This is a genomic window from Mesorhizobium sp. M0227 (assembly GCF_040321855.1).
Taxonomy (GTDB): domain Bacteria; phylum Pseudomonadota; class Alphaproteobacteria; order Rhizobiales; family Rhizobiaceae; genus Mesorhizobium.
Map to the genome: position 1 here is coordinate 1 of NZ_JAMYSJ010000021.1, position 52874 is coordinate 52874.

Consider the following 52874-nt stretch of genomic DNA (forward strand, 5'->3'; position numbering starts at 1 on the left):
TCGACCTCAACCTCTGCAGACGATAAGTGACAAAACTGTTCGCGATGTCCTCGCACACCTGTTCGCGATGTCTCCGGTCCAAACAGGGGGGAGATCGGCAGCTTTGCTGGTAGCGCTTTTCCTGCGGTGTGGAGATTGGCGAAAGCAGGACGGACAGCCAATCTCCCCGCTTGCGGGGGAGATGTCCGGCAGGACAGAGGGGGGTGCTGTCCCACCGGCTTTGCCAATCGGCCGATCCCCGCCAAATCGCCCTACTTCGTCTCGCCAATCCTCTCCGCCTTGTCGAGATTGTCCTTGCCGATGACGATCGGCGTCAAAAGCACCAGCTTCTCCTGCGGCTCGGTCTTGTCCTTGGCAAAGGCCACCGCGATGCGCACCGCGGTGCGCGACTGCTCGCCGGGAAACTGCTCGACGGTGCCCGCAAGCTTGCCGTCGCGCACCGCGACCAGCGCTTCCGGCAGTGCATCGAAGCCGTAGATCTTGACGTCGGTGAAGTTGCGAGCGGCGCAGGCCTCCATGGCGCCGAGCGCCATGTCGTCATTGGCGCAGACGATGGCGTCGGGCTTGCCGTTGGCGGCAAGGCCGGCCTCAGTCACCGACAGCGCCTCGGCGCGGGCGAAGTTGGCGGTCTGCTCGAAGACGATCTGATACTTGTCCTTCAAGGGATCGAGCACATTGTGCACGCCCTTGTTGCGGTCGATCGCCGGGCCGGCACCGGGTTGGCCCTGCAGATGGAACAGCTTGGCGCCGTTCGGGAACGCCGCCACCACGGCGTTGGCTTCCGCCTCGCCGCCCTTCACATTGTCGGCGCCGACATGCGCGAGGATGCCCTCGACGCCGTCGACGCGGCGGTCGATCGTCACTACGGGAACACCGGCCTTGACCGCTTCCTCGATGGCCGGCGCCAGTGCGTTGACGTCGAGCGGCGAGATGACGATGGCGTTGACCTTCTGCACCAGGGCGGCCTCGATGTCGGCGGTCTGCTTGGTGGCCGAGTTCTGGCCGTCGCTTTCGGTCAGATTGACGCCTTGCGTGGCGGCTTCCGCCTTGATCTCGTTCAGCATGTGCACGAAGAACGGAAAGCCGAGACTGGGCACCGAGCCAAGGATGGTGAGCTTGTCCTGCGCAAACACCGAGGGCGCGGCAACCATCATGGCGCCGAAAGCCGCGGACGACAGCAGGAATTCACGTCTGTTCATGGGATCCTCCTCCACAAGGACGCACGCCCGAAAACCGGATCGGTTTCAGGAAGGATCATGCGTCGGTTCAAAGTGTGGAGCATCCTCCCTGCGCCCGAAAACGCATGCCGCTCCAGCTGGCCGCCGCTGTAAAAAGAGCCTCCCACCGACGCCTGCACAGGGATGCTAACCCAGCGCCAACCATTTGTGCAACCTCGATATAACAGCGCCGTCCGGCAAATTATCGGAATTGTCGGATTTTTGGATCGTGCGGCATGCTTCCCAGCACAGTAGACACGGCGCTTCGCCTCCTGCGGCCTATTTGGCGTTGACTGACTTCATATTCCTTGTTGAAAGGCCATCATTAAATGTGTATAAATACACATGAAAAGCGCCGACATTATCCGCCTGTTGGAAGCTGATGGGTGGGTTGAAGTTGCCCGAAGGGGCAGTCATGCGCAATTCAAACACCGCGACAGGCTAGGGCGGGTCACCGTCCCTCATCCCAAGCGCGATATTCCAATAGGCACCCTGCGCAGCATCGAAAAACAATCTGGACTGAAACTGAGGTGACGGCCATGAAGCAGTATATCGGACTTATCCATAAGGATGCCGACAGCGACTTCGGTGTGTCTTTCCCTGATTTCCCAGGCGTGATTACCGCCGGCAAGGATCTGGATGACGCCCGGTCCATGGCTGAAGAGGCCCTCGCCCTCCACATCGAAGGGTTGGTCGAGGATGGCGGGGCTGTTCCTGAACCCTCCAGTTTGGAGGCTGTGATGGCGGACGCCGATAATCGCGACGGTGTTGCAATCCTGGTCTCGGCCCAGACCCAGACCAGGAAAACAGTGCGTATCAACGTGACGCTTCCGGACGACATTCTCCAAAGGATCGATGCCTTTGCCGAAGCTCATGGCTATACCCGATCCGGGTTTCTCGCAAAGGCCGCTGAAAAAGTGATGGCGCTTGAAGCGGCGTGACCCGATGAAGCCGCAAATCATCTGCCATATGCTCGCATCACTCGACGGCAGCCTTCATCCAAGCCGCTACACGACAAGTCCGGACGGGACCCGGGCGGAGTGGTCGAGCCTCTACGAGCATATCCACAATGATCTCGCGGCTGACGCCTGGATCGTCGGCCGCGTCACCATGGCCGAGATGAGCAAGGCCGGCGCGCATCCGCCGGCCAATACCGGCAAGGTCGACCGGCCCTATCATTTCGCGCAAAGGGATGCGGGCAGTTATGCCGTGGCGCTCGATGCCTCGGGCAAGCTTCATTTTTCCAAACCCGACATCGGCGGCGACCATGTCGTGGTGCTGCTTGGGCGTGACGTTGCCGACAGCCATCTGGCCGAGCTCGCATCCGACGGCGTGTCCTATATCGTCGCGGAAACGGCGGATATGGATCTCGCCGCGATGGTCGAGGTGCTCGGACGCGAACTCGGCATCCGCCGGCTGCTGCTCGAGGGCGGTGCCGGCATCAACGGCTCGTTCCTTGCGGCCGGGCTCGTCGATGAACTGAGCCTTCTCGTCGCACCCGCGATCGATGGACGGGCCGCGAACCAGGCGTTCGTCGAGTTCGGCGAGAGTGGCCTGCCGGGCAAGATGCAGTTGTCCCTGAAGAGCTGCGAAGCGCTGGCGCATGGACTTGTCCATCTGCGTTACGCAGTTACTCCTGGATGAGGGCTGACCGCCTCGTACAGAAGGGCCGGCAATCTGACTGAAGATTACCGGCCCCTGTATCGTCAGCTTCAGCGCCGATGCTTCAGTCGATCAAGCAGCGTATCGCATGGCGTCGAGATCGGCGATCAGCGTCGGGCCGGTCGGATGCCAGCCAAGCCGTAGCTGGGTCAGCGCGCTGGAGGCCGGCAGATCCATCGGCGCGAACATCGCCATCCAGCCGAAATGCTCCGCCGCTCTTTCCGGCGCGATGGAAACGACCGGCAATTTCAGGCCCCGGCCAAGCGCCTCGGCGATGGCCCGCACCTCGACGCCTTCCTCGCCGACCGCGTGATAGCGCGCGCCCGGTTGCCGCTTTTCCACGGCCAGCCGGTAAAGCCGCGCGACGTCGAGGAGATGGCCCGCGGAGAAGCGGTTGCGGCCTTCGCCGACATAGGCCGAGACGCCTTTTTCACGCGCGATTTCGATGAGCGGCGAGATAAGCCCTTGCTTGACCGGATTGTGGACCTGCGGCAGCCGCACCACCGACACATTGATGCCGGCGTCCAGCAAGGCATTGCCGGCCAGCTCCGAGGCGATGCGCGGATTGGGATGGCCGGGATTGAAGACGTCCTCGATCGCCAGTTCGCCATGCCCGGGGCTGCCCATGCCGACGCCGGAGGTGATCACCAGCGGCCGGTCGGAGCCGGCCAGGGCGGCGCCGAGTGCGGCGATGACGCGCTTGTCCTTTTCGCAATTTTCGGCAAACCGCGAAAAATCGTGGTCGAACGCTGTGTGGATCACAGCCTCCGCCTTGGCCGCGCCGTCGCGCAGCCCCTCGGGATCCTCGAGCGTCCCCCGGAGCACTTCGGCGCCCGCGGCGGCCAGCGCCTCGGCGCCGGCGTCGGAGCGGGTCACGCCGACCACCTGGTGGCCCGCCTGGATGAGTTCGGGAACCAGCGCCGAACCGATGAAACCGGTCGCGCCGGTGAGAAAGATACGCATGCAAAATCTCCTGCACTAGTTGCCTGCGTAATATTGCTGGTCTATTATTCTATTAAAGTAGTGATCTTATCATGGTATAATGACTAACAGGATGCCCTCCAATTCCGCCGGCTCGCTGGCAGCGTTCCTCAAAGACCGGCGCACGCGGCTCGATCCGGCTTCCTTCGGCTTTTCGGGCCGCCGACGCACGCCGGGACTGCGCCGGGAAGAGGTCGCCCAGCGCGCCAACATAAGCCCGACCTGGTACACATGGCTGGAGCAGGGCCGCGGCGGCGCACCCTCGGCCGATGTCCTCAATCGCATCGCCAAGGGGCTGCTGCTGACCGAGGCGGAACGCGAACATCTTTTCATGCTCGGGCTGGGGCGCCCGCCCGTGGTCCGCTACAGAGGCGACGAGGGCGTCAGCCCCCGGCTGCAGCGCCTCATCGACACACTCGATGCCAGCCCCGCCATAGTCAGGACCGCCACCTGGGACGTCGTTGCCTGGAACCGCGCCGCGCGGGTCGTGCTGACCGACTACAGCGCCCTGCCCGAAGGCGAGCGCAACATCCTGCGTTTCATGTTCCTGCGCCCCGTCATCCGCGCCAAGCAGCACGATTGGAAAAACCTCGCCCGTTTCGTGGTCGCTTCGTTCCGTGCCGATGCGGCACGCGCCGGCGCTGTCTCCGAGGTGCGCGAACTCGTCGACGAGCTCTGCAGCGCCAGCCCGGAATTCGACGCGCTGTGGCGGGAAAACGACGTGCTCAGCCACGGCGACGGGACAAAGCGCCTGAAACACCCGGAACTCGGCGATATCGAGCTGGAATATTCGGGCTTCGCGGTCGACGGCCGGCCGGATTTGAGCCTGACCGTCTACAACCCGGTCGACAGCGCCGTCGCCGACCGCATCCGCGCGCTGGCTCTCGCCCGACACCCCAAAGAGTAAGGGCCGGACGACCCGTCCGCGGGGATGACGCCCGCCCTCCTTCAAGCGCGCTCGCAGACCGCCTTCAGGATTTGCAAGGTCGGACCCCAGTAGAGATTGGCGTGCGGACGGATCGCCGGTTCGGCGAAGTCGCTGAGCGTCAGCGTCAGCTTCGTCCCCCCATCCATCGGCGCCAGATCGAAGCTGACCACGGTGTGGTTTTCGGGCACGTCCGCCAGCCGCGAGGCCGACAGCGTGCTCCAGTAGCCGTACGCGAAGCTCTTTTCCGGCTCAAAAGCGCGGATGGTGCCATGGTTCTCGAACGGCATTCCGTGCAGCAGTCCGCGCATCACGATCGCGCCGCCGGCATGCCCTTGCAGGCTGACGGTCAACTCCTCGTCGGACATCCATTGCGGGATCATTTCTGGCGTCGTCAGTATCCGCCCAACCTTGGCCGGCTCGGCACCGATGACGACTGTCTTGGTGATCGGCGAGATGTCGGGAGACTCACTCATGCGAAGCAAGTTTATCGCGGATGCGGCGGCGACAATATCGCCGGTCCAAGAACCGCGGATGCCGCCACTGCCCCCTTGCTTTGCGCACGATTGCAGCAGCGCGTCTTGCGAAGCCATTGCAGCCCGTGGCATTTGTCGGCTCCACCAGCACAGACGGCAGCATGACACCACGGCAGACACGACAAAGCGGCAGGCAGGCGGCGCCCGGCGTCAGCCTGAACCGGGCGCTGTCGAAGCTCGGCCTGTGCTCTCGCACGCAGGCCGAGGTGCTGATCGCCGAAGGCCGCGTGCGTGTCGGCGGCAAGGTCGTGCGCGATGCAGCCCTGCGCGTCGACCTCGACCGCGACCGCATCGTTGTCGACGACAGGCCGGTGGTTGCCGAGCGCAAGGTCTATCTCGTCCTCAACAAGCCGCGCGGGCTGGTCACCACCCGCGACGACCCGCAACAACGCGACACCGTCTATGCCTGCCTGGAAGGGCTCGACCTGCCCTTCGTCTCCCCGGTCGGTCGCCTCGACAAGGCGAGCGAAGGCCTGCTGTTGATGACCAACGACACCCGGTTTGCCAACCGGCTGATGGATCCGGCCTCGCATTTGCCCAAGACCTATCACGTGCAGATCGGCATGGTGCCGGACGCAGCGATGCTGGACAAATTCCGCGCCGGCGTGACCGTTGATGGCGAGACCCTGAGCGCCAGTTCGATCGAATTTTTGCGCAGCGGCGGCCGCACCGCCTGGCTGGAGATCGTACTCGACGAAGGCCGTAACCGCCACATCCGTCGCCTGCTCGCCGCGCACGGCGTCGAGGTTCTGCGCCTCATCCGCATCGCTATCGGCCGCCTGCCGCTCGGCGACCTCGCCAAGGGTACGGCACGGCATTTGACGCCGGAGGAACTGGAGCTGCTGGCGGGGTGAGCCCCGCCTGCGCTGGTGCAGGCGCACAGCAATCCTTCCTGACGGAAAGCTGTCAGGAGGCCTGCCCTATAGGTCGGATGGGAGCCCGCCACGGCTTCAACGATCAGGAGCCAAAGCAATGAATTTCGTCTCTATCCGCATCATCACTTCGGACGTTCAGCGCCTCGTGCGCTTCTACGGCGAGATCACGGGCATGCCCGTGACGGTCTACACGGAAGACTTCGCGGAACTGGCGACACCGGCCTGCACGCTGGCGATTGGCAGCACGCGCACCTTGAAGCTGTTCGGCGGCGACATCGCCCGCCCCGCCGACAACCGCACCGTCATCCTTGAGTTCCGCGTCGGCGACGTCGATGCTGAATTCGCCAGGCTCTCGGACCTCGTCAGGAATGTTACTGTGCAGAAGCCAACCACAATGCCCTGGGGCAATCGCTCGCTGCTGTTTCGCGACCCCGATGGCAATCTGTTGAATTTCTTTACGCCGGTGACCGCCGAAGCGATCAAGAAATTCGACAGATAGGGCGGAAGCGGCGCCGCTGGCCAAAGCCGCCCTATTTCTGGTTCCATTTCCGGATGACCGGCTCGCTCAAATCATGCTCGTAGCCGAGCACGCTGATGCTGGCTGTTTCGAGCACGAGCAGCGCGCCGCCTTCGGGCGGCAGCCCGATCCAGCGCGCCGCCAGCACGCGCAAAAAATGCGCGCTGGAAAACACCAACATGTCGGCATTGGCCTTGCGTAACCCGTCAATGATCCTGTCGGCCCGCGCGCCCACATCGGCCGCCATCTCGCCCTTTGGACAACCATCGCGAAACACATTCCAGCCGGGGCGCTCGGCCAGGATCTGTTTTGTCGTCAGCCCCTCATAGGCGCCATAGTCCCACTCCTGCAGATCGTCTTTCTTGACGCTCTGCGCGCCGAAGCCGGCCAATACGCTGGTGTTGTAGGCGCGCTGCGACGGGCTCGACCATACGGCCGAAAAGGACAGGCCCTTGAGCCTATCCGCGACGCCCCGCGCGGCGGCCTCGCCAACCGGGGTCAACGGCATGTCGGTGCGGCCGGTATGCTGCCCCGAAAGGCTCCATGCCGTCTCGCCATGCCGGACCAGATGGATTTGGGGATACACGCTGCTCATGAGATGCCTTTCGATGTGGTCCGGCACCTTAAGCGACGATGCGGCAAAGGGGAATCCGCTTGGTACAAAACTGCGTGGTCGCCTGGCCTTGATCCGCGGCGGGCCGGCCCTGTGATCATCCTGGTGCCGCAACTATATCAAGGCCAGCCTCTACAAGGCTCCCGCCACCACAAGGGCACGGGCCCTTGCACAACAAGTCGAGATCATCATGTACAAACATCTGCTCATCGCCACGGACGGATCGGAACTGGCCGACAAGGGCGTTGCCCACGGCCTGACATTGGCCAAGGACCTCGGCGCCTCCGTCACCTTCGTTACCGTCTCGGAACCATTCCCGATCTTCGCCTGGGGCGGCGCCATGGCCGGCTATGCCGCCGGCGATGAGCTCGTCGCCTACAAGGAAGAGGCAGGCCGCTATGCCAAGGAAGTGCTCGCCAAATGCAAGGCGTCGGCGGACGCCGTTGGCGTGGCCGCGGAGGTGGTCCATGTCGAGGACAAGCGGCCCGCCGAAGCCATCCTGGAACTTTCGCAGGCCCTGCGCTGCGACCTGATCGTCATGGCCTCGCACGGCCGTCGCGGACTGGGCAAGCTGCTTCTCGGCAGCCAGACGGCGGAAGTGCTGTCCTACACGGAGATTGCGGTGCTGGTGGTGCGGTAACAGATTTGGCCCAGCGCGCTCCTCACATGCCCGTGAGGCTAAAGCGACAGGATTTATATTGTACGGATTCAATCCGTACCATATAATAGCAGACAAAGGAGATAGCCATGCCTCGCAACGTCGGTGATAACGGTCGAATCGATTTCCGGATTCCGCCCGAAGCGAAAGCCGTGATCGCACGTGCGGCCGCCTTGTCGAATGTCGGCCTGACCGAGTTCGTTACGCGCTCCGCACTGCGTGACGCCCAGGCTGCGATCGAACGCGCCGAACATCTTGCGCTGTCAGAACGGGACAGTCTGCGCGTCCTCGACCTGCTTGAAAACCCGCCCTCCCCGACCAACCGCCTTATCCGCGCCGCCAAAGCCGGCCAGACTCTCGCGTGAACTCCGTCACATGGCAAGAAGTGCCGATCGGGAGACAACATAACCGTGCCGCCTTCGACTGTGGCGACGCGGACCTCAACATCTATTTGCAGCGCTTTGCGCGTCAAAGTCATCAAAGCGGTGGCGCAAAAACTTTCGTCGCCGTGACGGCGCAAGATCCTTTGCGCATCCTCGGCTTCTACTCTCTCAGCCCGGCTTCGATCGACTTTGCCAGGACCCCGGCAGTCGCCAAACGCGGCCTTGGCCGCTATGACGTGCCGGTCTACCGTCTGGGTCGGCTCGCCGTAGACCGTACGATACAAGGCCGCGGCCTTGGCGGCGGTTTGCTGCTCGCCGCCGGGAAGCGCTGTATGGCAGTCGCGGAGGAGCTCGGCGGCGTTGCCTTGCTAATCGATGCCAAAGGTGACCAGGCTGCCCACTGGTATGAAGGTTACGGTGCGATCCGTCTGGATGACGCGCCGCTGTCCCTGGTCCTGCCTTTCGCCGCGATCGCCAAGGCGATAGCTGCATTCTGAACGCCTGCCGCAAGCTACAGAATACCGTCCTCCACAAGATAGACACCCAGCGCCAGCAATCCGACGAAGAACACTTTCCGGAAGGTCTCGATGCTCATCCTCCGGCGCAATGCCTGGCCGGCGAACATGCCGGCCAGCGCCGGCGCAAGGGCTGCGACCGATCCCGCCAGTTGCGCGCTCGGCGACGCCAGGGCACCGGTCCTGAACAGCCCGATGGCGAGCGCCGCCGTCGACACGGTGAAGGATAGGCCGAGCGCCTGGATCAGGTCTTCTTTCTCCAGCCGCAGCGATTGCAGATAGGGCACTGCCGGGATGACGAAGACGCCGGTGGCGCCGGTGACCAGTCCGGTCGCCACCCCGACCAGCGGTGACATCAAGGCCTCATGGCGCCGTCGTGGTGAAGCCGGCCTTGGCGAGGCCGAGGATCGCATAAAGCACCAGTGCCGCGCCCAGCCCGGCAGAAGCCGCGCCCGTATGCGTGCCGGTCAGCAGACCGGCGCCGGCAACCGTGCCGAGCATCACGCCGGCCATCATCGTCCACAGCCGCTTGCACAGGCCGCCGAAGGACGGGCCGGTCAGCAATTGCCAGAGATTGGTGACCAGCGACGGGATCAGCAGCAGCGCCGCGGCCTGCGCTGGCGGCATCGTCACCGCCAGCAGGCCCATCGCAACGGTAGGCAGCCCCATGCCGACGACGCCCTTGACGAAGCCGGCGGCGAGGAAGACGGCGCCGATCCAGGCGAGGACGCCGGCGCTCAGCATGATCGTATCTTCAGGGCCGGATCAGTCATGCAGCAGCATATCGGTTGCGTCGGCATCCGGGCTGGCGGCCTTTGCCGGCGCCGCCTCGCGGCTGGTGGATACGACGGTCGCCGCGCATCCCCGCGGGCCTGATCCCGCTGGCGCCATGGCAAGGCCAGCCACGGCAATGGCCAACACGATCGCCGTGCTTTCAAGAATGCCGAGCCGGCCTGATGTTCGTTCGTTCATCACAATTCTCCTTCGAAACTGTTTGACGAAGATCCCGGCTGATCACAATGTGGAAGTTGCGCTTCCAGCCTTCGGCCAAGACGAAGGCTGGCAGGGCCGACCGCCTTCCCGGGCGCTGAGTATTCGCAGGAGCAAAAGAATGCGCTTCGATCTGGTCGATCTCCGCCTGTTCCTGCTGGTGGCCGAACGCGGCAGCATCACCCATGGCGCCGAGCTTGCCGGACTGGCGCTGGCCTCGGCCAGCGCCCGCATCAAGGGCATGGAGGAGCGGCTCGGCGCGCCGCTGCTGGAGCGCCGCCGCCGTGGTGTGGTGCCAACGCCGGCGGGACAGGCGCTGCTGCATCATGCGCGCGCCGTGCAGAACCAGATCGAGGCCATGACCGGCGATCTGGCCGCCTATGCCACGGGCTTGCGCGCCCGCGTCCGGCTGCTGGCCAACACCGCCGCTACAGCCGAGTTGCTGCGCGACATCCTGCCGGCTTTCCTTGTCGCACATCCCCAGATCGACATCGATCTCGACGAGCGCCCCAGCCATGAGATCGCGCAAGCCGTGGCCAATGGTGCGGCCGATCTCGGCATCGCCGCAACCTGGGCCGGCCTGTCGCATCTCGAACAGAAACCGTTCTTCACCGACCGGCTGGTGGTGATCGCCGCGCGGAACCGGCCCGGCCTTGAAGGCCGCACCGTCAACCTCACTGAGGTTCTCGGCGAATCTTTCGTCGGCCTCAGCACCGGCCATGCGCTGCAGGAGCACATCACGCGCCAGGCGGCCCGCCTTGGCGGCCATCTGCATGTCCGCATCCGCGTGCCCGGCCTCGACAATGTCTGCCGGCTGGTCGCGCAAGGCGCCGGCATCGCCATCGTGCCGGAAAGTGCGGCGGGTCGTTCCGTGCGCACACTGCGGCTGACCGACGACTGGGCGACGCGCCAGCTCAACCTCTGCGCCCGCCGCTTCGAAGAGCTGACGCCACAGGCAAAACTGTTGGCGGCAGCGCTGGTCTGAGCCCTGACAGCGACCACCTATCCCCAGTAGCGCTGAATCATTGCCTTGCTTTTCCAATATCCGTGACGTAGCTTGTTTGCACATTGGCAAAAAAATCGCCAAAGTTTTTTCCTTTTGTGAAAGACGGGGACTTTGCGAGAACATCTCGATCTGACCGATCGGCGGCTGGTCAAACAGCTGTCGCAGGATGCACAGCCGGGCATCAACCGCATCGCGGAGATATTGGCGATTTCGGTGCCGACGGTGCGCACGCGGTTGCGCAACCTGCTCGACCGCAACCTGCTCAAGATCGTCGGCCTGCTGAATCTGACCGAGCGCCCCGAGCTGATCTCGGCCATTGTCGGCATCAATGCCCAAGGGCGCGGCCGGGCTCGCGAACTGGCGCAGCGCATTGCCGAACTGCCCTTCGTCAACTCGGCCTCGGTGGTCACCGGGCGCTTCGACATCATCGTCGACGTGACGGTGGCCGGCGACGTCGCCGACCTCTACCGCGTCACCAGCGAGTTGATCCCCGGCGCCGGCGAGCCCGGCGAAGTCGTGCGCAGCGAGACCTTCGTGGTCATGGCGTCCTGCAACAAATGGGTCAGCCTGCCGGAAGGCTGCTGGTCGGACGACCGCAAGGAGCCGGCATGAAGATCGCGGTACTCGGCGGCCTCGGCCTGCAAGGCCGGGCGGCAATCGCCGACCTTGTTGCCAGCGACGGCGTCGAGGAAATCGTCTGCGTCGACACGGCAGCGGATGGCCCGGCCCGGCTTGCCGACCTGACCGATCTTGCCCGTGTGCGCTTCGTCGTGCCTGAAGGCGCGATCGGCCCGGCGCTGGCCAATGTGCTTGATGATGTCGACGCCGTCATCGACCTGTTGCCGCAGCCATTGATGCGCGAGGCGGTGCAGGCCGCGATCGCCACGCGCACGCCGCTGGTCACCACCAACTACGCCAAGTCGATCGCCGATCTGGCGCCGGCCGCCGAACAAGCCGGCGTCTCGATCATGACCGAATGCGGGCTCGACCCCGGCATCGACCTCGTACTCTACGCTCGCGCCGCCAGGCAGTTCTCTTCGATCACCGCGATCGATTCCTATTGCGGCGGCATCCCCGAGCCGAAGGCGATGGCCAAGCCGCTGTGCTACAAGGTGAGCTGGAATTTCGACATGGTCCTGGTCAGCCAGAACCGCGACAGCGTCATGATCGAGGGCGGAAAGCGCGTCGCGGTGCCGGCCGGCCAGCAGCACGAAAACCCTTTCATCCATGAGATCGAGGTCGCGGGCCTGGGCAGGCTGGAAGCGTTCCCAAATGGCGATGCGCTGCATTATGTCGAGATGCTGGAGGCAGCCAAGGGTCTGCGCCGTTCCGGCCGCTACACGCTGCGCTGGCCGGGATGGTCGGCCTTCTGGACGCCGCTAAAGGAGCTCGGTTTCCTCTCTGAGGACAAGGTGCCCGGCACCTCCAACAGCCCGCGCGAATTCCTCGGCCGGCTGCTCGGCCCGCAACTGCAATATGGTCCCGGCGAGAAGGACCTGTGCGTGATGCGCAATGTCTTTTCCGGCCTCGAAGGCGGCCGCGCCAAGACGGTGACGTCGGACCTGATCATCGAGCGGGACCTGGCTTCGGGCCTGTTCGGCATGAGCCTCGGCGTCGGCTATCCCGCCAGCATCGTGGCGCAGATGCTGGCGCGTGGCGAGATCACCAAACCCGGCCTGCTCAACCCGCTGCTGGACGTGCCCGACGAACCCTTCTTCGACGAGCTTGCCAGACGCGGCATCAAGGTCACCGAGACGGTGGCCTGGGACTGAGGATTTTCGAACGGTGGCTGCCGCCGGCAACGGCGCTGCCGCTCAAAAAGCACCCCAAAGGGTGAAAAACAACGAAGACATGGAACAATAAAACAAGGAGGACTACCAAATGAAGATTGCCAAGCTTTTCATCGCCGGACTTGCGCTCGCCGGCCTTACCACTGCTGCCTCAGCCGGAACACTGGACGACATCACCAAGCGCGGCGAACTGCGTGTCGCCGTGCAGACCCAGGGACCCCCTTTCTCGCTGGTTGGCGCCAATGGCGAACGCACCGGCAGTTCGGTTGAACTGGCCGAACTGATGGCCAAGGAAATGGGTGTGAAAATCACCTTCCTCGATTTCGACTGGGATGGTCTGATCCCGGCGCTGCTGTCAGGCAAGGCCGACCTTCTGGTCGCTGACATGACACCGACGCTGGCGCGCGGCATGAAGGTCGCCTTCACCACGCCTTACATGTACACCGGCAGCACCGTCTTCACCAAGGCCGACAGCAAGTTCAAGACCACCGAAGACTGCAAGGCCAAGGGCACCAAGATCGCCGTGCTGCTCGGCGCCACCGGCGAGAAGGAAGCCAAGAAAGCCTTCCCCGACGCCGACATCAAGAGCTACAAGGGCGGCGGTCCGCTGCTGCTCGACGCCGTCAACAACGGCCAGGCCGATTGCGGCGTCAACGACGTCTCGGCGGTCAAGGGCCAGTCGACCGCCTATCCGGCCGGCAGCTTCACCATCATGCCGGACCTTCTGTCGAAGGAGCCGCTTGCCTTCGCCACCCGCTATGACGAGCCGGACCTGCTGGTCTGGATGAACCTGTTCCTCAACCAGGTCACCATCGACGGTCGCCTGCAGAAGAACCTCGACTACTGGGTCAATTCCGACGCCTGGAAGAAAGACCACTAAGCAGCGATAAAACCCAGGCGGTTTCGCGCGCGTCTCAAGCGCCGCGAACCGCCTGGAATTTCGCTTCATCCGTCGTTTCCTGCACTCTGGGGATTGCACCCAACGATGCTCGAAAATTTCAGTTTCCGCACCATCGTCGAATACCTGCCGCTGTTCGGACAGGGCCTGATCACGACCGTCTGGCTGTCGGCGCTGTCCTTTGTAGGGGCGCTCATCGTCGGCATCGTGCTGTGCGCCATGAATCTGCAGCGCGGCTGGCTGTTTCGTGTGCCGGCCAAGGCCTATATCGATGCGGTGCGCGCCACGCCCTTGCTGGCGCAGCTCTATTTTCTCTATTTCGGCCTGCCCCGGCTCGGCTTCGTCCTGCCGGAACTCGTCGTCGGCATCCTCGCGCTGTCGTTGAACAGCGGTGCCTATATCGCTGAAATCATTCGCGCCGGTATCTTGTCGATCCCGCGCGGCCAGGTCGAGGCCAGCGTCGCCTCGGGCATGACCTATGTCCAGCGCATGCGCCTTGTCGTCCTGCCGCAAGCCTTCAAGGTGACGATCCCGCCTCTGCTTGGCCAAGCCATCGTGCTGGTCAAGGATTCCGCCCTTCTGTCGCTGATCTCGGTTGCCGAACTGACGCGCGCCGGCCAGTTGCTCGCCTCCGACCGCTTCATGCCGGCCGAAGGTTTCCTCACCATCGCCGCCTTCTATCTGCTGCTCTATTACGGACTGAAGGGACTGGCTGGCGTCTCCAGCCGCTGGCTCGGCACGGCGGGGGCGCGGACATGATCTGGCAACAACTGCAAAGCCTCGCCGGCTCCTATCCGCTGGCCCTGCGCGGCCTCGGCATGACCGTGATGCTGTCGCTGATCAGCCTTGTGCTCGGCACCTTGCTCGGCTTCGGCCTCGGCATCCTGCGCACCGGCGGCAACCAGCTGATCTCGGGCTTGATCGGGGCCTGGGTCGACCTGATCCGCGGCACGCCGTTCCTCGTGCAGATCTTCCTGATCTTCTTCATCCTGCCGGAGTTCGGCATCGAGCTTGACGCCTTCACCGCCGGCATCATCGCGCTGACCAATCTGGCCGCCTGCTTCATCTGCGAGATCGTCGTCGCCGGCATCCGCTCGGTGCCGACCGGCCAGGTCGAGGCGGCGCTGGCGTCCGGCCTGTCGCGCTGGCAGCGCATGCGCCAGGTGGTGCTGCCGCAGGCGATGCGCATCGTGCTGCCGCCGCTGGTCGGGCAATATGTGCTGCTGATCAAGGATTCTTCGGTCGTCTCCGCCATCGGTCTCACCGACCTCACCCGCGTCGGCTGGCTGGTGGTGCAGCGTGTGCCCAACGGCCTCTTGGTCTTCTTCCTCGTCGGCGTCGGCTATTTCATCGTATGCTATCCGCTGATCATGCTGGCCCGTCGGCTGGAGCAGCGCATGGGCGCGGCACATGGCGAGGTGCAGTTGTGACTTCCAACCCCAAAGGTCCAGAAAACATGACCACAACGGGCCTTGCCAAGACCGGTATGATCGACTTTCGCGGCGTCAACAAATGGTTCGGCTCGCTCAACGTGCTCAAGGACATCACGCTCAGCGTCGAGCCGCGCGAAGTGGTCGTCGTCTGCGGCCCGAGCGGCTCGGGCAAAAGCACTCTGATCCGCTGCGTCAACGGCCTGGAGGCGATCAAGAACGGCGACCTCGTCGTCGACGGCCAACGCCTGGGCGACCCCGCCACCAACATGACGCAGCTGCGCACCGAGATCGGCTTCGTCTTCCAGTCGTTCAACCTCTACCCGCATAAGACGGCACTCGAGAACGTCACGCTAGCCCCCATCCATGTCCGCAAGATCCCGCGTGCCGAGGCTGAAAAAGCAGGCCGTGAATTGTTGGCCAAGGTTGGCCTCGCCGACAAGGTCAATGCCTATCCCGCACAGCTCTCCGGCGGCCAGCAGCAGCGCGTGGCGATCGCGCGTTGCCTCGGCATGCGGCCCAAGATCATGCTGTTCGACGAGCCGACCTCGGCGCTCGATCCCGAGATGATTTCCGAAGTGCTCGACGTCATGGTGGCGGTCGCCGAGGAAGGCATGACCATGATGGTGGTGACGCACGAGATGGGCTTTGCCCGCAAGGTCGCCCAGCGCGTGGTGTTCATGGACGCCGGCGCCATCGTCGAAAGCGGCACGCCGGACGAGTTCTTTTCACACCCCAAGACCGACCGCAGCCGCGCTTTCCTGAGCAAGATTCTCAGGCATTGATGTCACGCCTTATAAGACATGCTTCTTTTTCGGTGTATCGACGAACCTCCGTTTGGGCAATGCGGGGCTTCCGTCATTGACGACATAGCGCAAACGCGCTGCAAGCCGTGCTTCCGCTTCAGGCCAATCCTTGAGACTTACCGGAAGCCGCGCGATGAGCTTCAGTTCGCGATCGTAAAGATCCACATGGACGAAAGGAATGACGACGACAACGACAATGACTTGTCCAAAGCCTGCCAACTCGGAGAGTGGGATCGTTTTGTTTCTGAAGAGACGACGGTAGATGATGTTTTCGCCTTCGATGCTCCAACGTGCGTATTGGACAGCAATCCCGGCCACCATGAGACCGACAAGGAAAACACCGATGACCACTCCGGACCAAAGCTCGGCCGGGGTCTGCGCTTCGGGATGCGTGAAAATACCATAGATCATGGCTGCCAATGCGCCCGCGGCACCCAGACAGACCAACCATCCCAACGTTCGTTTTGCTGACCCGGTCTTGAATACAAAATCATTCTGCATAAGATTCCACCTGGTTCACTGTGACCGCGGGTAGCGGGAACCCCGCGACGCATTGGATGTTGAGCCGGTCTTCCCGGCGCTCCTTAAGAGCCAGGTTTCCGTCGGCAGTACACTGCGGTAGATGCAAAAGGGATTGCGGTCGATCCCCACTCTCAGCGTTCCGGACCCTTTTGCAGACCATCATGATCGGCGCCAGGTGCCAAGTCACGCGAGATGGGTCACGAACGCTGGCAGGCCGCCCCGCCGTCTGAGCAGCACGATGGCGAGGAAGGCGATCACGCCGCTCGCGGCGACGACCACCAGCACCCACAGCGAATTGGCGACGGATGTCCGCGCCATCATGAAGGCGAGCGCGAACGGCGCGAAGGCCGAGGTGAACTGACGGGCAGCGCTCGCCCATCCGAGCCGCGCACCATAGCCCTCGCGGCCGAAGAGTTCGAGCGGCAAGGTGCCGCCGACGATGCTGGTGAGGCCGGAACCAAGGCCGAACAGCAACACGAACAGGAAAGCGCCTGGCAGCCATGGCGTCGTCAGGAGCAGTGCGCACAGCCCTGCTGTGATCAGCGATGCGGCGATGACGGCGAGGTGCGTCTGCTGCAGCCGCCCGCCAAACAGCATGTTGATCAACCGGCTGGCGACCTGCGCCGGCCCGAACAGGGTCGAGACGAAGAGGCCTGCGGTTCCGAGCCCCAGCGCCGCCGTCAGCGGCACCATGTGGATGAGGATCGCCGACAGCACGAAGCCCTCGGTGGCGAACCCCGCCAGCATGAGCAGGAAGGCGGTCCGGCCGCGCCGCGCATCGAGCCGCGTGCCCGCTTCATCGGGGGCGGACCCGCGCTCTTGCGGCATGACTGCTGCATGGCGGCGCGACAGGCGCATCAGCCACGCGTGGATCGGCAGGCATAGGCCGAGATTGAGAGCGGCGAACAAAAGATAGACCTCGCGCCATGTCAGATGCGCATGCAGCGCCGAAGTCAGCGGCCAGAACAGGGTCGAGGCGAACCCGGCGATAAGCGTCAGATGGGTGATGCTGCGCTGCGGTCGGGGAACCCCGATCTGCACGATCGCAACGAAGGCGGCGCTGTAGAGAACGAAGCTGGAGGCCAGTTCCATCGCCAGCAAGGCCACAACGAAGCTCACGCGGTCGGGCGCGACGGCGCACAGCGCCAGCGCCACGGCTGCCGCCACCGAGCCGACGGTCATGATGCGGCCGGCGCCGAAGCGGTCGGCCCACCGCCCGGCAGTCGGCGCGAACAGGCTGCCGGCAAACAGCGAGGCCGACAGCGCGCCGAACACCCAGCCTTCCGTGAGCCCGAACTCCCCAGCCATTGCCGGCGCCAGGATCGAGAAGCTGTAGTAGAGCGTGCCGTAGCCAATGATCTGGGTCAGCCCAAGCGCCCAGATCGCCTTGCGCAGGACGGATCGTTCAGGCATCGGCGCCGACCGCCATATCCTCTCGCGTCTCGGTGGCCGGCGCGGTTGCGCAGCCGCAACCCGATGCGCCGGTTGCCTTGGCGTCCGCATCCCTGACGCAGCAGGCATCGACAGCGGCCGGCGCGGGCCCGCCACAGCAGCCGGCGCTTGCCGCTACCGTCGCGACACCGACGGCGCTGCACACGCCGGTCTCCGGCAGCACCAGCCGGACCTCGCGGGCCGCGGCATGGTCTCCGGCAATGTCGGCGACCACCGAGCGGACTTGCTCGTAGCCGGTCGCCATCAGGAAGGTCGGGGCACGGCCGTAGGATTTCGAGCCGACGATGGTGAAGCCCGGTTCGGGATGGGCGAGCTCTGCAATGCCATGCGCGGGAACCGTGCCGCATGAGTGGAAGTTTGGATCGATCAGCGGCGCCAGTGCCGGCGGCGCCTCGACGGCGGGATCAAGCGCGATGCGGATTTCGCTCAGGAACGACAGGTCTGGCCTGAAGCCGGTGGTGACGACGATGCGGTCGATGGCCAGGTTGAACGGCTTGCCACCCAGGCTGGCATCGACACCAAGCCCCTTGCCCTGCGTCTTGATGCCGTTGACGGCGAAGGGCGCCAGCATGTTCAGCCTGCCATCCGCCATCGCCTGCCTGGCCGCCAGCCCAAGCGCGCCGCGTTCCGGCAACTGGTCGTTCAGCCCGCCGCCGAGCAATCTCTCGATGCTGGCGTGGCGCAGCGCCCAGAAGATTTCGGTGCCAGGCGCCGCATCCTGCAGCTCCATCAGCGCCAGCGCGACGTTGATGGCCGAGTGCCCGCCGCCGATGACCAGGATGCGCTTGCCCGCATAGTCTTCTCTCGCCTTGCCGAGCACGTCGGGAATGCCATAGGCGATGCGTGCCGACGCCTCGCCTTCGCCGGAAACCGGCAGCCCGTCGACGCCGATCGGATTTGGCCGCCACCATGTTCCGGACGCGTCGATGACGGCGCGCGCGAGAACGCGGTGTTCGCCGCCGGCATCGCGATAGCGGATGACGAAGGGCGCGTCCTTGCGGCCATCATTGGCGACCTTGTCGTGTCCCTGACGGGTGATCGCTGTGACCTCGGCGCCGAGCTTCAAATTGGCGGCGATCGCGGGAAGCCGGCCAAGCGGCGCCAGATAATCGCGCACGATCTCGCCGCCGGTCGGCAGGCCCTGGCTGTCCGGCGCCGTCCAGCCGGAGCGGTCGAGCAGCGCCCGCGCCGCCGTATCGATGTTGTATTTCCATGGCGAAAACACCCGCACATGGCCCCAATCGAGCAGCGCCGCACCCACGCTTTCGCCGCGCTCCAGGACGAGCGGAGTGATGCCGCGCTCGACCAGATGCGCCGCGGCTGCCAGCCCGACCGGGCCGGCGCCGATCATCGCGACGGGAAGGTTTGCCATCATGTCCATAGGTTCGATCCTTCCGGTATGTTCGAATTATAAGTGCAAAAAAATCAAGCCAGCGCTTTGCCGACGGCGGGCGCGCAGACGGCGTCAGCGCAGCACTCGTCGGCGAGATAGCCGATCAGCGCATTCATGCCGGGATAGTTGGCGCGGCAGATCAGCGTCGTCGCTTGCCGCTCCTGCGTGACAAGCCCGGTGTCGACCAGGCGTTTGAGGTGATGCGACAGCGTCGATGACGGAATGTCGAGCTTGCCCTGGACGCTGCCGACGGCAAGCCCGTCGTCACCGGCGCGCACCAGGATGCGATAGAGCTGAAGTCGCGTCGGATTGCCGAGTGCTTCAAGCTGGGCAGCTGCTTTTTCGAGTTTCATGGAAATAAACTACGCGGCACTTTTCGCGCCGTCAACTTAATTTCGAAAAATATGGAAATAACATCAGCCGGCGCGTTTGCCCGAGGCGCCTGTGATCACCTCGCCATCCTCCTTGGTGAACGCACCGATCTCCGGGTTGGGCAGGATGTCCAGCACCTTTTCCGACGGCCGTGCAAGGACGACGCCGAGCGGGCTGTCCACGATCGGCCGGTTGATAAGGATCGGATGTGCCAGCATGAAATCGACGATCTGCTCGTCGGACCATTTCGGGTCGGCAAGGCTGAGTTCGGCATAGGGGGTGCCCTTCTCGCGCAGCAGGTCTCGCGGTGTGATGCCCATCGCGGCGATCAGTTCGACTAGCCTTTGTCGCGACGGCGGCGTCTTCAGATATTCGATCACCTCCGGCTCCTCGCCCGACTGCCGGATGATGGCCAGCGTGTTGCGCGACGTGCCGCAATCGGGGTTGTGGTAGATGGTGATGGTCATTTCGAGGCCTTCCCAGTCGACATGGTATTCCGGACGGCGCCACCCTTCTCGTACCAGCCCTTGCTGCGGTTCACGATCCACACCACCGACAGCATGACCGGAACCTCGATGAGCACCCCGACCACGGTGGCAAGGGCCGCGCCCGAATTCAGCCCGAACAGCGCGATCGCGGCGGCCACCGCCAGCTCGAAGAAGTTCGACGCGCCGATCAGCGCCGATGGTCCAGCCACGCAGTGCCGCTCGCCGCTGAGGCGGTTGAGCAGATAGGCAAGACCGGAGTTGAAATAGACCTGGATCAGGATCGGCACTGCCAGCAGCACGATCACCAGCGGCTGCGCAATGATCTGCTCGCCCTGGAAGCCGAACAGCAGTATCAGCGTCGCCAGCAAGGCAGTCAGCGACAAGGGCTGCAGCGTGGCAAGCAGGGCATCGAGCCCGACCTGTCCCCTCGCTGCCAGCAGCCGGCCCCGAACCAGCTGCGCGACGATCACCGGCGCGACGATGTAGAGTGCGACCGACAGCATCAGCGTGCCCCATGGCACGGTGATCGTCGACAGGCCGAGCAGCAGGCCGACGATGGGCGCGAAAGCGACGATCATGATCGAGTCGTTGAGCGCCACTTGCGAAAGTGTGAAATTCGGCTCGCCGCGCGTCAGGTTCGACCAGACGAAAACCATCGCCGTGCAGGGCGCCGCAGCAAGGATGATCAGCCCGGCAATGTAGGAATCGATCTGCACGGCGGGCAGCCACGGCCGGAACAGCCAGCCGATAAAGAGCCAGCCCAGCAGCGCCATCGAAAACGGCTTCACCGCCCAGTTGATGAACAGCGTCACGCCGATGCCGCGCCAATAGGTGCTGACCCTGGCCAGCGAGGCGAAATCGACGCGCAAGAGCATCGGCACGATCATCAGCCAGATCAGCACGGCGACAGGAATGTTGACCCTGGCGATCTCGGCCGACGCGATGGCGCCGAACACGCTTGGCAGCAGATGGCCAAGTGCGATGCCCGCGACGATGCACAATGCCACCCACACCGTCAGATACTTCTCTACGAAGCCGATGCCGGGCCGCGTCGCCTCGCCCGCGTTCAGAGCGTGATCGGTCATGATGGCTTTCCTTGTTCGAACGGCGCGCGGCGGACAGTCACAAGCCCCTCAGCAGTCACAGGTCACGGCATTGATGACGGGACGGCAGAGCTCCGGCGCGCCATTGCAGCAATCTTCCATCAGATAGGCCAGCAGGTCGCGCAAGCCGGTCATGTCGGCGACATAGCGCACGGTCCTTCCGTCGCGTTCGGGACGGATCAGCCCGGCATGGGCGAGCACCTTCAGATGCGCCGACATGGTGTTCTGGACCGTGTCCAGCCTCGTTGCGATCTCGCCCGCCGGAATGCCTTCCGGACCGGCACGCACGAGCAGCCGGAAGACATCCAGCCGCGTCTCCTGGCCAAGTGCGGCCAGCGCGTTCAAAGTACCCTTCTTATCCATATATCCGAATCCTTGGATTTATGGATTCGTGATACCGACTCCCCCACGATCTGTAAAGGGTCCGCCCACCATCAGGTGACGGCCAGCACCTTTCCCGTATCGTGCTGGCGCACGAAGTCCACGCGGGCGCCGTCCCAGTGGTAGCTGTAGTGGCGGCCCTGGACTGGAATGGTAATGACATCGGGCCAGAAGATGCCGATGCAGCCGCCGCCCGGCATGCGCACGCTGTTCCACACCAGCCCGTCGCTGCCTGCTGCCCGCAGCGCCCGCCCTTCCGCCTGCGAGGCGGAATAGTCGTCCGGGTCGAGCACGCCGGGCACGGCGTTGACGTCATCTAGGTCGCGGTCGACGCTGCCGATCAGCACGCGGAAGTCAGCCGTCCAGCCCGGTCCCTCGTTGGTGGCACGCATGAATTTCTGGTGGTGGTGGATGGTCTCGGCCAGCGCGACGTCCTCGCTGTCGCCCGCATAGTAGATGCCGTAGCTGCCATCCGAGAAGCGGCCTGGCCTCAGCGTCGAGCAGTGCACGAAGGGCGCCATCACGAAGCTGGCGCCGGGGCCGGAAACCCGCCTTGCGGCCGACACCTTGCCGAGATCGCCGATCTCGAACCTTATGCGCGGGTTTGTCTTCGCCTCGACGGCGGCAAGCGCCTCCCAGTCGCGCGGGTCGGCAATGTCCTCGAAGAGGTCGATGGGCGGATGGATGGAGCGGATGATGCGGAAGGTCTGGTGCCAATGGACGCCGCGCCGGACCGCAAGCCCACTCACCATGCACCACGCTCCGCATCGAGCCATTCGCGCATCGCCGATAGATCGGAAATTTCGCCGCGCAGCATCAGGTCGAGGGCCGACTGGCCGCCGAAGGTGGCATTGGGCTTGCGTATCCAGGCATAGCCGCGCGCCGGCTCCGTGAACAGATAGCGCAGGCCCTTGTGGATGCCCATCAGGTGCGCCATGCGTGTGCGAAGATCGCGGTCGATCCTGCCGACGCCGCCTTCCTTCGCCCCAGTCTTCCAACGCGCCCAGGTCCGCGCCGACATGCCGCCGAGCAGGATGCAGGCCTCCAGGTCGGTGAGATTCCAGGCCTTGAACAGGTTGACCGTGGTGCGCGCCAGCGCGCCAGCTTCTTCATCCGAGATAGCGGCTCCGACCGTGGCCGGCGTGGTGACGATGGACTGAAGCTGCATTTTGTGCCTCGCTATTGGCAGACATATAGCATGTATTTGCCAATTGGCAAGATAAGTCCAACCGCATCTTGATGGGAAGAGGATGGCGGGACGAGGCAGGGCTTGGGTTCCTCGCCCCCACGGAAGTGGGGGAGAGGTGGCTCGGCGAAGCCGAGACGGAGCGGGGGCGGCGCGGCCTTAGGTGATTTAGAGGGAACTTGCCAGCGTCGCAGCCCCCTCTCCGACCGCTTCGCGGCCACCTCTCCCCCGCTTTGCGAGGGCGAGGAACCCAAGTCCTGAAAGTCGCCGCCAGTACCCCGCCTACTCTGCCGCCTCATACCCTGCGATGCCCTTGACCTCGAGGAAATCCTCGAGCCCGTATTCGGCATACTCGCGGCCATTGCCCGACTGCTTGTAGCCGCCGAACGGCAGGCCGGCGTCCCATTGGGGATAGTTGATGTAGACATTGCCGGTGCGCATGCGCGCCGCGACTTCGCGCGCCTTCTTCATGTCCTTGGCCTGGATGTAGGAGGCAAGGCCATAGACGGTGTCGTTGGCGGTCTCGACCACCTCGTCGACGCTGTCGTAGGGCATGATCGCCAGCACCGGCCCAAAGATCTCCTCGCGCGCGATGCGCATGTCGTGGGTGACGTCGGCGAACACCGTCGGCCTGACATAGTAGCCGCGGTTAAGCTCGGCCGGCCGGCCTGGGCCGCCCGCCACCAGCGTCGCACCTTCATCGATGCCGGCCTGGATCAGGTCCTGGATCTTGTCGAACTGAACCTGGCTGACGACCGGGCCAAGCTTGGTGCCGGCGGCGTCAGCGGGGCCGACGGTGAACTTTTCCGCCGCGGCCTTGGCATAGCCGGCCGCCTCTTCATGGCGGTCGCGCGGCACGAACATGCGCGTCGGCGCATTGCAGGACTGGCCGCTGTTGCTGAAGCAGCCGGCGACGCCCTTGCTGACGGCGCTTGCGAGGTCGACATCCCCGAACAGGATGTTGGCCGACTTGCCGCCAAGCTCCTGGTGCACGCGCTTGACCGTATCGGCGGCGGCCTTGGCCACCAGGATGCCGGCGCGGGTCGAGCCGGTGAATGACATCATGTCGATGTCGGGATGGCTGGACAGCGCCTGGCCGACGCCGGGACCGTCGCCATTGACGAGGTTGAAGACGCCCTTCGGCACGCCGGCCTCGTCCAGGATTTCGGCGAAGATGATGGCGTCGAGCGGCGCGATCTCGGAGGGCTTCAGCACCATGGTGCAGCCAGCAGCAAGCGCCGGACCGACCTTGCAGGTGATCTGGTTGAGCGGCCAGTTCCACGGCGTGATCAGCCCGACGACGCCGATCGGCTCCTTGACCACCAGATGGTTGCCCTTGACGTTGCGGAATTCGAAACTCTTCAGCACGTCGGCCATCTTCTGCAGATGCGCAAGACCGATGCCGACCTGGCTGTCCAACGCCATCTGGCGCGGCGCACCCATCTCGCGGGACACAGCGACGGCAAGATCGCCACTGCGCTTCTTGTAGACCGCGATGATGCGGTTCAGCAGGTCGAGCCGCTCACCAACCTCTGTAAAACCAAAGCTGTTGAAGGCGCGCTTGGCGGCAGCCACCGCCTTGTCGACATCGGCCTTGGAGCCTAGCGAAATCTGCGCAAAGGCGTCCTCATTCGAGGGATCTATGACGTCCAATGTGTTGGGCACAACAGGATCGACCCACGCGCCATCGATATAGAATTGCAGATTGTGTGACATGGTTTTCTCCTTGGCCGCATGGCCGCGCCGGGCCGTCATATCTGGCTGGAGATAACGATGCACAAACGCCGCTGTCAAACGCAACCCCCGAAGTCGTTGAGCCAGTGCGGCAGTGATTGAGCCAGAGCGGTTGGGCCAGCGAGTAGTGGTGAGGATGGACTACAGCAAGATATGCCCGGCCTCGACCAGAAACCGCCTCGCGGCGGCCTGATCCGTCGCTTTCACCAACAGATGGTCACCATCGAAAGTGGACACCAGGAAGATGCCCAACCCGTTTTCCGACAACGGCCTGATAACCGACAGCACGATACCGGTTTCATCGAAGGCAAACGGGCCCGCGAGTTTGAAGGCCACCCAGTCGATATCCTGCTTGACGGCATGCGGCACGCGGTCCTGCAAGCAAACGATCGAAAGCTCGTCGTCAGTCCTTGTGATGCTGACGAAGCCTGGCCCGTCCGCCCAACCGGGAATGATCTCGCCCGCCTCCAGCCGGGAAACCGCGTAAAGCCCTAGGAGTTGCTTAAGCCTGACCCTGGCAGCCATTATCGAACTCCTTCGTCAGATTGCCGGTAATCCCGCGAGCCTCTTGCTCATATAGACCGTCATGCCGCCCATGAACGGCTCTTCCCGATCGATGACATAGCCCTGCCTCTTGTAGAGCGACACATTCGCCTCGAAGGCGCCATTGGTCAGCAGGCGAAGCTCGGCACGTCCTGCTTCGATTGCCTTGCGCTCGGCCAGCTCCAGCAACAGCCGGCCAATCCCTCTCCCCTGCGCATCCGGTGCCACGCAGACATTCTCGATCCAGAGGTGATCTGCGGCCAGGATGGTTTCGATCATCCCGACAATGCCGCCATCCTCGACGGCGAGATCGAACGGATGCTCGGCAACAGCCTTGTCGTAGTCGGCGCGCATAGGCAGCGGCTCGCGGCCGATCACCGGCACCCATTTGACATAGGCGGCACGAACGATATCCCGGATCGCGGTGGCGTCAGCGGGCTCGGCGGGCCGAAGCCGGATAGAAGAATTGTTGGTCATCAAAGTGCTCCAGATATGAAAACCCCCGCCGGCGGTGTCGCGGGCGGGGCTGGAAACGAACGAACCGGATCTATCCTGCCGGTCTTTGTCGTCGCGCAATCAGTCTGCCGCTCCGCACTGTGCAGGTGCGGCGTCGCTTGGTGTTGGTGGGCGCGAGGACGAACATGGCGCCAAGCTGGAACATGATGCGTGGCGCTGTCAAGGCGGCTGCTCGATCGGTAATGTCTCATGTCATGGAATCGCTGCGGGCCTTGCGATAAACGGCAATTGATCGATGGACAAAATATGACCGGAACGCTGAACAAGGGTGCGGATGGTTGCCATCCTGAACCTGGCCTATTTCGGGATCGAGTTTGCCGTAGCCGTCTGGATCGGATCGGCATCGCTGTTCGCGGACAGCATCGATTTTCTGGAGGACGCATCCGACAATCACCGCCGCCGCCGTCGAGATGCAGGGACGCGCGGCAAGCAACAATTACTGGGCCAGTTTCTCCCTCCCCGCGCAACACAGCCTGACCGCGCCTTCGGGAATCGTTGCCCCCGGCGGCCGGTGGCGGCGCAATGCCCGGCCAATGGAACACCCTCCATCGCCGTCGCCGATATCCACACAAATCCGGCGGACCCGGCCCGGCCTTGGCGGCGGACGGGAATCTATCAGCCGCATCTGGTGGACGACGACCAGCGGAGCAACGACCGCGGCATGTTCTAGGCGGCGCGCCGGCAGGCGATGTCGCATCTGGACTGCACCCGCAGTCGTTCTATCTTTTTGCTCGACCCAGACCAAGCACCGGAGCCATCGCCGTGACCGTTACCGACCTCTATCGAGGCTACATCGCCTGCCTCAACAATCAGGATTGGCAAAATCTGCATCGCTTCGTCCATGACGAGGTCCACTACAATGGCGACCGCGTCAGGCTGGCGGGGTACCGCGAAATGCTGGAGCGCGATTTTCGGGAGATCCCAGACCTCTATTTCGACATCCAACTGCAAATCGCCGAACCGCCGTTCATAGCCAGCCGGCTCCAGTTCAACTGCACGCCGAAGGGAACCTTCTTCGGCCTGCCCATCAACGGCCGGAAGATCTCCTTCAGTGAGAACGTCTTCTATGAATTCCTCGACGACAGAATCAGGAACGTCTGGTCGGTGATCGACAAGGCGGCGATCGAAGCGCAGGTTTAATCCAGGTCGGCCAGAAGATGACGCGCAGCCAATGCCCGACCGATCGTTCGTGAAAATCGATCATTATGACGAAAATAATTCGTTGGAAAGATTATTTGAGGAATGGCATTCCTCCGGCACACCCATCCGGAGCATTGCATTGTCTTCCGTTTCCCACTTCGCGAACGAAATTCCGAAAAGCGCTTTTCCTGCCGATCTGACACCAGGGCGGAAATCCCTCAACTGGAATGGCATCGTCCCCGGCGTCGTCCTTGTCACGATGATTACGGCTGTCGCCTTCTCGGCCCGTAATGTCTCCGGCTTCGCCTTGTTCAGCCCGATGATCCTGGCCGTCGTTGCCGGCATGATCTACTCCAACGTGCTGGGCACACCGGTGCACGCCAAAGCCGGTATCGCATTCTCGCAAAAGCGCCTGTTGCGCTTCGCCATCGTGCTGCTCGGCTTCCAGCTGACGCTCGGCCAAGTCGTCTCGATCGGCGCCGGCGGCGTCGGCATTGTCGCGGCCACGCTTGGTGCCACCTTCGTTTTCACCATCACGCTCGGTCGGCTGATCGGCGTCGACGCCAAGCTGGCGCAGCTGATCGCCGCCGGCACCTCGATCTGCGGCGCCTCGGCTATCGTCGCCACCAACATCGTCACCGATGCGCGCGACGAGGACGTCACCTACGCCGTCGCCTCGATCACCTTGTTCGGCACCGTCGCCATGCTCGGCTTCCCGCTCATGGCGCCCATGCTCGGCCTCGACCAGCACGCTTTCGGCCTGTGGGCCGGCGCCTCGATCCATGAAGTGGCGCAAGTCATCGGCGCCGGCTTCCAGAACGGCACCCAGTCCGGCGAGATCGCCACCGTCGCCAAGCTGACCCGCGTCGCCATGCTGGCGCCGATGGTCGTCGCGCTCGGCCTGATGGCGCGCCGCAGGAGCAGCAGTGAGGTGGCGGCGCGGCCGCCCATGCCGTGGTTCGTCGCCGCCTTCGTCGCCATCGTGGCGCTGAACAGCCTCGTCACCGTGCCGGCCGAGGTGAAATCGGCAATGGCGCTCGCCACCACCATCATGCTGACCATGGGGCTGGCCGCCATGGGCCTGCAGGCCGACATCTCGCAGTTGCGCTCACGCGGCCTGCGCCCCCTGGCGCTCGCCTTCTCGGCCTTCCTGTTCATCGGCTGCTTCAGCCTGCTGCTGGTGAAATTCGCCTAGTCTAAACCGGGCCTAGTCCTCGAACGAACTCGACGCGGCATAGATCGCCGCCAGCGTCTCGATGCCGGCCTGGTCGGCCTTGTCGAAGCGGCCGGGCAGCGGACTGTCGAGATCGAGCACGCCGAAGACGCCTTCATCGTCCTCGAGCAGCACCACCAGTTCCGAGCGCGAGTCGGCATCGCAGGCGATGTGGCCGGGAAAATCATGCACGTCCTTGATCAGCATCGAGGTGCCGAGTTCGACCGCCGTTCCGCACACGCCCTTGCCGACGGCGATGCGCACACAGGCCGGCTTGCCCTGGAACGGCCCGAGCACCATTTCCTCGTCCGACTGCAGGAAATAGAACCCGGCCCAGTTGAGGTCCGGCACCATCTGGAAGATGAGTGCTGCGGTGTTGGCGGCGTTGGCGATCGAATCGCGCTCGCCGTCGAGCAGCGCCTTAAGCTGAGTGGCGAGGTCGCGGTAGAACGCGGCCTTGTCTGAGGTGTCGATGGCCTTGGCCGCAAACATGAACGTGTCTCCGTATCGAGGATAGCTGTTCGTCCGATCGCTTGCCAAAGTCGGCGAGCTCCGCGACCAGACGGCCGCCCGCACAGTCTAGCGTGGATTGCGTCCCCTCCGAAAGCGGCAAGATCAGGGGTGCCTCCCGGCGCTGAGCCGGACGGCAAGGCAGCTATGCGTAAACTTTGCGATCATCTTGAGAATCATGACGGCCCCGATCGGGGCCGTCATTCACCTCTCAAACAGATCGGACAAGTCCCGGGTTTTAGTAGCCGCCCATACCGCCGCCGCCCGCCGGGGCAGCGTCTTTCGGCGGGATGTCGGTGATCATCGCTTCGGCGGTGATCAGAAGGGCTGCGATCGAACCGGCATCCTGCAGTGCGGTGCGCACCACTTTCGCCGGATCGACGATGCCTGCCTTGATCATGTCGACATAGACCTCGTTCTGGGCGTCAAAACCCTGATTGTGGTCCTTGCTGTCGGTGAGCTTGCCGACGACGATCGAGCCTTCAACGCCGGAATTCTCGGCGATCTGGCGGATCGGCGCTTCGAGCGCCCGCAGCACGATCGTGATGCCGGCCGTGACATCGGCATTCGCGCCGGTCAGGCCGCCAAGCACCGAGCGGGCACGCAGCAGAGCCACGCCGCCGCCGGGCACGATGCCTTCTTCAACCGCCGCGCGGGTGGCGTTCAGCGCATCGTCGATGCGGTCCTTCTTTTCCTTGACTTCCGACTCGGTGACGCCGCCGACGCGGATGACGGCAACGCCGCCGGCGAGCTTGGCCAGTCGCTCCTGCAGCTTCTCCTTGTCGTAGTCGGAGGTCGTCTCTTCGATCTGGCCCTTGATCTGGGCGACACGCGCCTGGATCGTCGCCTTGGTGCCGGCACCGTCGATGATCGTGGTGGTGTCTTTCTCGATCAGCACACGCTTGGCGCGGCCGAGCATCTCGATGGTGACGTTTTCAAGCTTGATGCCGAGGTCCTCGGAGATCATCTGGCCTGATGTCAGCACGGCGATGTCTTCCAGCATCGCCTTGCGGCGATCGCCGAAGCCCGGCGCCTTGACGGCCGCGACCTTGAGGCCGCCGCGCAGCTTGTTGACGACCAGCGTCGCCAGAGCCTCGCCCTCGACGTCCTCGGAGATGATCAGCAGCGGCCTGCCGCTCTGCACCACCGCTTCGAGGATCGGCAGCATCGCCTGCAGATTGCCGAGCTTCTTCTCGTGGATGAGGATGTAGGGCTCTTCCAGCTCGACGCGCATCTTGTCGGCATTGGTGACGAAATAGGGCGAGAGATAGCCGCGGTCGAACTGCATGCCTTCGACGACGTCGAGTTCGGTCTCTGCGGTCTTGGCTTCCTCGACTGTGATGACGCCGTCATTGCCGACCTTGTCCATCGCCTTGGCGATCATCTCGCCGACGCTGGCATCGCCATTGGCGGCGATGGTGCCGACCTGTGCGATCTCGGCCGACGACTTGACCTTCTTGGCGCGCGCCTGGATTTCCTTGACCACGGCGGAAACCGCCTGGTCGATGCCGCGCTTCAAATCCATGGGGTTCATGCCGGCGGCGACCAGCTTGGCGCCTTCGCGCAGGATCGAGGCGGCCAGCACCGTGGCGGTGGTGGTGCCGTCACCGGCGAGGTCGTTGGTCTTCGAGGCCACTTCGCGCACCATCTGGGCGCCCATGTTCTCGAACTTGTCGGCAAGCTCGATTTCCTTGGCGACGGTGACGCCGTCCTTGGTGATGCGCGGCGCGCCATAGGCCTTGTCGATGATGACGTTGCGGCCCTTGGGGCCGAGCGTGACCTTCACCGCATTGGTGAGGATCTCGACGCCGCGTAGCATGCGGTCGCGCGCATCGGTGGAGAATTTGATTTCCTTGGCAGACATGATTTTTATCCAGTTCGTTCGGAGAAAATGAGGTCAGGCAGCTTTCTTGGCGGCCACGGTCTTGTCGGTTGCAGCCGTCTCGCCCTTGTCGATGATCCCGGTCTCGCTCTTGTCGATGACGCCCATGATGTCGGCTTCCTTCATGATCAGAAGGTCCTCGCCGTCGATCTTGACCTCGGTGCCCGACCATTTGCCGAACAGGATGAAGTCGCCGGCTTTGACGTCGAGCGGAACAAGCGCGCCGTTTTCGTCGCGTGCGCCAGGCCCGACGGCGATGACTTCGCCCTCCTGCGGCTTTTCCTTGGCAGTGTCGGGGATGATGATCCCGCCCTTGGATTTGATATCGCCTTCGGCGCGACGAATGACGACGCGGTCGTGGAGTGGCCGAAATTTCATGGGAACTTTCTTTCTGGGGCCGGCACAGGCGGCCACGCCCCTCCTCTATAGACGCGTTGGCACTCGATAGATAGGAGTGCCAAAAATTATTCGCGGACCACATTAAATATTCAAAAGTATTATTTCGGCTGGCCGTTTCGTGATATCCGCAGAATGTCAAATAATTCAAAAGATTGAATTTTGCCGATCGAGTGCCTATTTATCGGACAAGTTCACTTTCACGATTTCAGGCACAAGGGAGATTTCTTCGATGGCCGAAGGCAATCAGACGATCATGGAAAAAGCTGAAGCCCGCTTTGTCGACAAGCAGAAGAAGACAGCGGAGAAAAACAAGGCGACCGCCGAATATATGTCCGAGGCAAGAGCCAGGGAAATCAAGACGGCAAGGCTGAGGGAGCTTCGGCTGGCCAAGGAAGAGGCCGATCGTGTCGCCGAGGCCCTCAATCCGACGCCGAAGAAGAAGCGGGTGACCAAGAAAGCCACGGAGGCCAAGACATGAGCCTCACCTTTCCCAACCGCAGCCGCAGCTATGACGAAGCGGGCCAGCGCATTCGTTTCGTTGGCCATGACGGCATGTTCCAGATCTCGTTTTCCGTCGCTGCCGACGCCATGGCCAAGATGCGGCCGGGCACAGCTGCCGACGAAGCCGGTTATCTCCAGACATTCGACACCGAGAGCAGCGCCATCCGCGAGGTGGCGTCGAAGGCCTATGACCGCACCCGCAAGAGCATGTATGTGCTGACGGCGGCCGATTTCGGCTGAAATGGCGGCGAGTTGGCGCTGACCGCGATCAGGTCTTGCGCTCGGCCCTTTCGCGGCGTCTGACGTCGCGGACATTCATCTGCACGACCATGTCCTCGGCCTCGCGCGGCCCCATCCCGACCATCACCTTTTGCCGGACAACCGCAGGCTGGCCGGTGAAGACATCGATGATGCTCCAGCTCTGGGGAAGCTCCATGCGCAGCGTGTAGCGGTTGGCCATGGCGGTCAGCCTTGCATCGTGAAAAACACGGCGCCCAGGATCAGCACCGTCCAGGCGACGACCGACAGTTTCAGCACCATGCCGCCATGCACGGCCAGAAGCTTCCGCAGGTGCGGCACACCTGCCGACGAGACCGGTGCCGCCGCCAAGGCGACAGGGGCCTTGAGGCCAAGTTTTCCAAAGACGGGCAGCAGCGACGGTTCACGCACGAAAGGCCTCGAATGTCAGGGAAAAGCGAAGCAACTACGCTCGCACCCCTTCCATAGCACTCTTTCGCGAGCGCCTGCATGCCAAATTCAAGACAGGACTGCTTTGACGGCCAGTCCGTACTGCCTTCGCAACACACAATCTATTCGTGGGAATTGACTGCGCCCGGGGCAGATTGGGACGCCAAATTTTGGAGGCCTCGCCTCGGGATCGAACCGAGGCTTCAGAGATTTGCCGTCTCCAGCGTAGCCGCTCCGCCACGAGGCCATGGCTGTGAAGTAGCGGCCAAATATTTACGGAAAGGTTAATCCCGAGGGATTGTTCAGAATTTTCGGGGTCGAGTTTCAGAGCGTTCGCCAGCCAACCTTGCCGGGTCTCGCTTCCGGCGCAGAGTTGAAATCCTTCACGCCCCAAGCGGCAGCCCGCCCCGTCTCGACCGAGGGCCTCCAGCACTGCGACTGACGTTCTTCCCCTGAGCTACGCGCTTCCGAGGCTGCTTTTACCCCGCGTTGCATTTCGGAGGAGAGGAGCGGAGGCCAACCAACTTTTCCCCTTGAACAGCGATTCGATCTGGCTTAGCTTCATCTGAGAAAAGGTTTTCTCAAACAATCGTCGTCGGGCTCGGCCACCTGCCGGGCCTTATCCGGCTCGGTAAGAGAAAACCTTTTCCCAACCAAGGATCTCGGCGCGATGCCATCGGACGATCTGCCTGTTCCGGTCTTTTCCAAGCCAGTCACCTTGCGTGACGTGGCCGCCCAGGCCGGAGTCAGCGTCGCCACCGCATCCAAGGCGCTCAACGGCCAGGGCCGGATGACAGCCGAGACGCGCGAACGCATTCGCGAGACCGCCCGGCGGCTTGGCTTCCGGCCCAACAGCCTGGCGCAAAGCCTGCTCCGGCGCCGTAGCTTCACCGTCGGCCTGCTCACCAACGATACCTATGGCCGCTTCTCGCTGCCGTTGATGTCGGGCATTTCGGACGCGCTGGTCGACAATGGCGTCTCGGTGTTCCTGTGCAATGTCGAGGAGGATCCGCGGCTGGGCCAGATGCATGTCGACGCCATGCTCGACAAGCGCGTGGACGGCATCATCGCCACCGGCAAGCGCATCGATCGCCATCTCCCCGTCGACCTCTCCAATCTGCGCGTCCCGGTGATCTATGCCTTCACGCAGCCAGATCCCGACGCCGTCGCTTTCGTCTCGGACGATGTTGGCGGCGCCCGGCTGGCCGTCGAGCATTTCTGCCGGCTGGGCCGCAAGCGCATCGCCCACGTCACCGGGCCGGCGAGCTTTGCCGTGGTGCACGCGCGCGTCCAGGCTTACCGCGACGTGCTCGTCGAAAACGGCCTGACGGTCAGCGAGCCGCTGCTCGGCTCCTGGTCGGAAGCCTGGGGTCACCAGGCGGTTGCGCAACTGTTCGACGGCAAAAGCGAAAGGCCGGACGCGGTCTTCTGCGGCAACGACCAGATCGCGCGCGGCGTCATTGATGCTCTGCGCGAACGCGGCCTCGACGTCCCCAGGGATGTCGGCGTCATCGGTTTCGACAATTGGGAGATCGTGGCCGAGGCGACGCGTCCGCCGCTGACCTCTGTCGACATGAACCTGGTCGCGCTCGGGCGCGAGGCCGGGTTGACCCTGCTTTCGCTGGTCGGCGGCAAGCCCGCCGCGCCAGGCATTCGAAAACTGCCGTGCCGGCTGGTGGTGCGGCAGTCATGCGGCCATCCGCCGGGTGGCTGAAAACGAAGCGCCGCGCAATCGGCGCCGAGCCGCGGACCGCGGCCAACCTTGGAGGAGGAGAACATGAGGAACCTGATTGCCAAACTGACTCTGGCCGCTGCCGTTTTGGGTGGCGGTCTCGGCACTGCCGCCGCCGAGACGGCCAACATTTGGGTGCGCGCCGACGGCTCGAATTTCATGCCGAGGATCGTCGATGCCTACAACAAGGCGCACACCAACCAGGTCAAGCTCGACATCATTCCCAATGCCGAGATCATCCCGAAATACGGTGCCGCGGCCGCCGGCGGCACGGCGCCCGACGCCCTGTCGCTCGACCTGATCTACACGCCGTCCTTCGCCGCAGCCGGCCAATTGGAGGACATCACCGACTGGGCAAAGTCCCTGCCCTATTTTGCCAGCCTGTCGCCGGCGCATGTGAAGACCGGCACCTACAAGGATCACATCTATGGCCTGCCCTTCTCCGCCGACGCCTCGGTGCTGATCTGGAACAAGAAGCTGTTCAAGCAGGCCGGCCTCGACCCCGAAAAAGGTCCGGCCAACTGGGCCGAGATCGCGGCCGATGCCGAGAAGGTCAATGCGCTCGGCGGCAACATCAAGGGCTTCTACTTCTCCGGCAATTGCGGCGGCTGCAACATCTTCACCTTCACACCGCTGATCTGGGCGTCTGGCGGCGACATCCTGAGCGAAGACGGCTCTAAAGCGACGCTGGACAGCCCGCAGCTGCGCGGCGCCATCGATCTCTACCGCTCGATGGTCAAGAAGGATCTGGTGCCGGCGGGCGCGCAGACCGATACCGGCGCCAACTTCTTTGCGGCATTTGCCGCCGGCAATATCGGCATCTCGCCGTCCGGCGCCTTCGCCATCGGCGCGCTCAACACCCAGTATCCCGATATCGACTACGGCGTCACCTTCCTGCCGGGCAAGGACAGCGGCTGGTCGTCCTTTGCCGGCGGCGACAATTTCGTCGTCACCAAGGGCACCACGAAACTGCCGGTGGTGAAGGAGTTCCTCGACTTCGCCTATTCGCTCGAGGGCCAGACCATCCTCGCCAAATACGGCAGCCTGCCGGTGCGCGGCGACATCGCCAAGGAGGCGCTGAAGGATCTCGATCCGCGCTACCAGATCGCCGCCGAGGCCATGGCCAAGGGCAAAACACCCTATTCGGTGGTGTTCAACGACCTGATCAACTCCGCCAACGGGCCGTGGACGCAGATGATCAACGAGGTCTTCTTCGGCGACGATGTCGATGGCGCCATAGCCAACGCACAAGAGACGATGCAGTCGATCATCGACCAGGCGCCGCAAAAATAGCGGACGCCTGCCGGCCGCCCGCCTGTCTCCCTGGGCGGGTGGCCGGCGCGTTCTTTACCCTCCCCTTGTGGGGAGGGTCGCTGCAAAGCAGCGGGGTGGGGGTCAGCGCCAGTACCCCCACCCGGACCTTCGGTCCGACCTCCCCACAAGGGGGAGGTGGGGCGGCCAACTGTATCCGACGGAAGAACAGGCACGGCATGAGCTCTATTACAACCGCAGCAACCCCTGCCCCGCCCCGCGCCCGCAGGGTCGCCAGCCGCCAACAATGGATCGGCCTGCTCTATGTCGCGCCGGCTGTCGCGCTGGTCGTCGTCTTTTTCCTGATCCCACTCGGCATGACCGCGTGGATGTCGCTGCACAACTGGCCGCTGATGGGCGAGCACAGCTTTATCGGCCTCGGCAATTACGTCGCAATCTTGCGCGACACCAGGTTCTGGAACGCGCTGCGCTTCACCGCCTTCTACACGGTGATCGTCACCATCGCGATCTTCGTGGTGGCCTTTCCGCTGGCGCTGTTCGTCGAACGGCCGCGGCCGCTGACCAATCTCTACCGCACCATGTTCTTCATGCCGGCGGTTGTCGGTTTCGCCTCGGCCAGCCTGCTCTGGTCGTGGTTGCTGAATGTCGATTCCGGCCTGTTCAGCCCGGCCGCTTACGACGTCGGACTGATCGACAGGAAGTTCAACCTTCTGGCCACCTTCCAGCCGGCCTTCTGGTCGATCATCGCCATGGTCGTCTGGAAGGTCGCCGGCTTCACCATGATCATCCTGATGGCCGGCCTTCAATCGATCCCGCAGGACCTGCAGGAGGCGGCCGTCATCGACGGTGCCGGGCCGTTCGCCCGGTTCAGGGCGATCACCCTGCCGCTGATGCGCCGCACGCTGGCACTGGCGCTGATCCTGTCGGTCGCCGGCTCGATCCTCGCCTTCGACCAGTTCTACATCATCCTGCGCGGCGGCCCGCGCAACCAGACGCTGACGGCGGTCTACTGGATCTTCAACCAGTCCTTCGTGTCGTTCAAGCTCGGCTATGGCGCGGCCCTGTCGATGGTGCTGCTCGTCGTCCTGGTGGCGCTCAGCCTCGTCCAGCTGTGGCTGCTGCGCAAACCCGAGGGGCTCGACTGATGGCGCAGGCCGCCTCCCGCAACCGCCGGCTCCTGACCCGCATCGGCGAGCATTCGACAGGCATCATCGCCTCGGTGTTGTTTGCGGCGCCGATCGTCTGGGCGGTGCTGTCGGCGTTCAAGCCGGCGGCCGAAGCACGCCTGCCGCCGCTGCCGCCCTGGCCGACGTCGGGGTTCTCGCTGGAGAACTATGCCACGCTCAACAGCTTCGGCGACGGGCTGTGGGCCTCTGCGCAAAACAGCATCTATGTCTCGGTGATGACGGTCGTGCTGTCGGTCACCGTCAGCGTGCTGGCCGGCTACGGTTTTTCGCGCTTCCGGTTTCCGTTCAAGAACCTGTTCTTCATCCTCATCCTGTCGACGATCATGATCCCGTTCCAGTCGATCCTGACGCCGATCTTCCTGGTGCTGACCAAGCTTGGCCTGCACAACACCCTGACCGGCCTGGTCGGCGTCTATGTGACGCTGCAACTGCCGTTCTCGATCTTCATGATGCGCAACGCCTTCGACGCCGTGCCGCGCGAAATCGAGGAGGCCGCCCGCATGGACGGTGCCAGCAATCTCACAATGCTTTTGAAGGTGATGCTGCCGCTGGTCTGGCCGGGCGTCGTCACCATCGCCCTGTTTGCCTTCCTCGGCGCCTGGAACGAATTCCTCGCCGCCCTCGTGCTGATGACCGACCAATCCAAGTTCACGCTGCCGGTGATGATGACCGCACTGCAGTCGGGCCGCTTCGGCGCCATCGACTGGGGCGCGGTGCAGGCTGGCGTCACCGTGATGATGGTGCCGTGCCTGATCCTGTTCCTGGCGCTGCAGCGCTTCTACATCCGCGGCCTGATGGCCGGGGCCGTCAAATAGACAGACCGAATGGAGTAAGTTTCATGACCGCATCGCCATCCGCAAAAACCGGAAAACCGAAGCTCGCCTTCCGCCCGCTGCCGGTGCCGCAGGTCGACGTGCACGGCTTCTGGGGCGACCGCGCCGACGCTGTCGCCACACGCACCGCCGACATCCTCTACGAGCGCTGCGTCGAGGCCCGCATGCTGGAGCAGATCGATCCGGGCCGCCCCTCGCCCGGCATAATCATCCCCTTTCACTCGCCCTCTCCCGACGAAGCCGATCGCCAGGGCGCAGAATTCACCGGATCGACGGTGACCACGCAGATGTTCTGGGATTCCGATCTCGGCAAGACGATCGAGACCGCGGCCTATTCGCTTTACCGGCGCAAAAACCCCGAACTGGAGAAGAAGATCGATGCCGTCATCGACATGTATGGCAAGCTGCAGCAGGAGGACGGCTATCTCTCGAGCTGGTATCAGCGCATCCAGCCCGGCAAGCGCTGGACCAATCTGCGCGACTGCCACGAACTCTATTGCGCCGGCCACCTGATCGAGGGCGCGGTCGCCTACTACCAGGCGACGGGAAAACGCAAGCTGCTCGATATCATGTGCCGCTATGCCGACCATATCGCGTCGGTGCTCGGCCCCGAGCCCGGCAAGAAGAAGGGCTATTGCGGTCATGAGGAGATCGAGCTGGCACTGGTCAAGCTGGCGCGGGTGACCGGCGAGCGGAAATACATGGAGCTGGCCAAATACTTCATCGACCAGCGCGGGCAGCAGCCACATTATTTCGACGAGGAGGCCCGCGCCCGCGGCGCCGACCCGAAGGCCTATCATTTCAAGACCTATGAATACAGCCAGTCGCACATCCCGGTGCGCGAACAGCACAAGGTCGTCGGCCATGCGGTCAGAGCGATGTACCTCTATTCGGGCATGGCCGACATCGCCACTGAATATGGCGACGACACGCTGCGGTCGGCACTCGACCTTCTGTGGGACGATCTCACCACCAAGAGCCTCTATATCACCGGCGGACTGGGACCATCGGCGCACAATGAGGGGTTCACCAGCGACTACGACCTGCCCAACGAGAGCGCCTATGCCGAGACCTGTGCAGCGGTGGGCCTGGTGTTCTGGGCCAGCCGCATGCTCGGCATGGGGCCGAACGCGCGCTACGCCGACATGATGGAACGCGCCCTCTACAACGGTTCGATCTCGGGCCTGTCGCTCGACGGCTCGCTGTTTTTCTACGAGAATCCATTGGAAAGCCGGGGCAAGCACAACAGGTGGAAATGGCACCGCTGCCCGTGCTGCCCACCCAATATCGGGCGCATGGTCGCCTCGATCGGCAGCTATTTCTACAGCCTGGCCGACGATGCGTTGGCCATCCACCTCTATGGCGACTCGACAGCTCGCTTCGACATATCAGGCACACCGGTGAGCTTGACGCAGGCAAGCCGCTATCCCTGGGACGGCGCCGTCGAGATCACGCTCGAGCCGCAGGCGCCGGTCGAATTTACCTTGCACCTGCGCATTCCCGCCTGGAGCGCCAGTGCCCAGTTGAAGGTGAACGGCGAGGCCATCAAGCCGGCTGAGATCACCAGCGACGGCTACGCCGCGATCAAGCGAACATGGACGAAGGGCGATGATGTCCGGCTCGATCTCGAAATGCCGATCGAGCGGCTCTATGCCAACCCGCAGGTGCGCCAGGATGCCGGCCGCGTCGCGCTGTCACGCGGCCCGCTGATCTATTGCGTCGAGGCATCAGACAATGACAGCCAGCCGCATCGCCTGACGCTGCCGCGGACGGCCACCATCGAAGCGCAGCAGCGGCCGGAACTTCTCGGCGGCGTGGTGACGCTGTCGACCGCGGCACTTGCCGATGTCCCCGACGGCTGGCAGGACGGGCTCTACAGGCCCGAGCCGCCGACCACCGCCGAGACGCGCCTGACCGCCATTCCCTATTTCGCCTGGGACAACCGCGAGCCCGGCGAAATGCTGGTGTGGCTCAGGGACGGCTGAACGAGGTCGGTCTATGGGCGATGACCGATCCAAGCTCAGCCGCGGTCGATGCCGCAGTTTCGGGCTTTCGGTCCATATAGCGCAGACGCAGGCGCAGGAATGGCGCCTCGACGCAGGTGTAGCTGAGATAGCCGATCGGGATCGTCGCCACGAAGCACAATGCGGACCAGAGGCATGCGACGTAGAAATTGCTGATGCTCATGACATTCGTGTCTATGAACGCCGCCAATTGCATGACGAAGAACAGGTGCAGAAGATAGATCGAATAGCTGTAGGCCCCCGCCTTCTCCAGTATCCTGAACGGCGGGCTTGTTCGCTTTTTCGAAAAGCTCGTGTCGTAGTAGGCGATGCCGAATGAATAGGCTGCCGCCTCCAGGGTCGGCAGGATGATCCATATCCAATGAGGCGACGGATAGCGGCCCAGTTGGTAAAATCCGCCGGCTGCATCGAACCACCAGAAGAACCCCGAAAAAGCCATGAGAACGGCCAGCGCCAGCCAGTGTTGGTTCTTCGCGTGGGCACGCAGGTGGAAGGCAAGAATGCCGGCCAGGAACTGATCCGCATGGCCTATGATGGTTACGGACGCCGCCGACTGCACTTCGCCGATCTGCACATACAGGACGGACCTCAGCACAATGGCTGCCGCGATGAATAGCAAGGGCGCGAACACAAACCGCCTGGATGCCATCAGCAAGAACGGCAGCAACAGGTAGAAGTGCGCTTCGATCGTTACCGACCAGCCGCCATTCGGGAGGGTGGGAAAAAGAAACCCCAATCCGACGCCCGTGAAATACCCGTCGAGGGACTGTCCGGCCAGGTACCTGCGGCAAGCCTCGATACATATCACGACCAGCAGAAGCGGAAGCAGCCTGAGGGCCCTGTTGGCAAAGAAGGGCAGATAGTTGATCTGCTTTCCATCGAGCAGCTTGGCGAACAGGTACCCGGAAAGCGCCATGAACAGGGAAACGCCAGTATGCCCTTCATCCAGAACGCTGAAGAGGGGAAGAGCCGGCACGAAGTCATAAGGCACCGGGCCTTCAGGAGACGCATGAAGGAAATGCCAGGAAAAGACAAGAAAGGCCGCCAGGCCACGAACATGATCCAGCGCTGGGTAATGCTCTCCGGTCGAGGATTTCATGATTTGCCCACGCGCACCGTGTCCTGCGCCGGTGTTCAGGTCATCGTTGGGCCAGAACTGTTTTCAATTCATTAAACCCTCACTGCGGAGACTTTCGAAATCAGAGATTTGCTTCAAAAAGTGCTGTGGCCTGCAAACATCCGGGGCCAAACACGACTGAAGCGTGCCGCGTCTGAGCGGATCACTTCTGGGCGGATCACTTCTGGGCGATGGTCAGCCCGATCTCCACGGCCACCAATTCCTGCAACCGCCACAGATTGCGGTCGCGGATGCCGCAGGCTTCGAGGTGGCGGATCGTCTCGAAAAGATATTGCGCGCCCGAGCCCCAATGACCGGCGGCTGTCACCAGCGTCGCCGCGATCGCCTGCTTGTCGAGCTTGCCGGCATAACGCGGATTGGCGGGATCGACGACGAAGCCAAGCGCGCGACATGGGCCGCCTTCGGTCCTGACCTGCAGCCAGCGCGGCACGTTGACGGCGGGCAGGATGGTCATTTCGCGGCGCAGCAGCGCTTCGAGGTTAGCCGCCAGCGGCTCCGCGATCTCGAACACCATGCCCTGGCACTGGCCGCCGCGATCGAGCGCCATCATCAGGCCGGGCTGCTCGACCGTGCCGCGAAAACGCTGCACCGTGAAGCAGAACGAACGATGCCAGCCGCTGGCCACCGCGCGTTCTCCGCCCCTCACCTCGCCGGCGGGCTTCCACAACAGCGAGCCATAGGCAAATAGTTTCAGCGGCCCGGCCGGAGCGCCGGCCAGCACCTCGTCGCGGATGCGCGCATAGTCGGCATCGGTCATGTGAACCATGCCCGGCGTCGGCCCGGCATCCTCGACAGCACGCATGGTGCGCGCGATGAGATCCTCGGTCAGAGCCATCGGCGCCTTGCGCGGGACCCTCGATGATGCGGTGGAAATAGCCTTGCTCATCTTCGCGCTCCCAGCCCTACCGCCATGTTGCCGAAGGCTGAAGGATTCTCAAGGGCCGTGCAGCCGAGATAGATCACGAGTGGCCGATGCCGCTCTTGCGTGACGCGTCTTGGAACGATGTTGCCGGCAAACTGTTCTGTTCCTTGCCGGAGGATGCCATGAACGACGCGTCGGCAAAGCCCGCTGGCCCCGTCCTTTCATCGGCGGAGCGCGTCAACACGCTGTCCCATTTCCACCGCGCCGAGATCGCTCGCATGGCAGGATGGCGCGACCGGCTGGACAGGACAACCAACTGGGCAATCACGGTGGTGGCGGCGCTGCTTTCGGTATCGCTGTCGACGGCCAGTGCGCATCACGGCGTGCTGCTGTTCGCCATGCTGCTGATCCTGCTGCTGCTGTGGATCGAGGCGCGCCGCTATCGGTTCTTCGATTTCTATCGGGCGCGCGTACGCCAGTTCGAACGCCACTATTTCGCCCAGATCTTTTCCCCACAGCCCGACTTCGCCTCGGACTGGGTGCTCATCGTCGGCGAAGGCCTGCGCGCGCCGAAATTCCTGCTGTCGCAGCGCGTCGCGCTAGCCCGTCGGCTGCGGCGAAATTACATCTATCTGTTTCTGATCCTGTTGCTGGCCTGGGTGCTCAAGATATCCACACCCAGCCTTCAAACCGTGGGTGTCAGGGCCGGCTTTGCCGGCTCGCTTCGCGAGGCCCTAGACAGCGCCGCCCTTGGCCCCGTTCCCGGTGTGGCGATCGTGGTTGTTGTGGCCGCATTCTATGTCGGGTTGCTTGCCATCGTCTTTTTCACGGCCGATGACGACGGCGAACTGTCCTTTGGCGACGTCCATGTTTGACGTTGATGTCCGGCGACACGCCGCTGCAATGTCAACGGCGCCCCGCGGCGTTGACATCCGCCGGGACGTTTGGGGAACGGAAGACCCTGTCTTCGCGGCTAGATGCCGAAGAACTGCTTGCCAATCATGTAGCCCAGTGCCGCCACGACCAGCGGAAAAAGTGCCGGCGCGGCTTTGCCAAGAAGGGAGACCTGCTGGTCCTTCGCTGGCGTATGACGTGCATTGCCGAGATTCTTGGTCATTGCTTGCCTCAGGTTCGGAGGATTTATTAGCAAATGCTTATTAAAAGCATGGCCGCATTAACGGCCTGATAGGAAATCAACTCTGATCAGAGGCAAATTCTAATGATCGGCACTTGGACGGCAAAGACGCGCTGCCCTATTTAGCCCGTTCGAAGCATTGGCCGCGACGCGCGGCCGTTCGCGTCAATCGGTAAAACCGCGCCTGAACAACAAGATGGCTCAGGAACCCGATTTAGCAGGTGAACGCCAGCTCCAGAGCCGGTGCAGTTCGTCCGCCGCCTCGCCCGACAGGCGCGGGGTCGAACGGCATGCCTGTGGGTGACGCAGGCCGTGCGCCCTCAAAAAATTCGCAAACCCAAAAAATTCGCAAACCAATGTCGGACTGGCTAGCCTTCGTCCGTCCTTGGGGTATCGAACAGGCATTCATGAAAGGATCCAGCAATGCCCGGCACCGTACGTTTGCACCGCGTTCTGACGACCAGCCCGGAAAAGGTCTATCGCGCCTTCGTTGAAGCGGACGCGCTGGCCAAGTGGCTTCCGCCAAACGGCTTCACCTGCACGGTCCATAATTTCGAGGCAAAGGTCGGAGGCACGTTCAAGATGTCGTTCCGCAATTTCACCACCGGCGACAGCCACTCCTTCGGCGGCGAGTATCTCGAACTCGTTCCGGGCGAGCGCCTGCTTTACACCGACAGGTTCGACGATCCCAACCTGCCCGGCGAGATACGAGTGACCGTGGTCTTGAAAAAAGTGTCGGTCGGCACTGAAATCGACATCACCCAGGCGGGCATTCCGGACGTCATTCCGGTCGAGGCCTGCTATCTCGGCTGGCAGGAGTCGCTCAGAAATCTGGCAAAGCTCGTCGAGCCCGAGATCAATCAATAGGCTGAGAGTGGCTGGGAGAACGGTCGTTTCTGGCCTGCCGAAGCCCGAAACTTGGACTGTGGCGGGAACTGCCCTTTATCGCTAGCAATTCATCATTGCGTTTGACACCCCCTGTGACTGGACGTGTCAACGAAATGAAGAGTGCAGCGGAGGCTGAAAAAGCATGACTTTGACCAATCGAGACATTGTCCATCTAACCGAATGGCGGCGCAAGCTGCATCAGCAACCGGAAATCTCGAATGAAGAGGAGAAGACCGCAAAAGAGGTCGTCGCCTTCCTCGCCGATACGGGGCCGGACAAGGTGCTGACACAGCTCGGCGGGCACGGCGTCGCGGCCATATATGACAGCGGCAAAGCGGGGCCGACGGTGCTGTTCCGTTCGGAACTCGATGCCTTGCCTATCGAAGAACTTTCAGGCGTGCCGCATTCGTCGCGCGTACCGGGCAAGTCGCATATGTGCGGCCATGACGGACACACCGCGATCCTGGCATCCCTTGGCCGTCAGTTGGGGCGCGAGAGGCCTGCAAGCGGCCGCGTCGTGCTGATGTTCCAGCCGGCGGAGGAAACCGGCAATGGCGCGGCCGGCGTCGTCGCCGATCCGCGCTTCGGCGAGATCGTGCCGGATTTCGCTTTCTCATTGCACAACCTGCCCGGCGTGCCGTTCGGCGAGGTGCGGCTCAAAGCCGGCGTGGTCAACTGTGCATCACGCGGCATGCGCATCGTGCTGGAAGGCAAGACCGCCCATTCGTCCATGCCGGAGACCGGCATCTCGCCGATGCTGGCGATCAGTGAGCTGATGCCGGCGCTGCCGGCGCTCGGGCGCGGGACCTTCGCCGATAACGACTTCTCCATGCTGACGGTCACCCATGCCGCGATGGGCGAAGCCGTGTTCGGCATCGCGCCGGCTCACGCCGAGGTGTGGGCAACGCTGCGCACCCGGCGTGACGAGCGCATGGCAAACCTGTGCGCTGCTGCCGAAGCACTGGTCGCCAGGATCGCGGGCGAGCATCGCCTTTCCGTCCGCTGGGACTATCACGAGATCTTCGTCGCCAGCGTCAACGCGCCGGACGCGGTGGAGCATCTGCGGCGCGCGCTCGATGAAGAGGGCGTCGCGCACGGCGAAGAAGCCCTGCCGATGCGCGCCTCTGAAGATTTCGGCCTGTTCGGCCATAGTGCCAAGTCGGCGATGTTCTTCCTCGGTGCAGGCGAGCGGCACCCTGCCTTGCACAATCCCGACTATGACTTTCCCGACGACCTGATCCCGATCGGGTCAAGGATCTTCATGCGCACGGCACGTAATTTGCTGGGCTGACCTCCGCCAACTCTAACACCGAAAGGAACACGCAATGCCAACGATGCCAAAGAACACGATTTGCCTCTGGTTCGACAAGGACGCCGAGGCTGCGGCTCGCTTCTACGCGGAGACCTTTCCCGACACCAGGGTGGGCGCCGTTCACCGTGCGCCGAGCGACTTTCCGTCCGGCAAGAAAGGCGACGTGTTGACGGTCGAATTTACCGTTGCCGGCATTCCCTGCATCGGATTGAACGGCGGCTCCACATTCAAGCAGAGCGAGGCCTTCTCGTTCCAGATCGCCACCGACGATCAGCAGGAAACCGACCGCTACTGGAATGCCATCGTCGGCAATGGCGGCCAGGAGAGCGCGTGCGGCTGGTGCAAGGACAAATGGGGCGTGTCCTGGCAAATCACGCCGCGCACGTTGACCGAGGCCATGGCGGCCGGCGGCGAGGAAGCCAAACGCGCCTTTGATGCGATGATGGAGATGACGAAGATCGACGTCGCGGCGATCGATGCAGCCCGGCGCGGCTGACCTCGATCGCAGCTGAGTTGCTATCTGACCTTGATGACGACCTTGCCCTTGGCGCGTCCTGTTTCGACATAGGCCAGCGCCTCGTTGGCGGCTTCGAAGGGAAAGACCCGGTCGACAACCGGGCGGATCGCACCAGCTTCGATGAGCGATGCGATCTTGCTCAATTGCTCGCCCTGCGCCCACATGAAGAGAAACGAGAACGTCACGCCACGGCGCTTGGCTCTCGCTCGAATACCGCGGCTCAGCAGGCGAAGCACCAGCTTCAGCACCATGTTCAGTCCCTTTTCCCTGGCGAAGTCGGGATCCGGTGGGCCGGAGATGGAGATGAGCTTGCCTCCCGGTTTCAGCACATTCAGTGACTTTTCAAGTGTCTTTGTGTCCTGGCTGTTCAAGACGACGTCGTAGCCCGACAGCACTTTTTCGAAATCGTCTTTCTTGTAGTCGACGACGACATCGGCGCCGAGCCCCTTGACCAGACCGGCACTCGCCGCGCTGGCGGTGGTCGCAACGGTCGCGCCGAGATGCTTTGCCAGTTGGATGGCGAATGTCCCCACGCCGCCGGATCCGGCTTGAATGAAGACCTTCTGTCCCCTCTTCAGGTTGGCCCTTTCGATGAGCGCCTGCCAGGCGGTCAGGCCGACCAGCGGGATCGAGGCCGCCTCTTCCATGCTGAGGTTCCCGGGCTTCAGGGCTACATCGGCCTCATCCATGGCTATGAACTCGGCGAATGTCCCGATCCGGCCATCGCGCGGCCTCGCATAGACGTCGTCGCCGAGTTTGAACTTGCGGACTGTCGATCCCACGCGGACAACCCTCCCGGCCACGTCGTGACCCAGGATGAACGGCCGGCGATAGGGTAGGATCAGCTTGAACTCTCCGGTTTTGACCTTGGAATCGAGCAGGTTCACCGCCGCGGCGTGGACCTCGACCAGGACATCGCTGTCCCCGAGTTTCGGCTCCGGCATTTCGGCCAGCCGCAGCGTGCCTTTCTTGCTATACTTGTCGACGACGAATGCCTTCATGGCAGTGACTTTCTGAGAGTATTTTTGGCTAGCCGCATGTGCGTGAAATCCTCTGCTCGCTGTCGTTCAGACCGGCAGGCGGAACTGTTTGCGCAGGCTCTTGTCGAATATCCCCGCAGGGGCAAAGCGGCGCAGCAGGCTGACTTGGCGCGCTGCCTTGCCGGCGGTGTAGCGCCGTAGCGGACGGGCATCGGTCGCTGCTTTGACGACCACCTGCGCCACCACTTCGGGCCGATCGGCGACAGGCATCACATCGCGAAGCAGCGCTTCCAGCGTAGCTCGAGCCTGATCGTATTCCTGCAAAGGCGAATCCGGCTGGATCCCGTTCTGGTCGAAGACAGTACGAACGAATGCCGGCTCGATGACCGAGACGCGGATATTGAAGGCACGAACCTCATGGTCGAGCGATTCCGAATAGCCCTCGAGCGCGTGCTTGACTGCCGAATAATGCGCTGAATACGGCGCCGGCACCAGTCCCAGCACAGAGCCGATATTGACAATGCGCCCTTCGCCACGCCGCCGCATCGACGGCAGCACCGCATTGGTCACGCGGATGACGCCGAACAGATTGACGTCGAACAGGGCCTGTACCTGTGCAATCGAGAATTCCTCGGCGCCTCCAAGCTGGCCGACGCCGGCATTGTTGACCAAGAGGTCGATCCGGCCGGTCTGCGAGAGCACCGTCGAAACGAGTGCGGCAACGGCCTCACCGTCGGTCACGTCGCAAACCAGCATGGTCACCCCGTCCGGGCCGTCGTCGGCCTTGCGCCGGCTGGTTCCGAAAACCGTGAACCCCGCCCTTGCCAGAGCCTCGGCACTGGCGCGGCCAATGCCCGAAGAGGCTCCCGTCACAACAGCGGTTTTTCCGGAATTCGCATTCATTTCGTGCTCCAAAATCATGAGGGCTAGCTTTTTTGCGCCCGTTGAATTACAGTCGTAATATCAGATTACGCTCATAATGCAATAGCAGAAAGGAATAGCAGCCATGCGCTACGAAAAGGGCCGGAAGGACACCTCGCGCGGACGGATCATGGAGGTCGCAGCGGAACGCTTTCGCGGCGACGGCATAGCTGCGTCCGGACTGGCGACCATCATGAGCGACGCCGGGCTGACGAACGGCGCCTTCTATCCACACTTTCAATCCAAGGCGCAGCTTGTCCGCGAAAGCGTGGCGGCGGCGATGGAGCTTCAGGCGCAGCAACTGGCGGAAGCATTGGCTTCGGGCGTGGAGATGGCCATCGACACGTATCTGTCGGCCGAGCACCGGGACAACCCCGGAAAGGGCTGCGCGTCAGCTGCGCTGCTGCCGGAACTCGCCCGTCAGCCGCCTGAAACGCGTGAAGCCTATACAGACCACCTGCTGGCCTTGGTGCGCCAGTTGGCGCAAGCGCTACCGCAGGCCAAGGATCCGGAAGGCGTGGCGCTGGCTGTCTTTGCAACGCTCCTCGGCACGCTGCAAATGGCCCGCGCCGTGGGCGGAACGGAATTGTCCGATCGCATCCTCGCGGTGGGGAAAAATGCGGCGAAGACGCTGATCGAGCAGCGTTAGCGCTCCAGGAAAGATCGTAGCGGCGTTGCCGGCCATATGGCTGACATCGGGTGATCGCGAAGGAAGCTGATCGTGAGGAATATGCCGGGCGTTGACGGATAGCCGATCCGTCAGATCTTCCGGCTGGCCAGCAGCCTTGTCAGCCAGTCCGGATTCATTTCCGGAACAGAGGACAATAGCCGTTCGGTATAGGCCGCGTGCGGTGGCGTGAGAACTTCGCTCTTCAATCCTTGCTCGACGACTTTGCCGCGGTGCATGACGACGATTTCGTCGGCTATCGCGCGCACGGTAGCAATGTCATGGGTAATGAAGATGTAGCTCATTCCGAGTTCACGTTGGAGACGTATGAGAAGCTTGAGAATTTCCTCTTGGACGATCTGGTCGAGCGCGGACGTGATCTCGTCGCAGATGATAAGCTCCGGATCGGCAGCCAACGCTCGGGCAATGCAGACGCGCTGTTTTTGGCCACCCGACAGCTCGCCAGGCAGGCGTTCCAGAAAATCTTCGCTCATCTCGACCATGTGCATAAGTTCGCCGATCCGGCGATCCCTCCGCGCGCCTTTGAGGCCGAGGTAGAATTCGAGCGGCCGAGCTATGACTTCTTCGACCGTTTGGCGCGGATTCAGGGCGTTGTCGGGCATTTGATAAATCATCTGTATGCGGCGCAGGACCTCCTTCGGCCGCGTCTTCAGGCCCGTGGAAAGAAGCCGGCCGGCAAAAGAAATCGAACCTGAAATTGGCGGCAAAAGGCCGGTGACGACTCGAGCGAGCGTCGATTTTCCCGAACCGGATTCGCCGACCACAGCCACGGTTCTTCCGCGCGGAACCTTGATGGAGACATCCTGGAGCACCTTGACCTTTCCTGCATAGGCCGCGGTAACGTTGTCTATCGTCAGCAGATAGTCATCGGCTGGAACTTCGGGCTTGGCGAGCTTGCGTACGGCCCAGAGCGTCTTTGTATATTCCTGGCTGGGCGAGGCCAGCATCTGGCGTGTGTCAGCCTCCTCCACGGTACGTCCGTGGCGCAGAACCATGATACGATCCGCCATTTGCGCCACCACCGCCAGGTCATGCGTCACATAGATTGCAGCGGTGCTGAATTCCTCCACGATGTTGCGAATGGAAGCTAGAACTTCAACCTGCGTGGTCACATCGAGCGCCGTTGTTGGCTCGTCGAATATTATGAGGTCCGGACGACAAGCCATTGCCATCGCTGTCATTGCCCGTTGCAACTGCCCGCCGGAGACCTGATGAGGATAACGAAAGCCTATGGTCTCCGGTTCTGGGAGTTGAAGGCGTCGATAAAGATCGACGGCGCTCCGGTTCGCCTCTTCCCGGCCAGCAATTCCATGCGCCACCGCGGTTTCGACGGTTTGTTCCAAGAGCCGATGTGCCGGATTGAAAGAGGCAGCCGCGCTTTGCGCGACATAGGCAATGCGGGAGCCCCTGAGGCGACGGCGCCCTTTTTCATTGACCGCCAGAAGATCAATCCCGTCGAACAGGACCGAGCCTTGCGTGATCCGGCAGCCCGGCTTGGCATAACCCATTGCGGCAAGGCCAATGGTGGACTTGCCGGCGCCTGACTCGCCGATCAGCCCAAGAACCTGGCCCCGCTTCAGCGTCAGATCGACCCCGTGGACAATGGGATGCCACCGCTCATCCGAGAACCCCTCCACATGCAGATTGCGGATTTGAAGCAGATCCTTTCCTTTTTCGCGTGGGCCTGGGCCGCTACTTTTCATCCCGCAACCCGCTTGTTGCTTGCAGGAACCAGTCCACCACGAAATTCACGGACACGGTAAGGAGAGCAATCGCGCCGGCCGGAAGTAGCGGGGTGACATCGCCGTAGGTGATCAGGGTCGCGTTCTCGCGCACCATTGATCCCCAATCGGCCGTCGGCGGCTGAATACCGACGCCGAGAAACGACAGCGCCGCAACTGTCAGGAACACGAAGCAGAATCGCAAGCCGAACTCGGCGACCAGTGGCGGCATGACATTGGGAAGGATTTCCTTGGCGATGATCCATTTCGGTCCCTCGCCGCGTAATCGTGCCACCTCGACATATTCCATCACCGCCACGTTAAGCCCGACGGCGCGAGAAAGCCGAAAGACCCGGGTGGAATCCAGAAGCGCAATGATGACAATCAGGCTGGTGATCGACGAGCCGAAGATCGTCAGCAGCACCAGCGCGAAGATCAGACTCGGGATTGACATCAGCACGTCTACCGCACGCGATAATATCTGGTCGAGCCACCCCCTGTACAATGCGGCAAGAAGGCCGAGCGAGACGCCGACCGCGAAGGACAGCAACGTGGTCGCCACCGCGATAGCGATGGTGTTGCGCGCACCGTAGATCAAGCGGGTGAGCATGTCGCGGCCGAGCTGATCGGTTCCCAGTTTGAACTCCTGGCTCCACGGCGCGAAGGCTTCGCTGAAAACCTGCGTCTCGCCATATGGGGCTATCCAGTGCGCGAAAACCGCAACAAAGACGTAGCCGAGGATCACGACGATGCCGAACCACGCGCTGAACGGTGCCTTCTTCAGCGCAGTTTTCGCCCGGGTGGCACGCGAGCGCCTCAGCCTCCGAACCGCCGCGACAGAGTCGGATCTGGTCATCGTGGGTGCAAGAGCCTGGGATTGGTGGCGATGGAAATAACGTCGGCTAGCAAGTTGAGAAGGATGTAAGTCGCGGCGAAAATCAGGGCGCAGGCCTGGACAACCGGAACATCCCTGGATTTCACCGCGTCAACCATCAGTTGGCCGATGCCGGGGTAGACGAACACTACCTCGACCACGACCACTCCGACGATGAGATACGCCAGGTTGAACGCCACCACAGTGACGATCGGAGCCCAGGCATTGGGCAGGGCATGCCTCAGCACGATCACGATCGGGGACATTCCCTTGAGGCGCGCCATATCGATGTAGGGGCTTGCCAGCATGTTGATGATGGCCGCTCGGGTCATGCGCATCATGTGGGCCACGATTACGAGCGTAAGGGTGATTGCCGGCAGGGCCACTTTCCAGAGATGCTCCCAAAATGGCGTCTGATCGTTCACATTCGACAATGTCGGAAATTTAGGAACCGCATTGAGCGCCCAGTTCAGCGAGACAGTGAGCCAATGAGGCAGCGTTTGAGCGAAATCGGATCCGATGAACGTGTCGCGCGAGATCACCAGGTAGGCGAGCATATAGGCGACGAAAAATTCCGGGAATGAAATGGTTGTCAGTGTCGCGACATTCACCAGCCGGTCGAACCAGCCGTTGCGGTACAGCGCAGCCAGAATGCCAAGCCCTAAGGCCAGCGGAACGGCTATCAGCGCCGTCACCGCTGCAAGGAACATCGTGTTGTAGAGGCGGGGTGCGATGATCTCGGCCACGGTACGCCGATATCCGGTGCGGCTCGCAAACGAAGAGCCGAAATCGCCATGGAGCATCTGGGCGACCCAAACGAAGTAGCGCTCGACAGGCGGACGATCGATGCCGATTTCCCGCTGGAACGCGGCGACCGTTTCGGGCGTCGCCGATTGCCCAAGCGTGGCCTTGGCGAAGTCGCCTGGAAGCATTGCGATCGCAGAGAAGATGATGATGGACACGATGAACAAAGTGACCAGGCCGAGGCCAAGGCGCTGCAGGACCGTTCTTGCGACGGGGTTCATGTGCGTGGCGTTTCCCTTTGGGCGGCAGCCCTGCACTCGGAGTAAGCCGGCCGGAGCCACAAGACCATCGCGGCTCCGGCCCGCCATCTCATGCCGTGGCGATCCACCAGCGTTCGGCCATTTTCAGTCCATCGTTCTCCCAGTTGGGCGCCACATCACCGTGTGCGAGCTTTTTGGATTGCGCGCTGACGAAATTGTTGAAGACCAGCACGATGCTGCCGCCGTCATCGTGGGTTAACTGCTGCATCTCGGCATACATCGCCGCTCGCTTGGCCTCGTCCGTCTCGGCGCGCGCCTGGACAAGCAATTCGTTGAAGTGGGGATTTTTCCAGAAAGACTCATTCCAACTGGAGTCGGCGGCGAAGGCTTGCGTGAACATCCAGTCGGCCGTGGCCCGACCGCTCCAATAGGAAGCGCACCAGGGTTTCTTCAGCCAGACATTGTCCCAATAAGCGTCCTCGGCCTCACGCACGACATTTACGTCGATGCCGCATTGGGCCGCCGTTTCGCGAATGAGCGAAGCCGCGTCCACGGCGCCGGCAAAAGCGGCATCGGCGACCGAGAGATCCACTTTCAGGTTCTCCATTCCGGCCTTTTTCAGGTAGTGCTTTGCTTTTTCCGGATCGAAGCTGTGTTGCGGTTGCGGATCTTTGGCGAATTTGATGGCCGGCGCGATGGGGTTGTCGTTGGCCACAGTAGCGTGGCCAAGAAAAATCTTGTCGACGATTTCTTGGCGATCGATCGCCCATTTCAATGCCATTCGCACGTCCGGATTATCAAACGGCGCCATCGTGACATTCATCGGCAAGGTATAGTGCCCGTAGCCAGTGACTTCGACGATTTCCACCTTGGGATTGCGTTTCAACATGCCGAGGGTCTTCAGGTCGGCGCGGCCGATATAGTCCACCTCCCCCGTGGACAGCGCCGCCATGCGGGCGGCAAGATCCGTGATTGCGATGAACTCCACCTCGTCGAGATAGGGCTTGCCATTCTTGAAGTAGTTTGGATTGCGCTTGAGTTTGGCCGAAACACCGGGCTGGAAATTCTCGAGGACGAAAGCGCCGGTGCGAACGCCTGAAGCCCAATCCGCCTTGCCGTCCTTGGCCGGCATGATGACCAGATGGTAGTCACTCATAATGTAAGGGAAATCGGCGTTGCCGTCCTTGAGCGTGAAGACCACCGTTTCCGGGCCGTCCGCCTTGACGTCGGCGACGGAGTCCAACAGCGATTTCGCCGCCGATTTGGTGTCCTTGCCCATGTGATATTGCAAGGAGGTCACGACGTCATCCGCCGTCACGGTCTTGCCGTTATGAAAGGTTGCGCCTTTGCGCAGCTTGAAGGCCCAGGTTTTGGCCCCATCCGAAGTTTCAAAGCTCTCGGCGAGGTCCGGTTGGACATTGCCTTTGGCGTCGACCTCGGTGAGGCTGTTGGACAGCGAGCCCGAAAAAGCGGTTTGTGTGAACGTGTCGGGGTAGCCGGCCGGATCGATCGAATCCGTCGTCGCGCCATGAGCCATGCCGAGCTTGGCGAAGCCGCCCTGCATCGGTTCGGCCCGCGCCGTGCTCACGAACAGCCGGTCGGCGGCGGCAACGGTCAGGCCCGCGGCCAGCCCAAGATGAATGAAGTCGCGGCGGGAAACCTTGCCGCCTCCGATCAGGCTTTGCGCGATACCAAGCTTGTATTCAGATTCTGACATTTGACTCTCCCATTGCGGAGTTCTCCGCGTTATTTCTCGTCAAGCACCGGCGAACAAATCTGCTTATTGGCTCCCGCCACCTTTCCTTCGAATTTTTCCAATCCCAATCGGCTTGCGCCAATCAGGCCGTCACGTAGATGCCGCCGGCTTCGACGGTGACTGGAAATGTGCGCGCGCGAACGGAGGGATCGACCAAGGCCGCGCCCGACTTGATGTCGAACTCCCAGCCGTGCCAGGCGCATCGA

General features: G+C 62.8%; 62 protein-coding genes, 1 tRNA gene and 2 pseudogenes (1 of these 65 running past the window's edge). 31 read left to right on the forward strand and 34 right to left on the reverse strand.

The window, feature by feature from the left end; all coding sequences use genetic code 11:
• Nucleotides 1–251: 251 nt before the first annotated feature.
• Nucleotides 252–1199 carry a substrate-binding domain-containing protein gene (locus tag NKJ00_RS23595; protein ID WP_128305608.1) on the reverse strand — a complete coding sequence of 316 codons (948 nt, stop codon included), beginning with the start codon at nucleotides 1197–1199 and terminating at the stop codon, nucleotides 252–254.
• Nucleotides 1200–1562: 363 nt separating this feature from the next.
• On the opposite strand from NKJ00_RS23595, the gene NKJ00_RS23600 reads away from it, so the two are divergent.
• Genes NKJ00_RS23600 through NKJ00_RS23610 form a run of 3 tightly spaced genes read left to right on the forward strand, consistent with a single transcriptional unit; the run spans nucleotide 1563 to nucleotide 2861 of the window.
• Nucleotides 1563–1751, forward strand: coding sequence for a type II toxin-antitoxin system HicA family toxin (locus NKJ00_RS23600; RefSeq protein WP_127326556.1), 189 nt, complete (start codon nucleotides 1563–1565; stop codon nucleotides 1749–1751).
• A gap of 5 nt (nucleotides 1752–1756) precedes the next feature.
• On the forward strand, nucleotides 1757–2158 hold the full coding sequence (locus tag NKJ00_RS23605) for a type II toxin-antitoxin system HicB family antitoxin (RefSeq protein ID WP_128305606.1): 402 nt from the start codon (nucleotides 1757–1759) through the stop codon (nucleotides 2156–2158).
• A 4-nt stretch (nucleotides 2159–2162) separates the two neighbouring features.
• A complete protein-coding gene (locus NKJ00_RS23610; RefSeq protein ID WP_352443114.1) occupies nucleotides 2163–2861 on the forward strand; it encodes a RibD family protein in 699 nt (232 codons plus the stop codon).
• A gap of 90 nt (nucleotides 2862–2951) precedes the next feature.
• Here the strand turns inward: NKJ00_RS23610 and NKJ00_RS23615 are convergent, their stop codons facing one another.
• On the reverse strand, nucleotides 2952–3842 hold the full coding sequence (locus NKJ00_RS23615) for an SDR family oxidoreductase (RefSeq protein ID WP_352443115.1): 891 nt from the start codon (nucleotides 3840–3842) through the stop codon (nucleotides 2952–2954).
• Between the two features lie 91 nt (nucleotides 3843–3933).
• On the opposite strand from NKJ00_RS23615, the gene NKJ00_RS23620 reads away from it, so the two are divergent.
• Nucleotides 3934–4767, forward strand: a complete 834-nt coding sequence (locus tag NKJ00_RS23620) for a helix-turn-helix transcriptional regulator (protein ID WP_352443116.1) — start codon at nucleotides 3934–3936, stop codon at nucleotides 4765–4767.
• A gap of 41 nt (nucleotides 4768–4808) precedes the next feature.
• On the opposite strand, the gene NKJ00_RS23625 is transcribed toward NKJ00_RS23620, so the two are convergent.
• Nucleotides 4809–5261: an SRPBCC family protein gene (locus NKJ00_RS23625; protein WP_352443117.1), complete on the reverse strand. Its 453-nt coding sequence runs from the start codon at nucleotides 5259–5261 to the stop codon at nucleotides 4809–4811.
• A gap of 161 nt (nucleotides 5262–5422) precedes the next feature.
• Between NKJ00_RS23625 and NKJ00_RS23630 the strand changes: the two genes are divergently transcribed.
• On the forward strand, nucleotides 5423–6175 hold the full coding sequence (locus NKJ00_RS23630; RefSeq protein ID WP_352443118.1) for a pseudouridine synthase: 753 nt from the start codon (nucleotides 5423–5425) through the stop codon (nucleotides 6173–6175).
• A gap of 118 nt (nucleotides 6176–6293) precedes the next feature.
• The gene (locus tag NKJ00_RS23635) at nucleotides 6294–6695 is read left to right on the forward strand and encodes a VOC family protein (protein WP_352443119.1); all 402 of its coding nucleotides are present in this window, start codon (nucleotides 6294–6296) and stop codon (nucleotides 6693–6695) included.
• A 31-nt stretch (nucleotides 6696–6726) separates the two neighbouring features.
• Here NKJ00_RS23635 and NKJ00_RS23640 read toward each other — a convergent pair whose 3' ends face one another.
• Nucleotides 6727–7308, reverse strand: coding sequence for a histidine phosphatase family protein (locus tag NKJ00_RS23640; protein WP_352443120.1), 582 nt, complete (start codon nucleotides 7306–7308; stop codon nucleotides 6727–6729).
• A gap of 208 nt (nucleotides 7309–7516) precedes the next feature.
• Between NKJ00_RS23640 and NKJ00_RS23645 the strand changes: the two genes are divergently transcribed.
• From NKJ00_RS23645 to NKJ00_RS23655, 3 genes are all read left to right on the forward strand, one after another.
• Nucleotides 7517–7966 carry a universal stress protein gene (locus NKJ00_RS23645; RefSeq protein WP_023813270.1) on the forward strand — a complete coding sequence of 150 codons (450 nt, stop codon included), beginning with the start codon at nucleotides 7517–7519 and terminating at the stop codon, nucleotides 7964–7966.
• 107 nt (nucleotides 7967–8073) lie between these two features.
• On the forward strand, nucleotides 8074–8349 hold the full coding sequence (locus NKJ00_RS23650) for a type II toxin-antitoxin system TacA family antitoxin (RefSeq protein ID WP_023813269.1): 276 nt from the start codon (nucleotides 8074–8076) through the stop codon (nucleotides 8347–8349).
• Entirely contained in the window at nucleotides 8346–8864 is a 519-nt protein-coding gene (locus tag NKJ00_RS23655) for an acetyltransferase (protein ID WP_023813268.1), read from the forward strand. The genes NKJ00_RS23650 and NKJ00_RS23655 overlap by 4 nt, the downstream gene beginning before the upstream one ends.
• Nucleotides 8865–8878: 14 nt before the next feature.
• Here NKJ00_RS23655 and NKJ00_RS23660 read toward each other — a convergent pair.
• Together NKJ00_RS23660 and NKJ00_RS23665 are read right to left on the reverse strand one after the other, a co-directional pair.
• A pseudogene (locus tag NKJ00_RS23660) lies at nucleotides 8879–9626 on the reverse strand (sulfite exporter TauE/SafE family protein).
• A 21-nt stretch (nucleotides 9627–9647) separates the two neighbouring features.
• Nucleotides 9648–9854, reverse strand: a complete 207-nt coding sequence (locus NKJ00_RS23665) for a hypothetical protein (protein ID WP_352631494.1) — start codon at nucleotides 9852–9854, stop codon at nucleotides 9648–9650.
• Between the two features lie 139 nt (nucleotides 9855–9993).
• On the opposite strand from NKJ00_RS23665, the gene NKJ00_RS23670 reads away from it, so the two are divergent.
• The 7 genes from NKJ00_RS23670 (at nucleotide 9994) to NKJ00_RS23700 (ending at nucleotide 15781) form a co-directional block, all read left to right on the forward strand.
• A complete protein-coding gene (locus tag NKJ00_RS23670; RefSeq protein WP_352551420.1) occupies nucleotides 9994–10857 on the forward strand; it encodes a LysR substrate-binding domain-containing protein in 864 nt (287 codons plus the stop codon).
• Between the two features lie 132 nt (nucleotides 10858–10989).
• On the forward strand, nucleotides 10990–11490 hold the full coding sequence (locus NKJ00_RS23675; RefSeq protein WP_023813263.1) for an Lrp/AsnC family transcriptional regulator: 501 nt from the start codon (nucleotides 10990–10992) through the stop codon (nucleotides 11488–11490).
• Complete coding sequence (locus NKJ00_RS23680; RefSeq protein WP_352631496.1) at nucleotides 11487–12650, forward strand: saccharopine dehydrogenase family protein; 1164 nt, start codon at nucleotides 11487–11489, stop codon at nucleotides 12648–12650. Before NKJ00_RS23675 ends, NKJ00_RS23680 begins: the two co-directional genes overlap by 4 nt.
• Nucleotides 12651–12759: 109 nt before the next feature.
• Complete coding sequence (locus NKJ00_RS23685) at nucleotides 12760–13548, forward strand: ABC transporter substrate-binding protein (RefSeq protein ID WP_023813261.1); 789 nt, start codon at nucleotides 12760–12762, stop codon at nucleotides 13546–13548.
• A 105-nt stretch (nucleotides 13549–13653) separates the two neighbouring features.
• Nucleotides 13654–14325, forward strand: a complete 672-nt coding sequence (locus NKJ00_RS23690; protein ID WP_023813260.1) for an amino acid ABC transporter permease — start codon at nucleotides 13654–13656, stop codon at nucleotides 14323–14325.
• Nucleotides 14322–14996, forward strand: coding sequence for an amino acid ABC transporter permease (locus NKJ00_RS23695; protein WP_023813259.1), 675 nt, complete (start codon nucleotides 14322–14324; stop codon nucleotides 14994–14996). Before NKJ00_RS23690 ends, NKJ00_RS23695 begins: the two co-directional genes overlap by 4 nt.
• Before the next feature lie 26 nt (nucleotides 14997–15022).
• Nucleotides 15023–15781, forward strand: coding sequence for an amino acid ABC transporter ATP-binding protein (locus tag NKJ00_RS23700; protein WP_023813258.1), 759 nt, complete (start codon nucleotides 15023–15025; stop codon nucleotides 15779–15781).
• 9 nt (nucleotides 15782–15790) lie between these two features.
• On the opposite strand, the gene NKJ00_RS23705 is transcribed toward NKJ00_RS23700, so the two are convergent.
• From NKJ00_RS23705 to NKJ00_RS23760, 12 genes are all read right to left on the reverse strand, one after another.
• Nucleotides 15791–16303: a hypothetical protein gene (locus NKJ00_RS23705; RefSeq protein ID WP_352551425.1), complete on the reverse strand. Its 513-nt coding sequence runs from the start codon at nucleotides 16301–16303 to the stop codon at nucleotides 15791–15793.
• A gap of 204 nt (nucleotides 16304–16507) precedes the next feature.
• On the reverse strand, nucleotides 16508–17737 hold the full coding sequence (arsK, locus tag NKJ00_RS23710; protein WP_128305597.1) for an arsenite efflux MFS transporter ArsK: 1230 nt from the start codon (nucleotides 17735–17737) through the stop codon (nucleotides 16508–16510).
• A complete protein-coding gene (locus NKJ00_RS23715; RefSeq protein WP_502895846.1) occupies nucleotides 17730–19151 on the reverse strand; it encodes an NAD(P)-binding domain-containing protein in 1422 nt (473 codons plus the stop codon). The genes arsK and NKJ00_RS23715 overlap by 8 nt, the downstream gene beginning before the upstream one ends.
• Before the next feature lie 50 nt (nucleotides 19152–19201).
• Nucleotides 19202–19522 (reverse strand): ArsR/SmtB family transcription factor, encoded by a 321-nt coding sequence (locus NKJ00_RS23720; RefSeq protein ID WP_127294920.1) that lies wholly within the window; start codon nucleotides 19520–19522, stop codon nucleotides 19202–19204.
• A gap of 63 nt (nucleotides 19523–19585) precedes the next feature.
• A complete protein-coding gene (gene arsC, locus NKJ00_RS23725) occupies nucleotides 19586–20008 on the reverse strand; it encodes an arsenate reductase (glutaredoxin) (RefSeq protein ID WP_023809326.1) in 423 nt (140 codons plus the stop codon).
• Nucleotides 20005–21114 carry an ACR3 family arsenite efflux transporter gene (gene arsB, locus NKJ00_RS23730; protein ID WP_502895837.1) on the reverse strand — a complete coding sequence of 370 codons (1110 nt, stop codon included), beginning with the start codon at nucleotides 21112–21114 and terminating at the stop codon, nucleotides 20005–20007. The genes arsC and arsB overlap by 4 nt, the downstream gene beginning before the upstream one ends.
• Nucleotides 21115–21162: 48 nt before the next feature.
• Nucleotides 21163–21495 (reverse strand): ArsR/SmtB family transcription factor, encoded by a 333-nt coding sequence (locus tag NKJ00_RS23735; RefSeq protein ID WP_352610831.1) that lies wholly within the window; start codon nucleotides 21493–21495, stop codon nucleotides 21163–21165.
• Nucleotides 21496–21566: 71 nt separating this feature from the next.
• The gene (locus NKJ00_RS23740; RefSeq protein ID WP_352610832.1) at nucleotides 21567–22265 is read right to left on the reverse strand and encodes an RES family NAD+ phosphorylase; all 699 of its coding nucleotides are present in this window, start codon (nucleotides 22263–22265) and stop codon (nucleotides 21567–21569) included.
• Nucleotides 22259–22681 carry an antitoxin Xre/MbcA/ParS toxin-binding domain-containing protein gene (locus NKJ00_RS23745; protein WP_352610833.1) on the reverse strand — a complete coding sequence of 141 codons (423 nt, stop codon included), beginning with the start codon at nucleotides 22679–22681 and terminating at the stop codon, nucleotides 22259–22261. Before NKJ00_RS23745 ends, NKJ00_RS23740 begins: the two co-directional genes overlap by 7 nt.
• Before the next feature lie 300 nt (nucleotides 22682–22981).
• Nucleotides 22982–24415 carry an aldehyde dehydrogenase family protein gene (locus NKJ00_RS23750; protein ID WP_352631498.1) on the reverse strand — a complete coding sequence of 478 codons (1434 nt, stop codon included), beginning with the start codon at nucleotides 24413–24415 and terminating at the stop codon, nucleotides 22982–22984.
• A 159-nt stretch (nucleotides 24416–24574) separates the two neighbouring features.
• Nucleotides 24575–24958, reverse strand: a complete 384-nt coding sequence (locus NKJ00_RS23755) for an ACT domain-containing protein (protein ID WP_352631500.1) — start codon at nucleotides 24956–24958, stop codon at nucleotides 24575–24577.
• Between the two features lie 15 nt (nucleotides 24959–24973).
• On the reverse strand, nucleotides 24974–25453 hold the full coding sequence (locus NKJ00_RS23760) for a GNAT family N-acetyltransferase (protein WP_128305590.1): 480 nt from the start codon (nucleotides 25451–25453) through the stop codon (nucleotides 24974–24976).
• Nucleotides 25454–25766: 313 nt separating this feature from the next.
• Between NKJ00_RS23760 and NKJ00_RS23765 the strand changes: the two are divergent.
• The 3 genes and pseudogenes from NKJ00_RS23765 to NKJ00_RS23775 all read left to right on the forward strand — a co-directional run.
• Nucleotides 25767–25883: pseudogene (locus NKJ00_RS23765) on the forward strand (cation transporter); the annotation flags it as partial.
• Nucleotides 25884–26254: 371 nt separating this feature from the next.
• Nucleotides 26255–26632 (forward strand): ester cyclase, encoded by a 378-nt coding sequence (locus NKJ00_RS23770; protein ID WP_352631502.1) that lies wholly within the window; start codon nucleotides 26255–26257, stop codon nucleotides 26630–26632.
• Nucleotides 26633–26771: 139 nt separating this feature from the next.
• Nucleotides 26772–27827 (forward strand): YeiH family protein, encoded by a 1056-nt coding sequence (locus NKJ00_RS23775; protein WP_352631504.1) that lies wholly within the window; start codon nucleotides 26772–26774, stop codon nucleotides 27825–27827.
• A gap of 12 nt (nucleotides 27828–27839) precedes the next feature.
• Here NKJ00_RS23775 and msrC read toward each other — a convergent pair whose 3' ends face one another.
• The 3 genes from msrC to NKJ00_RS23790 all read right to left on the reverse strand — a co-directional run bounded on the left by msrC (nucleotide 27840) and on the right by NKJ00_RS23790 (nucleotide 30615).
• Complete coding sequence (gene msrC, locus NKJ00_RS23780; protein WP_127271638.1) at nucleotides 27840–28337, reverse strand: free L-methionine (R)-S-oxide reductase MsrC; 498 nt, start codon at nucleotides 28335–28337, stop codon at nucleotides 27840–27842.
• 256 nt (nucleotides 28338–28593) lie between these two features.
• Nucleotides 28594–30219 (reverse strand): chaperonin GroEL, encoded by a 1626-nt coding sequence (gene groL / locus NKJ00_RS23785; RefSeq protein WP_023809339.1) that lies wholly within the window; start codon nucleotides 30217–30219, stop codon nucleotides 28594–28596.
• A gap of 33 nt (nucleotides 30220–30252) precedes the next feature.
• Complete coding sequence (locus tag NKJ00_RS23790; RefSeq protein WP_023809340.1) at nucleotides 30253–30615, reverse strand: co-chaperone GroES; 363 nt, start codon at nucleotides 30613–30615, stop codon at nucleotides 30253–30255.
• Nucleotides 30616–30865: 250 nt separating this feature from the next.
• On the opposite strand from NKJ00_RS23790, the gene NKJ00_RS23795 reads away from it, so the two are divergent.
• Together NKJ00_RS23795 and NKJ00_RS23800 are read left to right on the forward strand one after the other, a co-directional pair.
• On the forward strand, nucleotides 30866–31114 hold the full coding sequence (locus NKJ00_RS23795) for a hypothetical protein (protein WP_023760015.1): 249 nt from the start codon (nucleotides 30866–30868) through the stop codon (nucleotides 31112–31114).
• The gene (locus tag NKJ00_RS23800; RefSeq protein WP_023809341.1) at nucleotides 31111–31377 is read left to right on the forward strand and encodes a DUF1488 family protein; all 267 of its coding nucleotides are present in this window, start codon (nucleotides 31111–31113) and stop codon (nucleotides 31375–31377) included. The genes NKJ00_RS23795 and NKJ00_RS23800 overlap by 4 nt, the downstream gene beginning before the upstream one ends.
• A 28-nt stretch (nucleotides 31378–31405) precedes the next feature.
• On the opposite strand, the gene NKJ00_RS23805 is transcribed toward NKJ00_RS23800, so the two are convergent.
• From NKJ00_RS23805 to NKJ00_RS23815, 3 genes are all read right to left on the reverse strand, one after another.
• Entirely contained in the window at nucleotides 31406–31597 is a 192-nt protein-coding gene (locus NKJ00_RS23805; protein ID WP_023809342.1) for a hypothetical protein, read from the reverse strand.
• A gap of 5 nt (nucleotides 31598–31602) precedes the next feature.
• Nucleotides 31603–31806, reverse strand: coding sequence for a hypothetical protein (locus tag NKJ00_RS23810; protein WP_023809343.1), 204 nt, complete (start codon nucleotides 31804–31806; stop codon nucleotides 31603–31605).
• A 189-nt stretch (nucleotides 31807–31995) separates the two neighbouring features.
• Nucleotides 31996–32071, reverse strand: a tRNA-Cys gene (locus NKJ00_RS23815).
• Nucleotides 32072–32494: 423 nt separating this feature from the next.
• Here NKJ00_RS23815 and NKJ00_RS23820 point away from each other — a divergent pair.
• From NKJ00_RS23820 to NKJ00_RS23840, 5 genes are all read left to right on the forward strand, one after another.
• Nucleotides 32495–33538 carry a LacI family DNA-binding transcriptional regulator gene (locus tag NKJ00_RS23820; RefSeq protein WP_352610837.1) on the forward strand — a complete coding sequence of 348 codons (1044 nt, stop codon included), beginning with the start codon at nucleotides 32495–32497 and terminating at the stop codon, nucleotides 33536–33538.
• A 63-nt stretch (nucleotides 33539–33601) separates the two neighbouring features.
• The gene (locus tag NKJ00_RS23825; protein WP_128305584.1) at nucleotides 33602–34849 is read left to right on the forward strand and encodes an ABC transporter substrate-binding protein; all 1248 of its coding nucleotides are present in this window, start codon (nucleotides 33602–33604) and stop codon (nucleotides 34847–34849) included.
• Nucleotides 34850–35046: 197 nt separating this feature from the next.
• Nucleotides 35047–35973, forward strand: a complete 927-nt coding sequence (locus tag NKJ00_RS23830; RefSeq protein WP_352631506.1) for a carbohydrate ABC transporter permease — start codon at nucleotides 35047–35049, stop codon at nucleotides 35971–35973.
• Entirely contained in the window at nucleotides 35973–36830 is an 858-nt protein-coding gene (locus NKJ00_RS23835; protein WP_128305582.1) for a carbohydrate ABC transporter permease, read from the forward strand. The genes NKJ00_RS23830 and NKJ00_RS23835 overlap by 1 nt, the downstream gene beginning before the upstream one ends.
• A gap of 23 nt (nucleotides 36831–36853) precedes the next feature.
• Nucleotides 36854–38833, forward strand: a complete 1980-nt coding sequence (locus tag NKJ00_RS23840) for a glycoside hydrolase family 127 protein (RefSeq protein WP_352610839.1) — start codon at nucleotides 36854–36856, stop codon at nucleotides 38831–38833.
• Here NKJ00_RS23840 and NKJ00_RS23845 read toward each other — a convergent pair.
• Both NKJ00_RS23845 and NKJ00_RS23850 read right to left on the reverse strand, forming a co-directional pair.
• The gene (locus NKJ00_RS23845; protein WP_023809349.1) at nucleotides 38820–39971 is read right to left on the reverse strand and encodes an acyltransferase family protein; all 1152 of its coding nucleotides are present in this window, start codon (nucleotides 39969–39971) and stop codon (nucleotides 38820–38822) included. The genes NKJ00_RS23840 and NKJ00_RS23845 overlap by 14 nt on opposite strands.
• A 196-nt stretch (nucleotides 39972–40167) precedes the next feature.
• On the reverse strand, nucleotides 40168–40896 hold the full coding sequence (locus NKJ00_RS23850) for a gamma-glutamylcyclotransferase (RefSeq protein WP_352610840.1): 729 nt from the start codon (nucleotides 40894–40896) through the stop codon (nucleotides 40168–40170).
• Between the two features lie 158 nt (nucleotides 40897–41054).
• On the opposite strand from NKJ00_RS23850, the gene NKJ00_RS23855 reads away from it, so the two are divergent.
• Nucleotides 41055–41747: a DUF2270 domain-containing protein gene (locus NKJ00_RS23855; protein ID WP_352581201.1), complete on the forward strand. Its 693-nt coding sequence runs from the start codon at nucleotides 41055–41057 to the stop codon at nucleotides 41745–41747.
• 98 nt (nucleotides 41748–41845) lie between these two features.
• Here the strand turns inward: NKJ00_RS23855 and NKJ00_RS23860 are convergent, their stop codons facing one another.
• Nucleotides 41846–41989, reverse strand: coding sequence for a hypothetical protein (locus NKJ00_RS23860; protein ID WP_023809352.1), 144 nt, complete (start codon nucleotides 41987–41989; stop codon nucleotides 41846–41848).
• 441 nt (nucleotides 41990–42430) lie between these two features.
• Here NKJ00_RS23860 and NKJ00_RS23865 point away from each other — a divergent pair, with 441 nt between their 5' ends.
• The 3 genes from NKJ00_RS23865 to NKJ00_RS23875 all read left to right on the forward strand — a co-directional run bounded on the left by NKJ00_RS23865 (nucleotide 42431) and on the right by NKJ00_RS23875 (nucleotide 44703).
• Nucleotides 42431–42874 (forward strand): SRPBCC family protein, encoded by a 444-nt coding sequence (locus tag NKJ00_RS23865; protein ID WP_023809353.1) that lies wholly within the window; start codon nucleotides 42431–42433, stop codon nucleotides 42872–42874.
• A 163-nt stretch (nucleotides 42875–43037) separates the two neighbouring features.
• Entirely contained in the window at nucleotides 43038–44186 is a 1149-nt protein-coding gene (locus tag NKJ00_RS23870) for an amidohydrolase (RefSeq protein ID WP_352631509.1), read from the forward strand.
• A gap of 43 nt (nucleotides 44187–44229) precedes the next feature.
• Nucleotides 44230–44703: a VOC family protein gene (locus NKJ00_RS23875; protein ID WP_174800353.1), complete on the forward strand. Its 474-nt coding sequence runs from the start codon at nucleotides 44230–44232 to the stop codon at nucleotides 44701–44703.
• A 20-nt stretch (nucleotides 44704–44723) separates the two neighbouring features.
• Here the strand turns inward: NKJ00_RS23875 and NKJ00_RS23880 are convergent, their stop codons facing one another.
• Both NKJ00_RS23880 and NKJ00_RS23885 read right to left on the reverse strand, forming a co-directional pair.
• On the reverse strand, nucleotides 44724–45725 hold the full coding sequence (locus tag NKJ00_RS23880; RefSeq protein ID WP_352610842.1) for an NADP-dependent oxidoreductase: 1002 nt from the start codon (nucleotides 45723–45725) through the stop codon (nucleotides 44724–44726).
• A gap of 66 nt (nucleotides 45726–45791) precedes the next feature.
• Complete coding sequence (locus NKJ00_RS23885; protein WP_352610843.1) at nucleotides 45792–46607, reverse strand: oxidoreductase; 816 nt, start codon at nucleotides 46605–46607, stop codon at nucleotides 45792–45794.
• Between the two features lie 103 nt (nucleotides 46608–46710).
• Between NKJ00_RS23885 and NKJ00_RS23890 the strand changes: the two genes are divergently transcribed.
• Nucleotides 46711–47274 (forward strand): TetR/AcrR family transcriptional regulator, encoded by a 564-nt coding sequence (locus NKJ00_RS23890; RefSeq protein WP_352551465.1) that lies wholly within the window; start codon nucleotides 46711–46713, stop codon nucleotides 47272–47274.
• A 110-nt stretch (nucleotides 47275–47384) separates the two neighbouring features.
• On the opposite strand, the gene NKJ00_RS23895 is transcribed toward NKJ00_RS23890, so the two are convergent.
• From NKJ00_RS23895 to NKJ00_RS23915, 5 genes are all read right to left on the reverse strand, one after another.
• Nucleotides 47385–49016 carry an ABC transporter ATP-binding protein gene (locus NKJ00_RS23895; RefSeq protein WP_023809360.1) on the reverse strand — a complete coding sequence of 544 codons (1632 nt, stop codon included), beginning with the start codon at nucleotides 49014–49016 and terminating at the stop codon, nucleotides 47385–47387.
• On the reverse strand, nucleotides 49006–49890 hold the full coding sequence (locus NKJ00_RS23900) for an ABC transporter permease (RefSeq protein ID WP_023809361.1): 885 nt from the start codon (nucleotides 49888–49890) through the stop codon (nucleotides 49006–49008). Before NKJ00_RS23900 ends, NKJ00_RS23895 begins: the two co-directional genes overlap by 11 nt.
• Complete coding sequence (locus tag NKJ00_RS23905; RefSeq protein WP_023809362.1) at nucleotides 49887–50933, reverse strand: ABC transporter permease; 1047 nt, start codon at nucleotides 50931–50933, stop codon at nucleotides 49887–49889. The genes NKJ00_RS23900 and NKJ00_RS23905 overlap by 4 nt, the downstream gene beginning before the upstream one ends.
• An 88-nt stretch (nucleotides 50934–51021) precedes the next feature.
• Nucleotides 51022–52629, reverse strand: a complete 1608-nt coding sequence (locus tag NKJ00_RS23910) for an ABC transporter substrate-binding protein (protein WP_352631512.1) — start codon at nucleotides 52627–52629, stop codon at nucleotides 51022–51024.
• Nucleotides 52630–52750: 121 nt separating this feature from the next.
• Nucleotides 52751–52874 carry the final stretch of a Rieske (2Fe-2S) protein gene (locus tag NKJ00_RS23915; RefSeq protein ID WP_023809364.1) on the reverse strand. Its footprint extends 230 nt past the window's final position, so 124 of the gene's 354 nt are visible here — the last part of the coding sequence; its start codon lies beyond the right edge, outside the window; it ends in the stop codon at nucleotides 52751–52753.

Excerpts from the sequence above, each read along its gene's own strand:
- NKJ00_RS23880 (WP_352610842.1), bottom strand. The coding sequence starts at position 45,725 with ATGAAGGCATTCGTCGTCGACAAGTATAGCAAGAAAGGCACGCTGCGG.
- NKJ00_RS23630 (WP_352443118.1), top strand. The coding sequence starts at position 5,423 with ATGACACCACGGCAGACACGACAAAGCGGCAGGCAGGCGGCGCCCGGC.
- NKJ00_RS23735 (WP_352610831.1), bottom strand. The coding sequence starts at position 21,495 with ATGGATAAGAAGGGTACTTTGAACGCGCTGGCCGCACTTGGCCAGGAG.
- msrC (WP_127271638.1), bottom strand. The coding sequence starts at position 28,337 with ATGTTTGCGGCCAAGGCCATCGACACCTCAGACAAGGCCGCGTTCTAC.
- NKJ00_RS23900 (WP_023809361.1), bottom strand. The coding sequence starts at position 49,890 with ATGACCAGATCCGACTCTGTCGCGGCGGTTCGGAGGCTGAGGCGCTCG.
- NKJ00_RS23895 (WP_023809360.1), bottom strand. The coding sequence starts at position 49,016 with ATGAAAAGTAGCGGCCCAGGCCCACGCGAAAAAGGAAAGGATCTGCTT.
- NKJ00_RS23595 (WP_128305608.1), bottom strand. The coding sequence starts at position 1,199 with ATGAACAGACGTGAATTCCTGCTGTCGTCCGCGGCTTTCGGCGCCATG.
- NKJ00_RS23790 (WP_023809340.1), bottom strand. The coding sequence starts at position 30,615 with ATGAAATTTCGGCCACTCCACGACCGCGTCGTCATTCGTCGCGCCGAA.
- NKJ00_RS23910 (WP_352631512.1), bottom strand. The coding sequence starts at position 52,629 with ATGTCAGAATCTGAATACAAGCTTGGTATCGCGCAAAGCCTGATCGGA.
- arsB (WP_502895837.1), bottom strand. The coding sequence starts at position 21,114 with ATGACCGATCACGCTCTGAACGCGGGCGAGGCGACGCGGCCCGGCATC.
- NKJ00_RS23620 (WP_352443116.1), top strand. The coding sequence starts at position 3,934 with ATGCCCTCCAATTCCGCCGGCTCGCTGGCAGCGTTCCTCAAAGACCGG.
- NKJ00_RS23665 (WP_352631494.1), bottom strand. The coding sequence starts at position 9,854 with ATGAACGAACGAACATCAGGCCGGCTCGGCATTCTTGAAAGCACGGCG.
- NKJ00_RS23685 (WP_023813261.1), top strand. The coding sequence starts at position 12,760 with ATGAAGATTGCCAAGCTTTTCATCGCCGGACTTGCGCTCGCCGGCCTT.
- NKJ00_RS23625 (WP_352443117.1), bottom strand. The coding sequence starts at position 5,261 with ATGAGTGAGTCTCCCGACATCTCGCCGATCACCAAGACAGTCGTCATC.
- arsK (WP_128305597.1), bottom strand. The coding sequence starts at position 17,737 with ATGCCTGAACGATCCGTCCTGCGCAAGGCGATCTGGGCGCTTGGGCTG.
- NKJ00_RS23610 (WP_352443114.1), top strand. The coding sequence starts at position 2,163 with ATGAAGCCGCAAATCATCTGCCATATGCTCGCATCACTCGACGGCAGC.
- NKJ00_RS23870 (WP_352631509.1), top strand. The coding sequence starts at position 43,038 with ATGACTTTGACCAATCGAGACATTGTCCATCTAACCGAATGGCGGCGC.
- NKJ00_RS23635 (WP_352443119.1), top strand. The coding sequence starts at position 6,294 with ATGAATTTCGTCTCTATCCGCATCATCACTTCGGACGTTCAGCGCCTC.
- NKJ00_RS23670 (WP_352551420.1), top strand. The coding sequence starts at position 9,994 with ATGCGCTTCGATCTGGTCGATCTCCGCCTGTTCCTGCTGGTGGCCGAA.
- NKJ00_RS23795 (WP_023760015.1), top strand. The coding sequence starts at position 30,866 with ATGGCCGAAGGCAATCAGACGATCATGGAAAAAGCTGAAGCCCGCTTT.
- NKJ00_RS23705 (WP_352551425.1), bottom strand. The coding sequence starts at position 16,303 with ATGCAGAATGATTTTGTATTCAAGACCGGGTCAGCAAAACGAACGTTG.
- NKJ00_RS23750 (WP_352631498.1), bottom strand. The coding sequence starts at position 24,415 with ATGTCACACAATCTGCAATTCTATATCGATGGCGCGTGGGTCGATCCT.
- NKJ00_RS23840 (WP_352610839.1), top strand. The coding sequence starts at position 36,854 with ATGACCGCATCGCCATCCGCAAAAACCGGAAAACCGAAGCTCGCCTTC.
- NKJ00_RS23845 (WP_023809349.1), bottom strand. The coding sequence starts at position 39,971 with ATGAAATCCTCGACCGGAGAGCATTACCCAGCGCTGGATCATGTTCGT.
- NKJ00_RS23825 (WP_128305584.1), top strand. The coding sequence starts at position 33,602 with ATGAGGAACCTGATTGCCAAACTGACTCTGGCCGCTGCCGTTTTGGGT.
- NKJ00_RS23865 (WP_023809353.1), top strand. The coding sequence starts at position 42,431 with ATGCCCGGCACCGTACGTTTGCACCGCGTTCTGACGACCAGCCCGGAA.
- NKJ00_RS23680 (WP_352631496.1), top strand. The coding sequence starts at position 11,487 with ATGAAGATCGCGGTACTCGGCGGCCTCGGCCTGCAAGGCCGGGCGGCA.
- NKJ00_RS23820 (WP_352610837.1), top strand. The coding sequence starts at position 32,495 with ATGCCATCGGACGATCTGCCTGTTCCGGTCTTTTCCAAGCCAGTCACC.
- NKJ00_RS23850 (WP_352610840.1), bottom strand. The coding sequence starts at position 40,896 with ATGAGCAAGGCTATTTCCACCGCATCATCGAGGGTCCCGCGCAAGGCG.
- NKJ00_RS23700 (WP_023813258.1), top strand. The coding sequence starts at position 15,023 with ATGACCACAACGGGCCTTGCCAAGACCGGTATGATCGACTTTCGCGGC.
- NKJ00_RS23805 (WP_023809342.1), bottom strand. The coding sequence starts at position 31,597 with ATGGCCAACCGCTACACGCTGCGCATGGAGCTTCCCCAGAGCTGGAGC.
- NKJ00_RS23875 (WP_174800353.1), top strand. The coding sequence starts at position 44,230 with ATGCCAAAGAACACGATTTGCCTCTGGTTCGACAAGGACGCCGAGGCT.
- NKJ00_RS23855 (WP_352581201.1), top strand. The coding sequence starts at position 41,055 with ATGAACGACGCGTCGGCAAAGCCCGCTGGCCCCGTCCTTTCATCGGCG.
- NKJ00_RS23740 (WP_352610832.1), bottom strand. The coding sequence starts at position 22,265 with ATGGTGAGTGGGCTTGCGGTCCGGCGCGGCGTCCATTGGCACCAGACC.
- NKJ00_RS23885 (WP_352610843.1), bottom strand. The coding sequence starts at position 46,607 with ATGAATGCGAATTCCGGAAAAACCGCTGTTGTGACGGGAGCCTCTTCG.
- NKJ00_RS23760 (WP_128305590.1), bottom strand. The coding sequence starts at position 25,453 with ATGACCAACAATTCTTCTATCCGGCTTCGGCCCGCCGAGCCCGCTGAC.
- NKJ00_RS23605 (WP_128305606.1), top strand. The coding sequence starts at position 1,757 with ATGAAGCAGTATATCGGACTTATCCATAAGGATGCCGACAGCGACTTC.
- NKJ00_RS23690 (WP_023813260.1), top strand. The coding sequence starts at position 13,654 with ATGCTCGAAAATTTCAGTTTCCGCACCATCGTCGAATACCTGCCGCTG.
- arsC (WP_023809326.1), bottom strand. The coding sequence starts at position 20,008 with ATGACCATCACCATCTACCACAACCCCGATTGCGGCACGTCGCGCAAC.
- NKJ00_RS23715 (WP_502895846.1), bottom strand. The coding sequence starts at position 19,151 with ATGATGGCAAACCTTCCCGTCGCGATGATCGGCGCCGGCCCGGTCGGG.
- NKJ00_RS23640 (WP_352443120.1), bottom strand. The coding sequence starts at position 7,308 with ATGAGCAGCGTGTATCCCCAAATCCATCTGGTCCGGCATGGCGAGACG.
- NKJ00_RS23830 (WP_352631506.1), top strand. The coding sequence starts at position 35,047 with ATGAGCTCTATTACAACCGCAGCAACCCCTGCCCCGCCCCGCGCCCGC.
- NKJ00_RS23835 (WP_128305582.1), top strand. The coding sequence starts at position 35,973 with ATGGCGCAGGCCGCCTCCCGCAACCGCCGGCTCCTGACCCGCATCGGC.
- NKJ00_RS23800 (WP_023809341.1), top strand. The coding sequence starts at position 31,111 with ATGAGCCTCACCTTTCCCAACCGCAGCCGCAGCTATGACGAAGCGGGC.
- NKJ00_RS23890 (WP_352551465.1), top strand. The coding sequence starts at position 46,711 with ATGCGCTACGAAAAGGGCCGGAAGGACACCTCGCGCGGACGGATCATG.
- NKJ00_RS23695 (WP_023813259.1), top strand. The coding sequence starts at position 14,322 with ATGATCTGGCAACAACTGCAAAGCCTCGCCGGCTCCTATCCGCTGGCC.
- NKJ00_RS23755 (WP_352631500.1), bottom strand. The coding sequence starts at position 24,958 with ATGGCTGCCAGGGTCAGGCTTAAGCAACTCCTAGGGCTTTACGCGGTT.
- NKJ00_RS23745 (WP_352610833.1), bottom strand. The coding sequence starts at position 22,681 with ATGCAGCTTCAGTCCATCGTCACCACGCCGGCCACGGTCGGAGCCGCT.
- NKJ00_RS23860 (WP_023809352.1), bottom strand. The coding sequence starts at position 41,989 with ATGACCAAGAATCTCGGCAATGCACGTCATACGCCAGCGAAGGACCAG.
- NKJ00_RS23905 (WP_023809362.1), bottom strand. The coding sequence starts at position 50,933 with ATGAACCCCGTCGCAAGAACGGTCCTGCAGCGCCTTGGCCTCGGCCTG.
- NKJ00_RS23645 (WP_023813270.1), top strand. The coding sequence starts at position 7,517 with ATGTACAAACATCTGCTCATCGCCACGGACGGATCGGAACTGGCCGAC.
- NKJ00_RS23720 (WP_127294920.1), bottom strand. The coding sequence starts at position 19,522 with ATGAAACTCGAAAAAGCAGCTGCCCAGCTTGAAGCACTCGGCAATCCG.
- NKJ00_RS23650 (WP_023813269.1), top strand. The coding sequence starts at position 8,074 with ATGCCTCGCAACGTCGGTGATAACGGTCGAATCGATTTCCGGATTCCG.
- NKJ00_RS23600 (WP_127326556.1), top strand. The coding sequence starts at position 1,563 with ATGAAAAGCGCCGACATTATCCGCCTGTTGGAAGCTGATGGGTGGGTT.
- groL (WP_023809339.1), bottom strand. The coding sequence starts at position 30,219 with ATGTCTGCCAAGGAAATCAAATTCTCCACCGATGCGCGCGACCGCATG.
- NKJ00_RS23615 (WP_352443115.1), bottom strand. The coding sequence starts at position 3,842 with ATGCGTATCTTTCTCACCGGCGCGACCGGTTTCATCGGTTCGGCGCTG.